This window comes from Pseudomonas indica NBRC 103045 (genome assembly GCF_002091635.1).
In the GTDB taxonomy this organism is placed as follows: Bacteria; Pseudomonadota; Gammaproteobacteria; order Pseudomonadales; family Pseudomonadaceae; genus Pseudomonas_M; species Pseudomonas_M indica.
The window spans coordinates 111,741-167,102 of record NZ_BDAC01000010.1 but is presented as its reverse complement, the minus strand read 5'-3'; the positions used below and the strand labels follow the sequence as shown (position 1 = coordinate 167,102).

Genomic DNA, 55,362 nt, shown 5'->3' with positions numbered 1-55,362 from the left:
GGAAGCGGCCGCCCATGTCCACCGAGTCGTAGGAGCCCCAGGGGCGGTAGACGGCGCAGTGGTTCTGGGTTTCCGGACGCTCTTTCTCGTCCAGGGTCTTGACCAGTTTCTTGACGTCCTGCACGTGGTCCTTGTGGGCGACCATCATGGCGTCCTTGGTCTCGACCACGACCACGTCTTCCAGGCCGAGTACGGTGACCAGCTTGCCGTTGCCGTGGACCAGGCTGTTACGGGTGTTGTGCAGCACCACGTCGCCCTTGACCACGTTGCCGTCGTCGTCCTTGTCGTGCACGTCCCAGATCGAGGACCAGCTACCGACGTCGTTCCAGCCGGCGGACAGCGGCACCACGCAGGCGTGCTCGGTCTTTTCCATCACGGCGTAGTCGATGGAGTTGTCCGGGCAGCAGGCGAAGGTGGCCGGGTCGATCTTCACTTCGTCGCCTTCCACCTTGCTGCGCTCCAGGGCGAGCATGCAGGTGTCGTAGATGTCGGCGTCGTACTTCTTCAGTTCTTCGAGGAAGCGGCTGGCGCGGAACAGGAACATGCCGCTGTTCCAGAAGTAGTCGCCGGATTCGACGAAGGCCTTGGCGCGCTGCTCGTCCGGCTTCTCGACGAATTGCATGACGCGGTTGACGCCTTCCGGCAGACCGTCGCGCTCGCTCAGGTCGCACTTGATGTAGCCGTAGCCGGTTTCCGGGCGCAGGGCGGGGATGCCGAACAGCACCATTTCGCCACGCTCGGCGGCGGTGGCGGCGATGGCCAGGGCGCGTTGGAAGGACTTCTGGTCTTCCAGTACGTGGTCGGCCGGGAGGACCAGCAGCAGTTCGTCGCGGCCTTCGGCGACCAGCTTCATGGCGGCGATGGCCACGGCCGGTGCGGTATTACGGCCGAAGGGCTCGAACAGCATGCCCTGGACGTTCAGGTTCAGCGCGGAAAGCTGTTCCTTGACGATGAAACGGTGCTCCTGGTTGCACACCACGAGAGGGGCCTGCATGCCCTCGAAGGAGAGGCGCTGCAGGGTCTGTTGGAACAGGGTCTCTTCGCCGGTCAACGCGAGGAACTGCTTGGGGAACAGCTTGCGCGACAGGGGCCAGAGACGGGAACCGCTACCACCTGACAAGATTACCGGAATCATAGTTTCTCTCCTGGAATACCTAAGGTTGTCTTTTCTTATGCTTGTCCATGCACGGAGCCTCCGTGCGGTGTGCCGCGCCCGGTACGGCGCGGCACGGTTGCTCAATCACTGACCGGGCGGGTGACCCAGACAGGGGAGTAGTTGCCGTTCGAGCCGGTGACGAAGAGGCATACGGTTTCGCCGCGGGTCAGGGTGACCGGCTTGAGGTCGCCGACCTTGCGGTCGCCATCGAACAGCGCGAGGCTGACCTTGACCGGGTTGATTTCACGGTCGCCGTGGGCCGACGGTGCGACGGTCTTGACCACTTCGGTCTTGCCGTCGGCGGTCTTCAGCGTCAGCGGGCTGTCGGTCAGGTTCTGCACGCGGACCAGGGCCTTCTGCTTGTTCTTGAACGGCGGTTCTTCCACCAGCTTGGGTGCGCCGTTGGGCAGATGGACCAGGGTGTAGTAGTGATCGCTTTCCAGGGTCACCGGCAGGCTCTGGGAGCCGACCTGGGCGGTGTAGTTGCCCTTGGGCATGAAGCCGAAGTCGCTGCTGCCGAGCGGAGCGATGTCGTTCATCTTGACCGTGCCGACAGTCGCGCTGACTTCCTGGTTGGTGGCGTTGTAGAGGCGGATGAAGGTCGAGCCCTTCGGTGCCACGGGGCCGTACAGGGCACCATCGCCGGCATGGGCCTGGACGGCCAGCAAGCCGAATACCAGGGCACAGGTGTGGGCGATCCAGCGCGGGGTTTTAGTCAGTCGAGTCATTCTGTAATACCTCCATGAGGGACTTTTGTGATGTAGAGCTTCAGCCCCATCAGGGCGTAGCGGTTTTTCCGGCCGTGCTGGCCAGGCTCTCTGCAGTGCCGGCTTTCTTCAGCTCGGCAATCCAGGACGGGTCGAAATCGCTCAGGTCGTTCTGCATCGGCAGGTAGCGCTCGGGGAATTCCCAGACCACCACTTGCGGCGGAGCGGACTTGAATTCCTCGCTCTGCAGGAACTTGAGCATCGGCAGCAGCGGCCCACGGCCATCCTCGGCGTGGTTGACCAGGTCGCTGGCCAGCGACTGGCGCAGGGCACCGGGGAAGTTCCAGCGCTCGTTGGCGCTGTAGCTGGTGCCCACCAGGGCGACCGGCACCTCGGTGTCGGCGAACAGGGCGTCGCCGCCGGCTTCGCCGTCGTTGGCCGGATGGGTGGTGCGCTGCTGGAGCTTGTCCGCGGGTGGCAGCAGGTCGCTGAACAGCGGATCGAGCGGCAGGAAGTTGAGCAGGTCGCCCTTGTGCGGCTTGATCTCCCCGGTTTCGGTGACGAACTGCTGCGGCTCGCTGCTCAGCAGGGCATCGCCGCGAATGGTGCGGCCGAGGGTCTGGGCAACCACTTCGGCGCCCATCGGGGTCCAGTGGGTGTCGGTGCGCAGGAACACTTCGCCGTTGCTCTTGGCCTGTTCCAGCGGCTTCAGCAGGTCGGGCGCGAGAATCCCGGCGCGCTCGGCGGCGGCATGGAAATCTTCGTAGAGCCGGGTGCGCATGGCCGCCGGCTGGGTTTCGTCGAGGTATTCCGGATACAGGCGGCTCTTGGCCGGCACGATGGCCAGTACCAGCTTGATGTTCTGCCGGGCGAGCTGGTCGCGCACGCCACGGACCAGGGCCAGGTTGTCCGCGATGTTCTGTTCGCCGTTGACCACCGGCTTGAATTCTTCATCGCTGAACAGCCAGTCGTTGCGGCCGACGATCACGCCGGGCCGGCCTTCGCCGAACAACAGGTAGTCCAGCGCGGCCCAGACGTTGGTGCCCAGGCGCTTGACCGGGAATTCCTTGTCGTAGTGGCTTTCCACCGCTTTCGCCCACTTGCCGTCGAGCACACTGGTGTCCGGCGGCAGGGTGACGCTCAGCAGGTTGCGCGCCGACCAGACGAAGAGCAGCGCGAGTACGGCCAGGAAGAGCGCGACGTAGAGTTTGCGTAACTGACGAGTCATGGTTGGCCTCGCTCAGAACTGGAAGTAGAGGAAAGGGGAGTAGCTCTGCGCCGACAGCTTCAACACCGAGGCACAGAACAGCAGGAGGATCGCGGCGCGCACGAAATAGCGCGGCAGGGCGGCGGTCCAGGACGGACGCTGCACCAGCATGCCGGACGGGGTCACCTCGAAGCTCGCGGCATCGCCGGGGACCGCCTTGATCATGCGCGGCTGGTCGCTGGCTGGGCCGTCGGCGTCGGTCTTCGGCGCTTTCGGCGACAGCGGGTTGCGGTAGAACTGGCGCAGGCCGCAGAAGGCGAGGGTGACGTAGGCGACCACCAGGGTGGCGACCTGCAGCTCGGTCAGGTTGGCGCGGCCCAGCTCGGAAAGCTGCCAGCCATCGAAGCTGAACATGGCTTCGTACATACGCCAGGCGACGTGCACGTTCTCGGCGCGGAAGATCACCCAGCCGAGCATCACCAGGAAGAAGGTGAAGGCCCACTTCAGCGGGTTGATCACCTTGGGCGCGGCGTTGACGCCGAGGGCGCGCTCGATGGCCAGCCAAGTGCCGTGCCAGGCGCCCCAGATGATGAAGGTCCAGTTGGCGCCGTGCCAGAAACCGCCCAACAGCATGGTCAGGAACAGGTTGCGGTAGGTCTTGAAGGTGCCGTGGCGGTTACCGCCCAGGGGCACGTACAGGTAGTCGCGCAGCCAGGTGGACAGGCTGATGTGCCAGCGCCGCCAGAACTCGGTGATGGACTGGCTGATGTACGGCTGGTTGAAGTTCTCCATGAAGCGGAAGCCCATCATCAGGCCAAGGCCGATGGCCATGTCGCTGTAGCCGGAGAAGTCGAAATAGAGCTGCGCGGTATAGGCCAGCATGCCCAGCCAGGCGTCGCCCGTGCTCGGGTTCTGCAGGGCGAAGCAGTGGTCCACCAGCGGCGCCAGGGTGTCGGCGATGAACACTTTCTTGACGAAGCCCTGCATGAAGCGGGTGGCCCCTTCGGAGAACTTGTCCACACTGTGGGTGCGGCTGATGAACTGGTCGGCGAGGTCCTTGTAGCGCAGCACCGGGCCGGCGATCAGCTGCGGAAACAGGGCGATGAACGCCGCGAAGTTGATGACGTTCTCGGTCGGCTCGGTGTCGCCACGGTACACGTCGATCAGGTAGCTGATCGACTGGAAGATGTAGAACGAGATGCCGATCGGCAGGATCACCTGGGTGAGCACGAACGGCTCCATCCCGGCTGCCTGGAGCACCGCGTTGATGTTGGCCACCCCGAAGTTGGCGTACTTGAAGTAGCCCAGGGTGGCGAGGTTGCCGGCGACGCCCCAGAGCACCCAGCGCTGGGCCTCCTTGCTGCGGGTGCCGGCGCGGTGGATGCGCAGGCCGAACACGTAGTTCCACAGGGTGACGGCGACGAACAGCAGCAGGAAGTCGACTCGCCACCAGGCGTAGAAGGCGTAGCTGCCGATCAGGATCAACAGGTTCCGGTAACGCGGTGCGCTCAGGTAATAGAGACTGAGAAACACCGGCAGAAACAGAAACAGGAAAACGTTCGAAGAGAAGACCATTAACCGTGTCTCGCTAAAAGCACTCGATTCAGGTCCTAAGGACCCGGCCATTTCCCTCCCCCGGTAACGCAAAAAACTCGTTTCGGCCCGACCGCGTCTGACGCGCGGTTCGGACATCCCTGCCTCTCGCGGGAGGCTCGGGCGGGGCGGCGGCTCTGTCGGCCTGCCTGCCCCGGTGCGCCTGTGGCGCGTTCGATCTGCGTATCCTTCGCCCTACCGGCGCTACGACTTCTCCTCTGTCCGGCGGTTGAACACCCGGGTCACGTCGCCTCCCAGGCGGAATGTCTTGAACGGCTCCATCGATTCCTTCCAGGCGAGGACGGACGGGGAGCAGCTGTAGAGCGCGCAGTAGGGTTCGAGCCAGGAGTACTTGGCGTCTTTCTTCAGGTCTTCCATGTCCTGCTTCTTGCGCGTCTTCTCGGCGAACTGGTCGGGATCGTCGACGCCGGCCAGCACCCGTTCGGCCAGGCGCCGCAGCGCTCCGTTGTTTTCGTTGCGCAGGTCGACGCCGTTCACCTGGGCGAAGGCGGCGATCATCGCCAGCGGCGGCAGGCTGTAGTTGTGGTAGGCCAGCGCACGCTGTTCGCGTTTCAGTTCGTTGGGCAGGTAGCCCTTGTCGTCGACCTGGTTGGCGGCGACGCGGAACTGCTGCACGGACCAGTCGAACAGGTCGCGGCGGTCGATCGCCACGGCGGTGGCCATCACCGACCAGGCGGCCCAGTACGAGTGGTTGTTGATCTTCTTCAGCGGCAGGCCGCTCCAGTCGCGCACCACCTGGTCGGCCAGCTTGCCGAACCAGGATTCGATGACCCGGGTCTGCTCGCCGTAGGGTTGCAGCGGGCGCGAATCGGAGAACTTCAACCGCAGGTAGGCGCCCGACAGGCTGCCCAGCGCCCATTTGCGCATGGACTTGCCGGTGTGGTTGAACTCGGTGGAGAGCAGCGCGTCGGCCTTGGCCCAGGTGGTGAGCCACTGCAGCGCGCAGTCGAGCTGCTGCGGGTGGCCGTCGCGCATGTAGTGCATGACCAGCTTGTTGAAGTCCTTCTCCAGCACGGTGATGTCTTCGGTCTGGCTGCGGAAGGTCTTTTCCGCCGCGACGTTCAGCGTGGCGCGCGCTTTGTCCGATCCCTGGTACTTGCTGGTGAATTCCAGTTTGCCTGTGTACGGCGTGGGGACCGCCGGGCAGGCGTCGGGTTCACCCTTGCGGGTTTCCACCGGCGCGTAGTAGCCCAGCGGCGGCCGCAGGGCGGCCTGCGCGGCGTTGGCCAGCAGCAGGGCGCCGAGCAGGCAGGACAGGGTGGTCAGCTTGAACGTCGGCATAGGCACCTCAGGAACCCGCCCCGTTCTGGGCGGTGAGCTTGTTCGGCCCGGGGCCGCGCTTGCAGACCCGGGCCTCGACTTCCACCGGCTCTGTCATGCCTTCCGGCGACTGGATTTCCAGGGCGAAGAAGTCCAGATCGCCCCAGTCCTCGTCGTCGCGCATCTCGAAGGCGAAGCGGCCGTCGGTATCGTAGGTGTTGGGTTTTTCGATCTTCAGCTTTTCGCGGCGCCCGCTGAGGTACCAGAGGGTGGCCTCGAGGGTTTTCACCGACGGATCGCTGAAGCGGATATCCATCAGGTGGTTCTTGTTCGGCAGTGTCACCAGCGAATTGTTCTTGCCGTTGACCAGCACCTCGTTGGCGCCGGGGCGCAGCTTGGTCTTGCTGGCCAGCAGCACGTCCTTCTGGTCGCAGCCGTCTTCCAGCACGGCCATCATCTGCCGGTGGATCTTCTTCGAGGCCAGGTCGTAGAGCGGAGAGAACTCCCAGATCAGGACCTTGGGCGGGTTGTCGTGGAATTCCTGGCTGCCCAGGTATTCGATCATCGAGCCTTCCAGGCCGCCGCCGGGGAAGGCGACGTTGAGGATTTCGGAGCCGATGTTCTCTTCGAGGAAGCCGGCGAAGTTGTAGTTCTTGCCGCTATGGCTGGTACCCACCAGCGCGATCTGAGGGTTCGAGGAATCGCCGAAGAGGTCGTCGCTGCTGCTCTCGTCCTTGGGCTCGGTGGCGAACTGGTCCATGTACTGGATGGCATAGCTGGTGCCGCACAATTGGCCGGCGACGTTCTGCATGGTGCCGCGCTTGCCCATGCGGCCGATCTTGCGGCTGACGAATTCCTTCTTCGGCAGGTCGTCGTAGCCGGGAATCTGCTTGACCGTCTCGGCCACGACGCGCGCGGTGCGCTCGGCGCCGTAGGGCGTCCAGTGCTGGTCGCGGGCGAAGTAGAAGGCGCGCTCGTTGTCCGCCTGTTCGTCGGTCAACGGCGAGAGGTCGGGCACCCAGAAACCGATCTCGCGGAAGCGGTCCAGGGCCGTGCGGTAGTTCTTCAGCGCGCGGTCGTAGTCGAAGCGGGCCTTGTCTTCCGGCCGCAGCTTGTCGCGGTTCACCAGGCCGCGGGTGGGCTGGTAGACCAGCACCACTTCGATGCCGCGGGCCTTGAAGGCGTCGCGCAGCTCCTTGAGCATGCGGTAGCCCTCCGGCGTGGTGCCGAACTCGGTACGCAGGTCTTCCTGGGTACGGAACAGCCACTCGTCCTGCGCATCGATCAGCGTCAGGAAGTTCTTCATGTAATTGGTGGTGTACAGGCTGGCGTTATGCGCCGCCGGGCACAGGGTGCAGCAGCCTTCGGCCTTGAACACCGGTCCCTGGCTCTGCTCTTCGGCGCGCAGCCCGGTGCTGGCCAGGCAGATTGCGGCGGCCAGGGAAGAGAGACCGATCCATTTCATGTCGCGTACTTTCATGGGTAACAACCTCGTTAATCGTGCAGGTCGGCCTGCGTCTCGACCGGGTCGATGAGCACGGCCTTGCCGCGACGGACCATCAGGTCGAGGATTTCGTCCTGCTTTTCGCCCAGGATGCCGGCGAAGCTGATGCCGGAAGACTTGGACGGGGCCAGCAGTTCCACCCGGTAGAGTTCCACGCTCAGCGGCGAGTCGATGGACAGCGGGGCGGAGCCGTTGCCGGCGAGCTTGCCGCCGACCACGATCATCGAGACCTGGGTGTCGAAGGGGTCGAGTTCGATGTCGCGGTCGGTGTTGGACAGGTCCTTGATGTGGCCGTACACGCCGGACAGCTTGTTGCCGGCCGAGAGGTTCTCGTACAGGCGGATATTGGTACTGTTGCGCAGGCGGATGCCGTGGCGCTGGTTGGCCAGGACCTTGTTGCCCCAGATGAGGTTGTCCGAGCTTTCGTACACCGTGATGCCATCGGAATGGTTCTGGTAGATCTCGTTGTAGGCCACCAGGTTGTTCACGCTGTTACGGTCGAGGACGAGGCCGGAGAGCTTGTTGTCGTACGACTTGTTGTTGATCAGCCAGCTGTTGTTCACCTCACGGGAAATAATGATCCCGTGCTTCTTCTTGGTCCCGAACACCGTGTTCTCGGCGATGATCAACCGCTCCGAACGGTCGTGCGGGTCGATGCCGTAGACGATGTTGTCGCGGTAGGTATTGCCCTTGACCACCACGTCTTCCGCTTCGTAGCAGTAGAAGCCGTACCAGTGGTCGACGAACTCCGAGTCGATCAGCCAGCCGGTCGGGTGCGGACGCTTCAGGCGCGCCTGGGTACCGGGCGTGTACTGGGTGATGGAGACGCCGTAGGACTTACTCTTGTTGTAACCGAGGCTGGTGATGGTGCTGCCGACGATGTATAGCTCGCTGCCACCCCAGGAGACCAGGAACGGCCGGAAGTCGTCGGGCTTGCGGAACGTGGCCGGGCCATTGGCCGCTTCGCGCCAGGCGGTCACCTTGGTATCGGTGATGAACATCATGCCGTCGTTGACCAGGAACGAGCCGCGCTCTTCGGAAAGGCGCAGTTCCTTGGTGTCCTTGTCGATGTGAAGGGTCGCGCCCTGCGCCACGACGATCGGCAGGCGAGCCAGGTAGACACCCGGCTCGACCTCCTCGAACTGGTTCTTCGGCAACTTCTCGGCCAACTGGCTCAGCTTGACGTAGCCACCTTCGATGAAGATGGCATGCGGCATGCCGCGCTGGCGGGTGATCCACTCGCGCAGACGGCCGCTACCGCCGGTGAAGTCCTTCAGGGTGTCCTGTTGCAACATGCGGCGTACCACCACCTGGCCCGCCTTGCTCCGGTCGATCTTGGCGTTGACCGCCTCAGCGGTGTAACCGCTGAGGTCGGGGAGCTTCGGCGGATCGAGGTGCAGCTGTTCGACCGGCGCGGTGGTGACGGTGTACGTCTTCGCCTGCTGCAACTCCTTGGTTTTGTCGGTCTCTTCGGCCTGGGCCTGGGCCTGGGCCTGGGGAGCTGCGGCCTCGTTGGCCTGCGCCCAGGCGCCGCCGAGCAGCAAGGCACCGGTGAGCAGGTGCCTGGCCAGGGGTTGCAGTGGGAATCGTGGGCTGTTCATCGCCATTTCCTCTTCACGCGCCGGTCGCATCAGAAACGCCAGATGAAATCGACGAAGGCACGGTGCATGACCGAGTCGGCCTGGCTGCCGTACGCATCGCCGGGGAAGAACAGGCCGCCGCGGAAGCGGACCAGCGCGGAACGCTCGTCGATGCTCTGACTCATCGACGCCGGCAGCAGGCCTTGTCTGAAGTAACGGGTCACCACCAGGTCGACTTCCTGGCCGATGTCCTTGTCGTCTTCCACCAGCGCGGCATTGACGCCGGCCTGGCCGATCGACTGATCCGAGTCAACGCGCCAGAAGCGGTGGTAGACCAGGCTGGCGTCGTAGTCTTCGCGCAGCGTCCAGGAGGTGAAGGCGGTGACCGATTGCAGGTTGCTCAGCTCGCCGCGGAAGGCTTCGCCGAAGCGGTGCAGACGCGACTGGGTGCCGGTGAAGTTGGAGCGGTTGCTCTCCATGCCGGTCTGTACGAACTGATCGGAGCCATCGTCGCCGCCACCGCTGCCACGGGCATAGGCGCCGCCGATCTTCCAGTTCTGGTCGATGGTCCAGCGCAGGCCGAGGTCGATGGCCCAGGCGCTGACGTCGGCGTCCTGCTCGCCGGTGACCACGCGCTGACCGTTCACCGCACCTTCGGTGATGGAATCGCGCTGGCCGGTGAGCCAGGTCAGTTGCGCCCAATAGTTGAGCGGCATGGTGGAGCGCGGGTTGAAGAATTCGCCGTCGGCATTGATGCCGAGCCAGGTGAGGTCGCCCTTGTAGGTCTTGGTCAGCTCGTCGACTTCTTCGCCGACGTCCGGCAGGTCGCCGTCGTCGCGGCTGTGGTGGGCCTTGAGGCCGACCCAGTGGCCGGGGGCGAGCTGGGTGGAAATGCTGCCGAACAGGTGCTGGCGGTCTTCGTCTTCCGGCGCCAGATCGTCGAGATCGGTGCGGTAGTCGGAGAAGCGCTCGGCCACGCCCAGGTTGGCGCGCAGCAGGGTGGTATCGAAGGTCCAGTTGAGGGCTTCGATGTTGGTGTCCCACCAGGTGCCTTCGTCGCTGCGCACGCGCTGGCGGCCGAAGCGCAGGTGTTCGCCGGGGTAGGCGGTGAGGCCGGCGTAGTCGACCCAGAACTCGCGCAGGGCCAGGTAGTTCTTGTCCGGCTCGCGGCGGTTGGAGGTGCTGGTGGTGTCTTCCTCGGTGTTTTCGGAGATCGGGTCGGTTTCGACGATATCGGTGGAGGCCACGGCCTGGGCCATCACGTAGGCGCTCCAGTTGCCGCTCTGGCCGTACAGCCAGGGGCGCAGGTCGAGGGCGAAGCCGTTCACGTCGCCACCGTCGCGGGTGCCGAGGTCACGGTCGTCTTCGGATTGGCCGGTAACCTTCACGTCCAGGCCGAAGTTCTTTTCGGCGTCGTAGGTTGCCGCCCAGGCGGGGGCGCTGGAAATCAGGGTAACGCTCAGGCCCAATCCAGCACCGATCCACGGGTTCTTCTTCTGATTCTTCTTCATCGCGTGTTCCTTATTGGGATTGCATGGCTTGCATCTGCACGGATTCGAGCCAGGCGGTTCCACGAAGCTGCTTTTCCTGTCGCAGCAGTTCGTCGCCTCGGGCTCTCTCGGCAGGGAGCAACTGGGGTTCGAGTTCCTGCATCAGCACCTCGGCCTGAGGTGCGCCCCTGAGTATGGCCAATTGCCCAAAAACGTAAGCGTTCACGCGGTCGATCTTGATGCCGCGGCCTTGGGAGAACATCTGCGCCAGGGCGAAGTCGGCGCTGTTCTGCCCACCCCGCGCGGCATACAGCAGGTGGTCCAGCGCTTTCTGCGGGTAGACCTTGCCGAGGAAGCCCCGGCGGTAGAGTTGGCCCAGGTAATAGTGGGCGCTGAGTTCGGTTTCGGCGGCCTTGGTCAGGTGCTCCTCGGCCTTGAACGGGTCCATGGGGACCAGCTTGCCCTCGTAATAGAGCTTGCCGAGCAGCAGTTCGGCGCGCGGCTGGGCGGCGGCGCGACCTTGGTCGAGGTACTCCATCATCTTGTCGGCATCGCCCAGCTCGGGGTACTCGTAGAGCAGCCGGGCCAGGCTGACCCAGGCGGCGGGGTACTTCGGGGCGATTTCCTCGAGCAGCTCCTGGGCGGTCTTCTCGTCGGTCTTGCCCAGCTCGGAGTCGGCCAGCACACCGGCGACACCATCGACGCGGTTGGCCGACACCGTACCGGCGCGGTAGCCGGACATCAGGCGTTCGATCAGGGCCTTCTGCTGGTCGGCCTGCTCGCGCTTCTGGTAGACGGTCGCCAGCTCGACGTAGCAGACGTCCATCTGGTTCAGCATGCGCTGGCAGATCTGCTCGATCTCGCCGAGGTGCTGGTCGTAGGTGCCCTGGCTGCGGTAGTAGATGACCTGGGCCATTTCCGCCTGTGGGTAGCCTTCGGCCCGCCACTGGGCGATGCGCTGCTGCAGGTTGACCCCAGGGAAGAGCTGCGGGTACTGCAGGTACAGCATCGTCAGTGGCAGCAGGGCGCTTTGTTCGCCGGCCTCGAACGATTCGCTCAACAGTTTTTCCGCTTCCCGGCGTTCGGCATCGCTGGCATCAACCTTGGCGGCCAGGAGTTTGCCCAGGCGTGCCTTGGCACGCGGCGAGCTGTCCAGGGCGCTGCGGTAGGTCTGCTCGGCCTTGCGCAGTTGCTCCGGATCGCGGCTCGCCACCTGCAGGTCGGCGAGACCGACCGCGGCATCGGCATAACCCAGCTCGGCGAGCTGGCGGTAATGCCGTTCGGCAGTGGCGGTATCCCCGCGCTTGAGGGCTTCATTAGCCAGCTGCTGGTCCGGCAGGCTGGTACAGCCAGCCAGACCGAGCGCTGAAAGAAGCAGGATTTTTGTTGTGCTGTTCACCTGCGTATACCTCTTAGAAACCAGCCGCCAGTGCCTTGTCGATCAGCCAGTCGAAGGAGGGGCCGCGGTCGATGGTCACTTCCACCGGCTGGCCGGCCAGGGCGCTGTCCAGCGGCTGGTCGGGCTGGATGGTCACGCGGATATCGGAGGACAGGCCGCCTTCGAGCAGGGTGCTGCTGACGATCTGGCCATGACGCGGCTCGTCTTCGCCGGCGACCATGAAGCTGACGCGGGCACCCGGCTTGGCCTGGGCGAAGTTGCGATAGGGGAAGCGCGCCTCGATGGTGGCGTTGCTGTCGCGCGGCACCAGTTCGAAGATCACCTGGCCCTTGCTGGCGTACTGGCCGTCGGCGACCAGTTGCTGGGCGACCTTGCAGTCGCACGGGCTGGTCAGGGTGCCTTTCATCTGCTGGCTGAACAGTTGCTCGACGTTCTTCGGGTTGAGCTGCTCTTCGTTCAGATGGCCCTTGAGCATTTCCAGCATGGTGGCGGAGAAGGAAGCGATCGGCGCGCCGTTCTTGACGATGCCGTCCGGGCCCACGAGGCTCTGCACCGTGCCTTCGCGCGGCATGGTCACCTGCATGCTGGGCACGCTGACCTGGCCGGATTCGGCATGGGTGACGAAGTACAGGCCATACAGCTGCTTGAGGATCAGGGCGAAGGCGCCGAGGCCGACGATGAAGATGCCCAGGCTGAAGGTGACCGCGCGCAGGCGGGCGATGACGCCCATGCCGGAGCCGCCGTCCTTGTTCTTGCGGGCCTTGGTGAAGTTATCGCGCTGCAGGGTGCTGAGCAGGTCGCCCAGGTTGACCAGCTCGCCGGACAGGTGGGCGGTGATCAGGTGGCGCAGCGTGGCGATCTCGCGCGGCTTGAGGTTCTGGAACTGGCAACCGATGCGGCCGCTGTCGAAGTCCACCGAGCGGACCTGGAACTCGACGTCGATGGCCAGGCCCAGGTTGTCGATCTGGAACAGCAGCTTGCCCTTGTGATAGTCGCCGCTGCGGGCCGCCTGGCCGTTGCCGGCGATGAAGCTGAAGCCCCCGGCCGACAGGTCGATCAGGCGTTGCTCGACCACTTCGCGGTTACCGCTGGCATAGCGGATCTTGGCGGGTAGCTTGACGCGCGCATGCTGTCGCTGGGCTTCAGATTCATGTACTACGTTCACGTTGACGGCTGTATTCATGGCTTCATACCTACTCGTTGTTCAAGGTGCCCGGAGAGGGCAGCAATCCGTTATGCCCGGTCACACCACCGTCAGCAGCACAGCGATGAACACGCTGGCGGCCGAGAAGGTCATGGCCCGTGACGACCAACTGTTGAACCAGCGCTGGAAGCTGGCGAGATCACGCGTGAGTTTGGTGTCCTGGCGGGTCCACGACTGCTGATCCAGGCGGAAGAACACGTAGACCTTCACCAGGGCGCCAACGATCTGGTTGTAATAAAGGATCGTGGGGTAGGCCGGACCGATGTGGTGCCCGGATGCAATGAGCAGGATGCTCAAGATCAGGCGGGTCAGACCGATCCACAGCAGATAGACCAGCAGGAAACCGATGCTGTACTTGAGGCTGGCGATGATCGCTACCGCCAGGCCCAGAAGGCACGTCCACATCGAGATGCGCTGGTCGAACAGCACCAGGCTGGTGAACCAGCCCAGACGTCGCGGCCCCAGGCGCAGAGCGCGCGAATTCTGACGAAGGTTGTTGCCGTACCAGCGGAACATCAGCTTGCGGCTGGCCTTGATGAAACTCTTTTCCGGCGGGTGCTCCACGGTGTTGATGGCGGCATCCGGCACGTAGAAGGTGTCGTAGCCGAGGCGCATCAGGCTGAACCAGCTGGATTTGTCGTCGCCGGTAAGGAAGCGGAAGCGGCCCAGGCGCCAGTGCTCCAGATGGTCGGATTCCACGTCGGCGATGAACTCCGGCTCGGTGACCACCTGCGCACGGAAGACCGACATCCGGCCGGTCATGGTCAACACGCGCTTGGACAGGGCCATCGAGCACATGTTGATGTGCCGCTGGGCGAAACGCAGCTTGTGCCACTCGCTCATGATGTAGCCGCCGCGCACTTCGCAGAACTCGTTGGTGGTCAGGCCACCGACGTTCGGGAACAGCTTGAACCAGGGCACGGTCTTGCGCACCACGCCGGGGGTCAGGACGGTATCGCCATCGATCACCGCCACCACCGCGTGTTCGTCCGGCAGGTGCCGGGAAATGGCGCGGAAGCCGTAGGCCAGTCCGTCGCGCTTGCCGGTGCCGGGAATCCGCACGAAGTCCAGCTTGACCCGCTCCGGCGGGTTCAGCTTGGCCCACAGGCTCTTGATCAGGAGTTCGTCGGACATCTCCACGATGGAGCAGACCACGGTGGTCGGGTAGCCGGAGTCGATGGCTTCCTGGATCACCGAGCCATAGACCTGGGCGGTGGTCAGGGCCTCGATGCGGAAGCTGGTGACCATCAGGAACACGTGCGACGGATCGGCGGCGCTGCCCAGCTTGCGTACCTGGCGGCGGTAGTAGGGGTACACCAGGTAGAGGAAGATCAGCCCGCGGATGTAGTGCATGGCGCCCATGGAATAGCGCCAGATGCCGACTGCGCCGATGATGAACAGGAAATGCTTCGAATCGGGATCGAAAACATCCCTGGGCAACGCCAAGGCGAGCAGCATCAATAAACTGACGTAAAGAAGCCAGCCGGTGGCCTCGGTAAGACCTTGCTTTAGCCTGTCCATATCTGCGTCCGTTGTTCTTTTCACGGGGGAGCACAGATATGGGCGGCGCTTTGTTGTTGTTTTGCGCTCGCCCTTCTGAGTCAGCCCGGTTGGGTTAAGGCAGGCTTGGGTTACCAGCAGATGCCTTCAGTCGCACCGCGGGTCGCGTGCGGCATGAAGCCGATCAGGTCGACGACCTGCTTGCCCTCGGGTACCTGCTGCGCCAGGGAGGCGAACTGCTCGTCGCCGTTACCCAGGACGATGACGTCGGCGTTCTTCACCACTTCGTCGAAGTCGGAATTCAGCAGCGAGGAAACGTGCGGAATCTTCGACTCGATGTAGTCCTTGTTGGCGCCATGGACGCGGGCGTATTCCACGTTGCGGTCGTAGATGCGCAGGTCGAAACCCTTGCCGATCAGCATTTCTGCCAGTTCCACCAGCGGGCTCTCGCGCAGGTCGTCGGTGCCGGCCTTGAAGCTCAGGCCGAGCAGAGCGACTTTGCGCTTGTCGTAGCTGGAGATGATGTCGAAGGCTTTCTGGACCTGGGCCGAGTTGCTGCGCATCAGCGAGCCGATCAGCGGCGCCTCCACGTCCAGCGAGCTGGCGCGGTAGGAGAGGGCGCGCACGTCTTTCGGCAGGCAGGAGCCGCCGAAGGCGAAGCCCGGACGCATGTAGTACTTGGACAGGTTCAGCTTGTTGTCCTGGCAGACCACGTCCATCACCTCACGGCCATCGACGCCCACCGCCTTGGCGATGTTGCCGATCTCGTTGGCGAAGGTGACCTTGGTGGCGTGCCAGACGTTGCAGGTGTACTTGATCATCTCGGCGACTTCGATGTCCTTGCGGATGATCGGCGCGTCGAGCTCCTGGTAGATTTCCTGCAGCATGTCGCCGGACGCATCGTCCAACTGACCGATGACGGTCATCGGCGGGAAGTTGTAGTCCTTGATCGCGGTGCTTTCGCGGAGGAATTCCGGGTTGACCGCTACGCCGAAGTCGACGCCGGCCTTCTTGCCGGAGCAGTCTTCGAGGATCGGGATGACGACGTTCTTGACGGTGCCCGGCAGCACGGTGCTGCGGACCACGACAGTGTGGCGCTGGCTCTTGTCACGCAGGGCCATGCCGATTTCGCGGCAGACCGACTCCATGTAGTTCAGCTCGAGGTCGCCGTTCTTCTTGCTGGGCGTACCGACGCAGAGCATGGACAGGTCGGTGTTGCGAATCGCGTCGGCGACATCGGTGGTGCCGCGCAGGTTGCCGGCCTTGATGCCTTTGCCGAGAAGCTCTTCGAGACCAGGCTCGACGATGGGGGATTTACCGTTGTTGATCAGGTCGATCTTGTGGGTGGAGATATCCACGCCGACAACTTCATGGCCGCGAGCCGACAGGCAACCGGCGCATACTGCACCGACGTAGCCCAAACCAAAGATGCTGATGCGCATCGCATTCACCTCATTCTTTTATCACGCCGTTACATATGGCGATTGTTTGAATCGCCGTCGTTTGGGCGCTCGGTTCAATATTCATTTGGCCGAACGCAGGCATAATAAGTCCAGAGCGCCGGGGAAATTGGCACTCAAACTGGGCATGTTTTAAAAACGTTGCCCTTATTTTTAAGAGGACGCTCCTTAAAGGGGCGTTCAGCCTTGCGAAGGCTCTATTTTGGGCTACTCTGTGGTTGTATCCCCCTTTTCCTTACAGCGTTTTTATTGCAGTTGGTTTAAAGGGCGCCTCGGGTACCGCCGATGGGCCTTATATAAACGACAGACTTCCCTCACTCGGTTGTAGGGAAATGTCGTCACGCGGTTATGATCATTTCCCTACCTCTAAGTTCCCACCATTCGTCCAGTTTGTGACACAGATTGAAATATGTTTGGAAACTTACGTAATTGCATATTGATGGCAATTCGAGGGAAAGCCTTTATATATAAGGGGTTTGGCGTTTTGCTTTCTCGCGATATCGAAGAAATATCAGTTGGCCATGAAAGAAAGGGCTGGACATTCCGAAATAATGGCATTTGGGCTATATGCCACTATTTGGTAATTATTGAGCCACTATTAATGTAGGATTTTTCCGACGCACGGAGCGGCGCCCTTGTCAGGAATAGGCGAGGAGGCGTTTGGGTGAGGTAAGAATGATCGGAAAATGCAGGGGGGAAGCGCGGTGGCATTGCACCACCGCAGGCTGAAAAAGCGGGCTCAGTCGTTCGGCGTGTCGCGCAGGAAAACCAGCTTGTCCGGTGCGGAATGTTCGGCTGAGTAGCGGTAGCCCTGGTAGTCGAAGCCCTTGAGGGCGTCCGGATCGCGCAGACGCTCCTTGATCACGAAGCGAGCCATCAGACCGCGCGCTTTCTTGGCGTAGAAGCTGATGATCTTGTACTGGCCGTTCTTCAGATCGCGAAATTCGGTGTCGATGATCCGAGCGTTCAGCGCCTTGCGTTTGACCGCACCGAAATACTCGTTGGAGGCCAGGTTCAGCAGGATGTCGTCGCCCTGTGCTGCGAGGGCCTCGTTCAGCCAGCCGCTGATGCGTTCGCCCCAAAAGGCGTAGAGGTCCTGGCCACGGCTGTTGGCCAGTTTGGTGCCCATTTCCAGTCGATAGGGCTGCATCAGGTCCAGCGGGCGCAGCACGCCATACAGGCCGGAAAGCATGCGCAGATGGTCCTGGGCGAAGTCGAAGTCGGCCTCGCGGAAATCCTCGGCGTTCAGTCCGGTATACACGTCGCCCTTGAAGGCGAGTAGCGCCTGCTTGGCGTTCTCCGGCGTGAAGTCGGGCGTCCAACTGCCGTAGCGGGCGGCGTTGAGCCCGGCGAGCTTGTCGGACAGGTGCATGAGTTCGCCGATCTCGGCCGGAGCCATCCGGCGCAACTGGACGATCAGCTCCTGGGCGTGGTCCAGGTGTTGGGGTTGGGTGAAGCGGGAAGTGACCGGCGGGGTCTCGTAATCGAGGGTCTTGGCCGGAGAAATCACCATCAGCATCTATGGTCTCCTGTCAGCGTGCGGCGATTCTAGGGCGCCAGCCGTCCAGGCTCCAGCTATCGAGGCAATCGATTTTTCCCTTTGGAGGTGACGAGTGATCGGATGAGTGCAGCCTTGCATCGAGATGCAGAGGCGAGGAAGCGGTTGACCCTGGGGCCGCCCCGGGGTTTTAGTCTGCTCAGGTCTGCACTTTTGAAGAAGGACGTAACATGAATTCCTGTGATCATTCGCGCTGGGAGCCCTCTCACGATTACCGGCCCCTGGAGCACGGTAGCGAGCGGCAGGCCTGGCGTGTCATGGCGTTGACCGGCATGACCATGCTGGTGGAAATCGCCGCCGGCCACTGGTTCAACTCCATGGCGCTGCTCGCCGACGGTTGGCACATGGCCTCGCACATGGTCGCCATCGGTCTCACCGCGCTCGCCTATCTGCTCGCCCGTCGCTACGCACGGGACCGCCGCTTCGCCTTCGGCACCTGGAAGATCGAGATTCTGGCCGGCTTCGCCAGTGCCTTACTGCTGGTGGTGGTCGCTGTGTTGATGCTGTTCGAATCGTTCTGGCGGTTGTGGGAGCCGGTGCGGATCAGTTTCGACCAGGCGCTGTGGGTGGCGTCCATCGGCCTGGTGGTGAACCTGTTGTCGGCCTGGTTGCTGCGTGACCAGCCGCATTCTCACAGCCACACTGGCGCCGATCACGATCACGATCACGATCACGATCACGATCACGGCCATGGGCATGCTCACGGCGGGCGCGATCTCAACCGGCATGCGGCCTTCCTCCATGTGCTGGCCGACGCGTTGACGTCGGTGGCCGCCATCCTCGCCCTGCTGGGTGGCAAGCTGTTCGGCTGGGATTGGCTGGACCCGGCCATGGGTGTGGTCGGTGCCGTGGTGATCGGCATCTGGGCCAAGGGGCTGCTGGTGGAGACCGGCAAGGTGCTGCTCGATCGCGAGATGGATCACCCGCTGGTGGATCGGGTTCGCATGGTTCTGGAAGAGGAACCGGACACCGAGATCGCCGACCTGCACCTGTGGCGTGTCGGGCGCGCGCAATATGCCTGCATCCTTTCCCTGGTGACCCACGACGACGTATCGGCGGATCGCTACAAATCGCGCCTGGCGGGCTTCAACGAGCTGGTGCATGTGACCGTGGAAGTCAATCGGTGCGGCATCGGCCATGGCACGGGCCAGGACGATCCGGTCTGTCGGGCGAAGGGATGAGAGGGTGGGAAACGGCAATAAAGCGCGGGGCCTAGCTTTATGACTGTAGCGGCGTGGGCGGGGGCCGCCAAGGGTTATTCGTCGAGCCGATAAAAAAACCGTAACGGACGTGAAAAAACAGTTTTTCTGTCATTCCTTTTGCGGTATTACCAGAACAAGACCGCCGAATCCTGCAGTCAGGTGGCGTCCCCCAGGCCCCGCACCTTGCCTGCAAAATCCCGAACACGTTCGGGAGGCCGGCGGCCCCCTGCGGCGGAGCGCCGACCCGGCATTCCGTCGCTTGGCCCCTCCAAGAAAGGTGACCGAGTATGGATGACCACGGACGTGCCCGCTCCACCCAGCCCACCCTGTATGTCCTCGACACCAATGTCCTGATCCACGATCCGAATGCCTTGCTGAATTTCCAGGAACACCACGTCGCGATTCCGATGACGGTGCTGGAAGAGCTGGACAAGTTGAAGACCGGCAAGCACACCGTCGCTGCCGAATGCCGTCAGGCGATCCGCCTGATCGATCAGGTGCTGGGCGAAGCCTCGCCGGAGGAAGTGGAGCAGGGCGTACCGATCCAGCGTGGCAAGAGCGGCCCTTGCGGCTGGCTGTCGATCCTCATGAGCAAGCGGGCCGAGACGGTACTGCCGGAGAACCACAACGATAACCGCATCATCAATCAGTTGGTGGAACTGAAGAGCCGCCGCACCGGCGTCCCCGTGGTGCTGGTGACCAAGGACATCAACATGCGCCTGAAGGCGCGCGCCTGCGGTATCGCCGCGGAGGACTACCATACCGACCAACTGATCGATGACGTCAACCTGCTGTCCCGCGGCTACCACAGCCTGGGCGGGACCTTCTGGGACCGCGTGAGCAAGGTGGAGACCCGCCAGGACCATGGGCGCACCTGGCACCGCGTGCAGCTCACCGACAACCTGCCGGCGGTGCACGTGAATGAGTTCATCGTCGACGAGCAGGGCTTCGTCGGCTGGATCAAGGGCATCAAGCAGGACGAACTGCTGATCCTCGACCTGCATCAAGAGCCGCTGCTGCATCAGGAGGCCTGGGGGCTGCGGCCGCGGGACATCTATCAGGCGCTGGCGCTGTACGCGCTGCTCGATCCGGACATCCATCTGGTCAACCTGTCCGGCGCCGCCGGCTCCGGCAAGACCATCCTGGCCCTGGCCGCGGCCATCGAGCAGACCATGGTCAGCAAGCGCTATCGGCGCATCATCGCCACCCGCAGCGTGCAGGGGCTGGACGAGGACATCGGCTTCCTGCCCGGTACCGAGGCCGAGAAGATGGAGCCCTGGCTGGGCGCCATCACCGATAACCTGGAAGCGTTGCACATGGACGACGAGAACACCCACGGCAGCGTCGACTACATCCTGCAAAAGGTGCCGTTGCAGTTCAAATCGCTGAACTACATCCGCGGGCGCAGCTTCCAGCAGAGCCTGATCCTGATCGACGAGTGCCAGAACCTCACGCCGCACCAGATGAAAACCATCATCACCCGTGCCGGCAGCGGTTCGAAGGTGGTTTGCCTGGGCAATCTGGCGCAGATCGACACGCCCTACCTGTCCGCCACCAGTTCGGGCCTGACCTATCTGACGGAGCGCTTCAAGGACTTCCCGCACGGGGTACACATCACCCTTCAAGGGGTACCTCGTTCGGTGCTGGCGGAGTACGCCGAGGCCCATATGTAACGGGCGGTGGCGGTCGTCGAAGGCGGCGGGCGTGCTGTGCCGTCCGCCCGCAGCCTGTGGCCTGTGAAGGGAGGGTCGTGTATACAATGCGCCATTCCCTTCACAGATCGACTCCCCAATGCTGACCCATCTCGATTCCCAAGGTCATGCCAACATGGTCGACGTCACCGACAAGGCGGTGACGTCCCGTGAGGCCGTGGCCGAAGCGCGGGTGCGCATGCGCCCGGAAACCCTGCGCCTGATCCAGGATGGCGGCCATCCCAAGGGCGACGTGTTCGCCGTGGCACGCATCGCCGGCATCCAGGCGGCGAAGAAGACCCATGAACTGATCCCGCTGTGCCATCCGCTCCTGCTCACCGGCGTGAAGGTCGAACTGGCCCCCGAGGGCAACGACACCGTACACATCGTTGCCCGTTGCAAGCTGGCCGGGCAGACCGGTGTGGAAATGGAAGCCCTGACCGCTGCCAGCGTCGCCGCGCTGACCCTCTACGACATGTGCAAGGCGGTGGATCGCGGCATGACCATCGAACAGGTGCGCCTGTTAGAGAAGCTCGGCGGCAAGAGCGGCCATTACCGGGCGGAGGACGACGCGCAATGATTCGTGTGCAGTACTTCGCCCGTTACCGCGAGACCCTGGGCCTCGATGACGAGGCGCTCGACATGGCCTCCGACTGGACCCGCATCGACGATCTGCGCCAGCACCTGCTGGGTCGCGGCGGCGCCTGGGAGGTGCTCGCCGAACGCAACCTGATGTGCGCCCGCAACCAGGAACTGTGCAGCCTCGACGAACCCCTGGAAGACGGCGACGAAGTGGCGTTCTTCCCCACGGTCACCGGAGGTTGAGCATGGCTATTCGGGTCCAGGCGGCGGCGTTCGACCCGGGGGGCGAACTCAATGCCTTGCACGCAGCCAATGTCGGCGTCGGTGCGGTGGTCGGCTTCGTCGGCTATGTGCGCGACTTCAACGATGGCCAGGAGGTCGGCGGCATGTTCCTCGAACACTATCCCGGCATGACCGAGAAGGCGCTGGAGAAGATCGCCCGCGAAGCGGAGCAACGCTGGCCGCTGCTCCGCCTCGAGATCCTGCACCGCATCGGTCGCCTGGAGCCGGGCGAGCCCATCGTCTTCGTCGGCACGGCCAGTGCTCATCGCCAGGCAGCCTTCGATGCCTGCAATTTCGTCATGGATTACCTGAAGACCCGCGCGCCGTTCTGGAAGAAGGAAGATACCCAGGAGGGTCCGCGCTGGGTCGAAGGCCGCGACAGCGACAAAGCCGCGGCCGACCGCTGGCGTAACGACTGATCCCTTCGGCGACTGCCGCCTCCGCTTGTTTTCTCTCCGGCTGCCGGGCCTTCGAGCCCGACGGCTGCGTTCGTCCGTTCACAGCGCTGGGCGTTGACCGATTGTACTTATAAGTCCATATTGGACGAAAAGTACAAGATGGTAGCTCGCCCATGGGCACCGAAACCTGTTCGCTTCGCTTATCGCCTCCGCCCGTTCTCGCCACGGCGTTCTGCTTCCGTTCCTGCCAACCCCAAAAACCGTCCGCCTCAGGTGGCACGCATTCGCATCCGGGAGTCGCACCATGAAGAAAATCGTCTTGTTGAGCAGCCTTGCCCTGGGCCTGCTGGCCTCCAGCCTGTTCGCCGCCGAAAAGCCCCTGCGCCTGGGCATCGAGGCGGCTTATCCACCGTTCGCCTACAAGACGCCCGAGGGGGCGATCGCCGGCTTCGACTACGACATCGGCAATGCCCTGTGCGAACAGATGCAGACCCGCTGCGAATGGGTCGAACAGGAGTTCGACGGGCTGATCCCCTCGCTGAAAGTACGCAAGGTGGATGCGATTCTCTCGTCCATGACCATTACCGACGAACGGCGCCGGTCGGTGGATTTCACCGGCAAGTACTACTACAGCCCCGCGCGTCTGGTGATGAAGGAAGGCACCACCGTGGACGCCGATTTCGCCGACCTGAAGGGCAAGCGCATCGCCGTCCAGCGCTCCACCACCACCGACCGTTTCGCCACCGAGGTGCTGCAGCCCAAAGGTGTCGAGGTGGTGCGTTACAGCACCCAGAACGAGATCTACCTGGACCTGCTCGCCGGCCGTCTGGACGGGGTACTGGCCGATGCCATTCCGCTGGATGAGGGTTTCCTCAAGACCGAGAGCGGCAAGGGCTTCGCCTTCGTCGGGCCGGACTTCAGCGATCCGCATTATTTCGGCGAAGGGGCCGGCATCGCCGTACGCAAGGGGGATGCGGAACTGCTGGACAAACTCAATGCAGCCATCGCGGCGATCCGCGCCAACGGCCGCTACCAGGCGATCCAGAGCAAGTACTTCAGCTTCGATATCTACGGCGAGTGAAGGCGGAGGGGGCAACCCCTCCGTCAGACATAGATCCGCTGGCCGCGATAGATACGCACCGAGCCGGAGGGCTTTCCGGCCAGGCTGGCGGGAGCCGGTACGTCGGCCAGTGGCTGGCCCTTCGGAGTGGATCGGGTGGGGATCAGGTCGCTGAACTCCGCCAGACGCTGGCCCAGGGTGCGGGTTTCCAGGTCGTTGGAGTTCAGGCAGGCCGCGAGCATCGCCGGGATGGCGTCCGGCTGGCTGAGGCGGATATCCACCGCCAACTCGTCGCGCAGGCGCCGACGCAGTGCCTGCATGCAATCCAGAACGGCTTTGTTCAGCTCCATGCATTTCCCCTTCAGTGAGAACGCTCCGGGGGACACTCTTCCTGAGTGACCCGGAGCCGCGGGCTGGTACAGACCCGACCCGTCGTCTTCCTGACCGGAGAATCGCCTTGATCCCCCCAATCAGTGCTCAGGCAAGCCTTGTGCCAGTTCACAGAACGAGGAACTGCGTGGCCTTCAGGCAGTCGATGGTTCATCGCCGCTCCCGTCCGGTGCGTCGTGCACCGGCATGGCGCCACGCTGAAGCGCCGGACAAGAACCGGTATACTCGCGGCTACCGAGTCTTCCCGCGCTCCTTGAAGGTTTATCCATGCGTAACGATGCCCACGACGAACTGGAACACGTGCCCAGCCTGAGGCCCGATATCCGCGATGATGACGATTTCGATCATGACGCGCCCGAGCCGCTGGAGCGCGGTTACGGTCGTGGAGCGGTACGTGCGGAGAGGCCGGCGAAAGCCTCGAAGGGAGCCAGCACCGGCCCGCTGTGGGCGCTGGTCGGCGCCCTGACCATCGCCTTGGGCGGTCTGGGATGGTGGAGCTTCCAGCAGATTTCGCTGATGGAGCAGCAACTGGTGGCGACCCAGGAGAGCTTCGCCCGCATCAGCGAGGAGGCCGCCGGGCGTATCCAGGACATCACCGGCAAGGTAGTGGCCACCGAGTCCAGCGTCACCACCGGCAGCGAAGCCCTGAAACTGCAGGTCAAGCAACTGGAAAACAAACTCGCCGAGCTGAGCCGCCAGCAGCAGGGCGTTGCCGGGCAGCAGGGCGAACAGGCCAAGCGCCTCGACCAACTGGCCGCCGATCTCAAGGCGCAGAAGAGCGACGCCGCCCAGGTCGACACCCGTCTGAAAGGCTTGGCCGGGGAACAGGAAAAGCTGCAGGCCGCACAGGCTGACCTGAAGGCCGCCCAGGGTGACGCCCAATCGGCCAAGCAGGAACTGGCTCGCCTGGATACTCGCCTCAAGGGGCTGGCGGCGGATCTCGAAACCCTGAAGAAACAGGGCAATCCCAACCAGGCCATCGGCCGCCTGGAGCAGGACCTGCTGGTCCTGCGCAGCGAAATGGAAACCCGCGCCGGCTCCGGCCAGGGCAACGCCGCCGAATTCGACGCCTTCCGCGCCCAGATGACCCGCAACATCACCAGCCTGCAAAGCCAACTGCAAAGCCTGCAACAGCAGATCAACGCACGTTGAGGTCAAGCGCCGTCCGGACCTACCCGGATGGCGCACAATCCCTGATCCGCTTTCGTAGGAGCCCACTCTGCTGGCGAAGCTCCCACAAGGCCCAATCGCGAGCAGAGTTCGCCCCTATGCAGAGCCGTAGCCCGGATAAGCGCCAGCGCAATCCGGGCTACGAACCAAAACTTACGCTGTATTAGGGACGAATTTATTCGCCCGCCGGGGGCCACGTTTCTGTGGGAGTGGGCAGGTCTTACAGCCGCGGATAGTCCAGGTAGCCCACCGGCCCCGAGCTATAGAAAGTCGCCGGGTCGGCTTCGTTGAGTGGGGCGTTCTGCTTGAATCGTTCCACCAGGTCCGGGTTGGCGATGTAGGGCACGCCGAAGGCCACCGCATCGGCTTTGCCGGCCGCCAGCCAGGCGTCGGCCTGTTCCTTGGTAAAACGCTCATTGGCGATGAACACGCCGCCGAAGGCTTCCTTCAGGCGCGGAGCGAGGCTGTCGTCGGCTTCCTTCTCGCGGGCGCAGATGAAGGCGATACCGCGCTTGCCCAGCTCGTGGGCGACGTAGGTGAAGGTCTCGGCCCGATTCGAATCGCCCATGTCATGCAAGTCGGCACGGGGCGCCAGGTGGACGCCGACACGACCGGCGCCCCAGACCTCGATGGCCGCATCGGTGACTTCCAGCAACAGGCGAGCGCGGTTCTCCAGCGATCCGCCGTAGCGGTCGGTGCGCGTATTGGTGCTGTCCTGCAGGAACTGGTCGAGCAGATAACCGTTGGCAGCATGGATTTCCACACCGTCGAAGCCGGCGGCCTTGGCGTTCTCGGCGCCGATGCGGTAAGCCTCGACGATATCGGCGATTTCCTCGGTTTCCAAGGCGCGCGGGGTGACGAAGTCACGCAGCGGCCGCAGCAGGCTGACATGGCCCTTGGCGGCAATGGCGCTGGGGGCGACCGGTAGCTCGCCGTTCAGGTAGCTGGGGTCGGAAATGCGCCCGACGTGCCAGAGTTGCAGCATGATCTTGCCGCCGTTGGCATGCACCGCCTTGGTGATGTTGCTCCAGCCGCGCACCTGGGCGTCGGACCAGATGCCAGGGGTGTCGGGGTAGCCGACGCCCATCGGCGACACCGACGTGGCCTCGCTGAGAATCAGGCCGGCGGAGGCGCGCTGGGCGTAGTACTCGGCCATCAGCGCGTTGGGCACGCGGCCTTCGTCCGCGCGGCAACGGGTCAGCGGGGCCATGACGATACGGTTGTTCAGTTCCAGGTCGCCGATCTTGATCGGGTCGAAGAGCGTGGTCATTGGAATATCTCCGTTAACGGTCGGTCGAGAGCCGGTTCGGGCTCGGTTTTTCGGGCAAAGCGAGGACGAGAAGCGAAGTCGGCATGGGCTTGCTCCTGTCGAAAAAGGAAGAACGGGAAAGCGCTACAACTCGTCGCCGATCTGGCGCAGGAACGCCTGGATGGTGTCCTCGTTGCGTTTGAAGAAATTCCACTGGCCGACCCGCTGGCTGGTCACCAGACCCGCCCGTTGCAAGGTCGCCAGATGTGCCGAGACGGTGGACTGGGACAGTCCGGTGCGCTGGTCGAACTTGCCGGCGCAGACGCCGATCTCGAACGGGTGTTCCTGCTCGACGAAGTATTTCTCCGGGTCCTTCAGCCAATGCAGCATGTCGCGGCGCACCGGGTGGGCGAGGGCCTTGATGATTTCATCGATGTCGATGGACATGACGTGGCGGTCCGTGAATCGCAATGGAGCGAACTGTATATCGGCCTATCGCGATATACCGATCAAAGAGAGCGATAGTCGTCATCGACGGTTTCGATAGGAGGAATGGGGTAAGCTCGCTCCATGAATTACCTGGCCCACCTTCACCTTGGCGGCGACGCTCCGGCCACGTTGCTCGGCAGTCTCTACGGCGACTTCGTCAAAGGTCCGCTGGACGGACGCTGGCCGGCGGACATCGAGGCGGGCATCCGCCTGCACCGGCGCATCGATGCCTTCACCGATGCGCATCCGCTGATCGAGCGGGCCAAGGCGCGCTTTCCACAGGAGCGGCGGCGCCTGGCCGGAATTCTGCTCGACGTGTTCTTCGATCATTGCCTGGCGCGCGATTGGAACCAGTTCTCCGATGAGCCGCTGGACCGTTTCACCGCGCGTGTCTACCGGCTGCTCGCCGGCGAGGCGCGCCTGCCGGAGCGCCTGGCGCTGATCGCGCCGCGCATGGCCGCCCAGGACTGGCTGGGCAGCTATCGCGAATTCGCCGTGCTGGAGCAGGTCATCGCCGGCATGGGGCGGCGTCTGTCGCGGCCACAACTGCTGGCGGGTGGGATGGCCATGCTGGAGCGGCTGTACGAGCCGCTGAGCGAGGACTTCCAGCGCTTCTATCCGGAGCTGCAGCGCTTCGTCGATGCGCAAGGGCAGGCGTTGCGCTGAGCGGTGTCCCGGATTGGCTCAGGCCAATCCGGGCTATGGGAAGGCGCATCAGGCGACGTCGCGCAGCCTGTCTTCCGGGATGCCGAACAAGGCGTCATGCACCGCCTGCTGGGCGCGCTGGGCGAGGGCGCCGCGCTCCAGGCCGTGACTTTCGATGGGCGCCAGCAGGTGGATATCCACCTCGATGAGATCGGCCTTCAGCAGGCGTAGCAGGTGGGACGGCAGGTCATCGTCGCCAATGAACGGAGCGACTTCGGTATCCCGTCCGGCTCCGTGCCGATAACCGATTGCCACCGGCTGCAGCGCTACGCCGGCCTCGATGGCGCTGGCCAGCAGGCGGCCATGGAAGGTACGCACGCGGCTGCCATCGGTGGTGGTGCCTTCCGGGAAGATCGCCAAATGCCGCTTCTGGTGCAGGTGGCGGGCGAGCTGGCGGTTGACCAGGTTACTGTCGCCCGAGCCGCGGCGGATGAACAGGGTGCCGGCCTTGTGCGCCAGCCAGCCGGCCAGCGGCCAGGCGCGGACTTCGGCTTTCGAGAGGAACGACAACGGCGCCAGGGCGCCGAGCAGCGGGATATCGGTCCAGGACACGTGATTGCCTACCCAGAGCATCGGCCGGTCCGGCAGTTGGCCGTGCACGCTCACGCGAAACGGCAGGGCGGCGGCGAGGCGGGCGAGGAACCAGCGGGTCAGGCGCTGGCGTAGCGGCATCAGGTCGTGGCGGCGCAGGCGTTCGAGCAGGCTCACCCAGCCCGCCAGGACCAGGCCGAGGCCGATCACGGCGAGCAGGCGGGCGATGCGGAGGTAGAGGCGGAGTCGCTTCATCGGGGCTCCCGGCGCGGGTCAGACCGCGGCCTTGAAGTGACGGGCGTAGCGCGGGCACAGCTCGTCGCGCTTGAGCAGGATGAACACGTCGGCGACCTGGAAGTCCGGGTCCCAGCAGGGTTCGCCGCACACCTTCGCACCCAGGCGCATGTAGGCCTTGAGCAGCGGCGGCATCTCGGCGATGACGTTGCCCGGCAGCTCCAGCGGCGGCAGCGGGTTCTTCGGCTCGGCGCGCAGGTGTTCGGTGCACAGGTAGCGTTCGCGCAGGCGCTGCATGATCGCCTGGGCCTGGATACCGCCGTCCTGCATGGGGATGCTGGCGCAGCCCATCAGATAGCGGTAGCCGCCTTCGTTGAGCACTTCCGCGAGTTCGCCCCAGAGCACGGCGATGGTGGCGCCGTTGCGGTAGGCCGGGTCGACGCAGGTGCGGCCGATTTCCAGCACCGGCCCTTGCAGCTGCAACAGGCCATGCAGGTTGAATTCCTCTTCGCTGTAGAAGCGGCCCAGGCCGGCTGCGGCGCGATGGTCGAGCAGGCGGGTGGTGGCGACCAGGCGCCCGTTGTTCAGGTCGCGTACGCCGATGTGGGCGCAGTGTTCGTCGAAATCGTCGAGGTCCAGACCCTGCTCGGCGCCCTTGAGCTTGGCGTCGAATTCCGCGCTGAACACTTGGTAGCGCAGGGCCTGGGCTTCTCGCAGTGCGGCGGTGCCGAGCAGGCGTTCGGCTTGCAGGCGGCGTTCCGGGGTGGGCTGGCGGGTGAGGGCGATCTGGGTCATATGAGCCTCCGTGAGCCGGCCTTTCTGGTGGTTGCAGCCGGTCGACTTTGTTGTGCAAGCTCAGGCTAGGCAGACCCGGTGTCACCTCCGTGACGGTTCGGTGATGCTTATGTGACGACCTTTTCAGGAGACCGCCATGCCCTGGCAATCCGTGCTCGGCCCCGCCGAACGCCTACCCGCGATGACCGCCCTGGACGACTGGTTCGCCGCCTTGCTGGAGCGCATCGGCAACGTCGGGCCGCTGGAGATGGCGCTGCTGGGCGGTCGTCTGGCGGCCACGCCGGGTCTGGCCTTTCTCGCCGGCTACCAGGGTGCGTTGCGCGCGCTCTGGCCTTCGGCCCCGGCGAGCCTGGGGGCGCTCTGCGTCACCGAGCAGCGCAGCACCCGGCCGGCGGACCTTGCGACTCGCCTGGAGGACCTGAAACTGACGGGGCGCAAGGACTTCGTCACCGCCGCCGAGGCGGCCGACTGGCTGCTGGTCGCGGCGCGGGAAGAGGCGCCCGGGGAGCCGCCGCGACTGGCGCTGTGCGTGCTCTACAGCGGGGCGCCGGGCGTACGCATCGAGCCCTTGCCGGCACTGCCGCTGATGCCGGACATCGGCCATGCCCGCCTGCATCTCGACAACGTCCTCTGCGAGCGGCTGGCGGGCGACGGCTGGGACGCCTACGTCAAGCCGTTCCGTACGCTGGAAGATACCCACGTGCTGGCCGCGTTCTGTGCCTGGCTGTACGGGGTAGGTTTGGAGAGCGCCTGGCCGCGCGACCTGCTGCTGCGCCTCGGCGCCCTGCTTGCCGGTTGTGCCGAGGTGGCCCGGCAGAGCGCCGGGGCGCCGACCAGCCATGTCCTGCTGGCCGGCCTGTTCGCCCAATTCGAATCGCTCAGGCCGGTGCTCGATGCGGCCTTTGCCAGCGGGGCGCAGAGTTGGGCAGCGCTCTGGACACGGGATCGCGACCTGCTGTCGATTGCCAGCGGCCCCCGTGCCCGGCGGTTGGAGAAGGCCCTGGCAAGCCTGGGCATGGCATGACCGATCGGTCATTGAAATGTTGTGGCGGTCACGAAAGCTGCCTGATGCTCCTCGCATATACCTCTAAAGACATATCTCGTTGATCCAGGTCAGTGAGGGTCTGGCGCGGAGCGCATATACCTAGCGTCGCTCTTTTCTGAGAGGTTTCCATGCGACGCGAACCCATCATGCTGTTCGATAACGGCAGCCATCAATGCCTGATGTTCGATGACCTGGTCAGTGGCGACGGCGTGCAGTCCAACCAGTTCCTGATCATCGACCATGACGAGTACCTGCTGCTCGATCCGGGCGGCGATCTCACCTACACACCCCTGTCGCTGGAGCTGTCCAAGCACATCCCGGTGCAGGACCTGACCTACATCTTCGCCTCGCACCAGGACCCGGACATCATCGCCTCTCTGGACAAGTGGCTGCTGCATACGCGCGCCCGGGTGATCTGTTCCAAGCTGTGGGCGCGCTTCCTGCCGCACCTGACCGCCAACTACCTGGCCATCAGCCATGGCATCTCCACCTACGACCGGATCATCGCCCTGCCGGACCGTGGGCAGAAGTTCTCCCTGGGCAAGTGCCAGTTGAAGGCGATACCGGCGCACTTCCTCCATTCGGTGGGCAACTTCCAGCTCTACGATCCGGTGAGCAAGATTCTCTTTTCCGGCGACATGGGCGCTTCCATGGTGGATGACGCCGACCCGGTACGCGATTTCGCCAGCCATGTGCCGAGCATGGAAGGCTTCCACCGTCGCTACATGGCCAGCAACAAGGTCGCCCGGCTGTGGGCGCAGATGGTGCGCGGCATGGATGTGGAGATGATCGTGCCGCAGCACGGCCGGCCCTTCGTCGGCAAGGAAATGATCAGCGCCTTCCTGTACTGGATCGAAGGTCTGGAGTGTGGCATCGACCTGATGAGTTCCGACGATTACCGGGCGCCCTGAAAAACGGGCGTCGCTTTCGCGTTTCCGTCATGAGGGCATGCTAGGGTCTCGCCTCCGACAGGAGTCCTTCGATGCCCCGACCGTTCTCTCTTCTCCTTGGTATTGCCGGTTGCTTCGTCATTGGTGCCGCGCAGGCTTTCGCCGAAGCCTGGCCCGATGACGACTGGCCCCGCGGCGCCACGCCGACGGGCGAGGCCCTTGCCGCCTTCGAGTCCTATGCCTTCCCCGAGCGTGACGAGGTGTCTCGCCTGGGTGTGCGCAGCGATGCGGTGGTGGTGATCCGCGACGGTGAGCTGATCTACGAGCGCTATGCCGGCGAGACCCGTGCCGACACGCCGCACCTGACCTGGTCGGTGAGCAAGAGCCTGCTCGCCAGCGTCCTCGGCGTGGCCTACGGCGAGGGACGTTTCCGCCTCGACGACCCGGCGGCCCGCTACTATCCGGCGTTCAGCGCTCACCCGCAGGTCAGCCTGCGGCACCTGCTCAACTGGTCCTCCGGGCTGGCCTGGCAGGAAGACTACGAGTACGCGCCGGTGAAATCGTCGGTGGTGGCGATGCTCTACACCCAAGGGCGCACGGACATGGCCGCGTTCACCGCCGCCCATGCCCAGGAAGTGCCGCCGGGCCAGCATTTCCGCTACTCCAGCGGCGACAGCAACGTCCTGGCCGCCGCTCTGAAAGGCGTGGTCGGCGCCGCAGCCTACCCGGACTACCCCTGGACCGCGCTGTTCGAGCCACTGGGCATCCGTTCCGCCGTATGGGAGACCGATGCCGCCGGCACCTTCGTCGGTTCGTCCTACACCTACCTTACGGCGCGTGATCTGGCGCGGGTCGGCCTGCTCATGCAGCGCGACGGACGCTGGCACGACCGGCAACTGTTGCCGCGCGACTGGGTTGCCTTCAACCGCACCCCCGCGCCGAGCTACCGACCGCTGGAGGATGAAGCGGTGCCCGGCGGCCACTGGTGGCTCAACGCGCGGCGGGACGGTGCCGGGAAACCCTGGCCGAACGCGCCGGAAGACACCTTCGCCGCCCTCGGCCACTGGGGCCAGGCGCTGTACGTGCTGCCCGCCGCACGACTGGTGATCGTGCGCTACGCCGACGACCGCGACGCCAGCTACCGCCATGACGAATTCCTCAAGCGGGCCGTCGCCGCCTTCGCCAGGGAGACCGGGCAATGATCCGTCGCCATCCGTTCCTCAGCCTGCTGGTTCTGCTGGTAGCGGTGCTCAGCCTGCTCGGCTGGCAGAACCGCACCCACCTAGCGGCCTTCCCGGACATCATCGGTGCCTACACGGCGAAGGAATATTGTTCCTGTCGCTACGTCAGCGGGAACTCGGCGGACTATTGCCGGGCCTATACCCAACAGTACGTGCCGATCAGCGCGTTTCACGACGACCAGGCCGGCAAGCGGGTGACCGCTCGTGGCCTCGGCCGTACGCATACCGCCGCCTGGCTCGGCCCGCGTCAGGGTTGCCGCCTGCTGCCGGAGGCGGACGATTTGCCCGAATCCTGACGGGCGCGGCGTCTTCGCAGGCGGCGCCGTGTTGCCCGCCTCGCGGAGTAGTCATGCGCGCATTGGTTTTTCTCCTGGCATTCCTGCCGGCTTCCTGGGTGCTGGCCGACTGGCAACTGGACCCCAAGCTGTCGCGGATCAGCTTCGTCTCGGTCAAGCGCGGCGATATGGCTGATGTGCAGCGCTTCACCGAACTCTCCGGGACGGTCGACGGCCAGGGGTTGGCGCGTGTCGTCATTCCCTTCAGCGGTCTCGACACCGGACTCGCCCTGCGCGACGAACGCACTCGCGAGGCGCTGTTCGAAACCGAGCGCTTTCCCCAGGCGGAGGTGTCCAGCCAGGTCGATCTGGCGGTCTGGGAGCAACTGGCCGTGGGCGCGTCGCAGATCGAGAACCTCGAGTTCCAGCTCGACCTGCACGGCCAGCAGCGGCGCCTGAAGGCCGAGGTGCTGGTCAGTCGCCTGGGCGAGGAGCGCCTCCAGGTGACCCTGCTCGAACCCCTGGTGATCAAGGCCGACGATTTCGCCCTGATCGATGGGTTGGAAAAGCTCAAGGCCATCGCCAGCGTGCCGTCGATCACGCCGGAGGTGCCGGTCTTCGCGGTGCTGAACTTCCAGCGGCAGCCCTGAACCGCTATGGTGCGCAGATTCCTTTCCACAGGGAGCGTTCATGCGAAAGCTGTTAGCTCTTGCGCTGGCTGCCTCGGTCAGCGCAACCGCCCATGCCAGCTGGTATCTGGATAACGAATCGTCGCGGCTGTCGTTCATCTCCACCAAGGCCGTGAATTTCTCCGAGGTGCACCGGTTTCTCACGCTGCACGGCAAGGTTGATGACCAGGGCCGTGCGCGTTTGCGCGTCGAGCTGGAGTCGGTGAGCACCGGCATTCCGTTGCGCGATGAGCGGATGCGCAGCCTGCTGTTCGATACCCGGCGCTTCGCCGAGGCGGAGGTGGAGGCCCAGCTCGCCTTGGGGCCGATCACCGACCTGGCGCCCGGCGCGCAACTGGAGCTGCGCCTGCCGCTGACCCTGCGTCTGCACGGGAAGGAAAAACGCCTGGACGCGGAGCTGTTGGCGACCCGCCTGGACGACCGCCGCTTCCAGGTCGTGACCCTGGCGCCACTGGTGCTGCATGCCGACGATTTCGGTCTGGCGCCGGGCGTCGAGGCATTGCGCGAGGCGGCCGCGCTTCCCGCCATCAGCCTGTCCGTGCCGGTGGGCGCGGTGCTGATCTTCACCGCCCGCTGACATGCGTCGAGGCGCGATCTTTCCCTGGCGGGGCGGCAATCGTTTCGAATTGCTGGTGGACGGGCCCGTGTTCTTCCCGCGCATGCTGGAGGCCATCGAGGCTGCCGAGCGCCAGGTCGAGCTGGAGCTGTACCTGGTCGAGGCGGGGGCCTGTCTCGACGCCTTGCTGGACGTGCTCTGCCGGGTTGGCCGGCGTGGCGTGCAGGTGCGCTGCCTGTTCGACGATTTCGGCAGCCTCGCCTTCACCCCGGCGGAGCGCCAGCGCCTGCTGGACGTCGGGGTGCAACTGCGCTTCTACAACCCGCTGCGCTGGCGGCGAGGCTTGCGCAACCTGTTCCGCGACCATCGCAAGCTGCTGGTGGTGGACGGCACCCGTGCTTTCATCGGCGGCACCGGCGTGACCGACGACTTCTGGACGCCGGGCGCGGAGCAAAGCACCTGGCACGAGGTGATGGTGGAAATCGCCGGCCCGCTGGTGGCCGACTGGCAGCAACTGTTCGAGCGCCAGTGGCTGGCCTGCCTGGCGCGTCTGGCGTGGAAACCGCAGTACCCGCTGGGTTTGCCGCGCTTGCCGCCGTATCCGCCGGCGGGTGTGGGACTGGGCCGGGTGGCCTATGCCGATGCCCGCCAGCACCGCGACATCCTGCAATCGCTGATCCGTTCCCTGCGCGGCAGCAAAGAGCGTATCTGGCTGGCCACGCCCTATTTCCTGCCGACCTGGAAGGTCCGTCGCGCCCTGCGCAAGGCCGCGTCGCAGGGCATCGACGTGCGTCTGCTGCTCACCGGCCAGCACACCGACCATCCGCCGATACGCTACGCCGGCCAGCGCTATTACCCACGGCTGCTCAAGGCCGGGGTGCGGATCTTCGAGTACCAGCCGCGCTTCATGCACCAGAAGATCGTGCTGGTGGACGACTGGGTCAGCATCGGCTCGTGCAACTTCGATCACTGGAACCTGCGCTTCAACCTCGAGGCCAACCTGGAGGCCATGGACCCGAACCTGACCCAGACGGTGGTGGCGAGCTTCATCGAGGATTTCGGCCAGAGCCGCGAAGTCAGCCTGGAGCTGTGGCGGGCGCGGCCGTGGTGGCGGCGTCTGCAACAGCGCCTGTGGGGCTGGCTGGACCGGCTGGTGGTAAACCTGCTCGACCGCCGCGGCTGACCCACACTTTTGTCGGGTGCCGTGGTGGGTGGCGATGGATATGCTCGGCGCATAACCCGAAGAGCTTGTTCAAAGTCTGCTGCGCGTCGGCCCTGCTGCGTTGAAAACAGGCTCGGACTGCTCATTTACAGTTCGTAAACTCCGCGTCCTCGCCTGTTTTCGCCTTGCATGGCTCTAGCTCGCGAGACTTTGAACACGCTCTTGAGAGGGAAGCGCGCATGCGCAGTCGCCTGCTGTTCGTCCTGCCGTTGCTGGTTGTCCTGGCTGGTTGTTCGACCCCCGGTGCCTTTTTCGGCGAAACCGACGGGCCGGCCTTCCAGGCCCACACGCCGAGCGACGGGCAGCATGCACTGGTCTACTTGTATCGGCCGCGCAGCGACTGGGCTGACCAGGAGCTGGAAGCCCCCGGGCTGTTCATCAACAACAACCTGATCGGCAGCCTGCCGAGCAATGGTTACCTGGTGCTGGAGTTCGAGGCCGCCGGCTATCAGCTGGAAATGCGCCGTCCCTTGTTCGGCAGCTTCTGGACCCTGTTTGCCGACGGCCCGCTGGATTTCACCCGTATCGCCAGTTTCAGCCTGGAGACCGAGGCGGGCAGCGCCTATTACCTGCGCTACGACGAACTCAACCCACCCCCGGCCAACGGCAAGCCGAACCAGGGCGATGGCCCGCTGCAACTGGTATCGGAAAGCCTCGCGCTGAGCGAACTCGCCGCGACCCGACAGGTGCAACCTTTCGAGCAGATCGCCGCCAACGGCGACAAGAAACCGCGACCGCAGCGTGGCTTCTGGCGCAGCGTGGGGCGGGCGTTGGACAAGATCGGTATCTGAGGGCTACGGGCGGAGAAGTGTGGGAACGAATTCATTCGCGAACCCGGATACACCGCTGCTTCGCCATTCGCGGATGAATCTGCCCACACAACAGCGGCCGCTTCTGTAGGGGCGAATTCATTCGTCCAACCCAACCCTCGCCGGGCGAATGAATTCGCCCCTACAACCGATTCGTAGCCCATGCTCCACCCGTCGCGGCCAATCGGCCATCCGCCGTTGTAGTACTACGCTATTACCCGCTGCCCGGGGCGGCGCGCGATGATCCGTGCGTTCCCCATCCATCAAGGAGACAGATCATGGCTGCGAAGAAGATTCTGATGCTGGTCGGCGACTACGCCGAAGACTACGAGACCATGGTGCCGTTCCAGGCACTGCAGATGGTGGGGCATACTGTGCATGTCGTGTGTCCGGACAAAAAGGCCGGGCAGAGCGTACGCACGGCGGTGCATGACTTCGAAGGCGACCAGACCTACAGCGAGAAGCCGGGACACAACTTCGCCCTGAACGCAGACTTCGCCGGTGTGCACGCCGAGGATTACGATGCGTTGCTGATCCCGGGGGGACGGGCGCCGGAATACCTGCGGCTGAACGCCACGGTGATCGAGCTGGTGAAGGCGTTCGATGCGGCGAAGAAACCCATCGCGGCGGTCTGCCACGGCGCCCAACTGCTCGCCGCCGCCGGTGTGCTCAAGGGCCGTGCCTGCAGCGCCTACCCGGCCTGTGCCCCGGAGGTGCGGCTGGCTGGTGGCGACTACGTGGATATTCCGGTGGACCAGGCCCACGTCGAGGGTAATCTGGTCACCGCGCCGGCCTGGCCGGCGCATCCGGCGTGGTTGGCGAAGTTCCTCGAACTGCTCGGCACCCGCATCGACCTGTAGTCGTCGCGGCACCCGGCGCGACCGATACGCGCCGGGCAGCCGGTTTCGGAGATCGAAATGTGTGAACTCTATGTAAAGGCCGACCCGATTCTCTACGAGTCCCGCTCGCGCTCGCTGCGCATCCGTGGGGTGGTCACCACCCTGCGCCTGGAGAATCAGTTCTGGGACATCCTGCGGGAAATCGCCGAAGTGGACGGCATGACCACCAACCAGTTGATCACCAAGCTGTACGACGAGGTGATGGACTACCGTGGCGAAGTGGTCAATTTCGCATCCTTCCTGCGGGTGAGCTGCACCCGCTATCTCGCCCAGCGACGCGCCAGCGTGCATGAGCTACCGAAACCACGGGCGTTGGCGTAGCGGTCGGTTCGTGCGGCGGCGAGGCTCTGTCGGGCGAATGAATTCGCCCCTACGGTTGCGTGTCTTGTGCTGCCCGTTTCGCGAGCAGAGCTCGCTCCTACAATTTTCCGGCCCTCCACGTGGGGCAGGCCATCGGTGTCGGGGCGAATTCAATCGCCCGGCGAGGCTCCGTTGGGGAGGGCCTCAATCGACCTGGGCGATCCAGTCCATCAGGTTGTAGTAGTTGGTCACGCGGGCGATCTTGCCGTTGCGGATCTCGAAGAAGGCGCCGGCCGGCAGTTCGTAGGTCTGGCCGGTGGCGGGCGGCAGGCCTTCGTCGTCCACCAGGTATTGACCATGCACCACGAACTCCGCCGCGGCGCGGCTGCCGTCGCCGTTGGTCATCACCACGATGTCGCTGAGGCGCTCCTTGTAGCAACGGCTCATCTTGTCCATGAAGGCGCTGAACGCCGGCTTCCCCGTCTCCCGCATGCCCTGGTTGATGTCATGGACGACGTCGTCGCAGAGCAGGGCGAGGAAGGCCGGCATGTCATGGGCATTGAAGGCGGCGTAGTAAGCGTGGATCAGCTCGGTGGTGGTCATGCGATGGTTCCTGTCGCAAAGGGTTAAACCGGACGATGGCGGCCATGATAGGTTTTCCGCTCAGATGGGACATTGCCATCCACGTCATTTACGCCAACAAAACGACGTTTTTTTCATGGATATCCACCTGCTTCACGGTTCGGCCATCGAACCGTTCATAACCGACCTGGCGCGGCTGCGCATCGAGGTGTTCCGCGAGTTTCCGTACCTCTATGACGGCACTGCGGAATACGAGGCGAACTACCTGAGCACCTACGCCCGCTCGGCGCGGAGCCTGTTTGTCCTGGCGTTGGACGGCGGGCAGGTGGTCGGTGCGTCCACCGGCTTGCCGATGGCCGATGAGACGGACGAATTCAAGCGACCGTTCCTCGAACGGGGCTGGGACCCGCAGCGAATCTTCTATTTCGGCGAGTCGGTGCTGTTGCCGGCATACCGTGGCTCGGGGCTGGGCGTGCTCTTCTTCGTCGAGCGCGAGGGCTATGCCCGTCGCCTCGGCGGTTTCGACTGGTGCGCGTTCTGCGCCGTCGAGCGGCCTGCCGATCATCCGCATCGACCCGCCGGCTACCAGCCGCTGAATACCTTCTGGGAAAAGCGCGGCTATCGCCATCACCCCGAGCTGCGCACCGAATACCATTGGCGGGACCTGGGCGATGCCGAGGAAAGCGCCAAGCCCATGTCCTTCTGGCTGAAAGAGTTGAACGCATGATCCGGGTCGCCGCCTGCCAGTACGCCATCGAGTTGTTCGAGACGGCCGATTCCTACGCCGAGCATTTGCGGGCTCTTTGTCGCCAGGCGGCCGGGCAGGGCGCCCGGCTGCTGCTCCTGCCGGAATACGCCGGGTTGGTGCTCAGCGGCCAATTGCCGACGGCGCAGCGTGGCGATCTGCTGGCGTCCATCGCCGGTATCCAGCCGCTGCTGGAGGGCTGGAAGGCGCTCTGTGCGGATATTGCCTGCGAACTGGGCATTTACCTGCAACCGGGCTCGGCGCCGGTCCGCGACCCGGATGGTCGCTACCGCAACCGCGCCTGGCTGTTCGGGCCGGACGGCTGCCTGGGGCATCAGGACAAGCTGATGATGACCCGCTTCGAGCGCGAGCAATGGAGCATCGAGGCGGGGGAGGGGCTCAGGGTGTTCGATACCGACCTCGGGCGGCTGGGCATCCTGATCTGCTACGACAACGAATTCCCGCTGCTCGCCCGGCGCCTGGCCGAGGGCGGCGCCGACCTGATCCTGGCGCCCAGTTGCACCGATACCGAGGCCGGCTTCCACCGGGTGCGTATCGGTTGCCAGGCGCGGGCGCTGGAAAACCAGATCGCCGTGCTGCAGTCGCCCACCGTGGGGCTGGCGCCCTGGTCGCCAGCGCTGGACGAGAACATCGGCCGCGCCGGGCTCTATGTCCCACCGGACTACGGCATGCCTGCGGATGGTGTGGCGGCATCGAGTGCCGAGCTTTGCCCGGCCGGCAGCCAGTGGCTGATCGCCGATCTCGATCTCGACGAAGTGCGCCGGGTGCGCGAGCACGGACAAGTGTTCACCCGCCGCGACTGGCCGGAGCAGTTCGCGGACGGGGTGTTGCGATTACGCTGAAGAGCCGGGCGGCGGGCGCCCGGCGGTTCTTGTGGATCAGCGCCCGGCGTCGGCCTGCAGCGTGGCGACGGCCTGTCCCAGATAGGCGAGCAACGCCGGCGTCGTCCAGGTGCCTTCGTTCAGGCTCGGTTCGCGCTCATGGGCGAGGCGGATTTTCCGGTGCGTCTCGGGGTCGTCGCCGGCGTAGCCGCGCAACAGTTCCAGCCAGCGTCCGGCCAGTTGGCGCGCCTGTGGGCTGTCCGCTGCCATGCCGTCATCCAGCGCCTGGCGCAAGTCCGCCAGCAGCGCCGGCCATGCCTGCATCCGTTGCGCATAGTGCCCCCGCATGAAGGTCATCTCGTCGGCCGACAGGTAGCGCTCGTACAGCGCCAGCCGGCTCTCGGCGAAGGCCGTCATGATGAACGCGCCGATCGCCGACGTGATGCCCAGTTGCGCCTGCAACGAGTCTTCGTGGGCATGCATGTCGTTGAGCTTCATCAGCCAGGCTGGGTTCGCCGCCGTGTCGCGTTCCAGGGCGCACATCCAGCGCCGGGCCAGGGCCTGGGCGGCTTCGCTGCGTGGCGATGCGGACTGGCGCATGAGGGCTTCCGCCTCGCGGGCCAGAGCGGTCCATTCCTCGCGCTTGGTGGCGCCGTCCTGATAGAAGGGCAGCGCGGCGAGTTCTTCCGGGGAAAAGTAGCGGTCGTACATGGTCATCATTTCCAAGGTGGTCAGCCAGTCGGCCAGCGCCGGCTCTTCCCCGTCGCGAAACTGCCCGTGCAACTGCGCCAGTCGTTCGCGCAGCAGGCGTTGTTGGGCGATCTGCCGATCCAGCAGACGGATCTGCTGCTCGACGAGATGGGGAAGGGACAGGTCCGGCCGGTCCAGGATCGCTCCGATGTCCGCCAGCGAGACGCCCAGACCGCGCAACGCCTGGATCTGGTGCAGGCGCGCGATGTCCGCGCGGCCGTAGAGCCGGTAGCCGGCCTCGGAGCGTGCCGAAGGGCGGAGCAGGCCGATACTGTCGTAATGGTGCAGGGTCCTGACGGTCAGGCCGCTGCGTCGGGCCAGTTCGCCCACGCGCAGGTTCATCGATGTGTCCTCCCTTCGAGCGTTGCCATCCTCGGGCCTCACGTTGCGTGAGGGTCAAGCGTTCTTTTCCGACCGCGGAAAAACGAACGCCCCGAACGGGTCGGGGCGTTTGTCGTGTCGCGAGGCGGTTTTTTTACTTCACTTCCACCGCCAGGTTCTCGGCGATCTTCTTCTGCCAGATCGCCGGGCCGGTGATGTGTACCGATTCGCCGTTAGTATCCACGGCCACGGTCACCGGCATGTCCTTCACTTCGAACTCGTAGATGGCTTCCATCCCGAGTTCCTCGAAGGCCAGCACCTTGGACTTCTTGATCGCCTGGGCCACGAGGTACGCGGCGCCGCCGACGGCCATCAGGTAAACGGCCTTGTTGTCCTTGATCGCCTCGATGGCGATGGGGCCGCGCTCGGACTTGCCGATCATGCCGAGCAGACCGGTCTGCTCGAGAATCTGGCGGGTGAACTTGTCCATGCGGGTGGCGGTGGTGGGACCGGCCGGGCCGACCACTTCGTCGCCGACCGGATCGACCGGGCCGACGTAATAGATGAAGCGGCCTTTCAGGTCCACCGGCAGCGGCTCGCCCTTGTTCAGCATGTCGACCATGCGCTTGTGCGCGGCGTCGCGGCCGGTGAGCATCTTGCCGTTGAGCAGCAGGGTCTCGCCCGGCTTCCAGCTCTGCACGTCTTCCGGGGTGACGGTGTCGAGGTCCACGCGGCGCGCGCTCGGGCCGGCTTCCCAGACGATTTCCGGGTAGGCGTCCAGCGGCGGCGCTTCCAGGCTGGCCGGACCGGAGCCGTCGAGCACGAAGTGGGCGTGACGGGTGGCGGCGCAGTTGGGGATCATGCACACCGGCAGCGAGGCGGCGTGGGTCGGGTAATCCATGATCTTGACGTCGAGTACGGTGGTCAGGCCGCCCAGGCCCTGGGCGCCGATGCCCAACTGGTTGACCTTCTCGAACAGCTCCAGGCGCAGTTCCTCGATGCGGTTCTGTGGGCCACGGGCCTTCAGTTCGTGGATGTCGATGGGCTCCATCAGGACTTCCTTGGCCATCACCGCGGCCTTCTCGGCGGTACCGCCGATGCCGATGCCGAGCATGCCCGGCGGGCACCAGCCGGCACCCATGGTCGGAACGGTCTTCAGCACCCAGTCGACGATGGAGTCGGAGGGGTTGAGCATGGCCATCTTCGACTTGTTCTCCGAGCCGCCGCCCTTGGCCGCGACGTCCACCTCGACCTTGTCGCCGGGGACGATGGAGTAGTGGATCACCGCCGGGGTGTTGTCCTTGGTGTTCTTGCGGGCACCGGCCGGATCGGCCAGGATCGAGGCGCGCAGGACGTTCTCCGGCAGGTTGTAGGCGCGGCGCACGCCTTCGTTGATCATGTCGTCGACGCTCATGGTGGCGCCGTCCCAGCGCACGTCCATGCCGACGCGGATGAACACGGTGACGATGCCGGTGTCCTGGCAGATCGGGCGGTGGCCGGTGGCGCACATGCGCGAGTTGATCAGGATCTGCGCCATGGAGTCGCGCGCGGCCGGCGATTCTTCCTTCAGGTAGGCCTCGTGCATGGCCTGGATGAAATCAACCGGGTGGTAATAGGAGATGAACTGCAGGGCGTCGGCGACGCTCTGAATCAGGTCGTCTTGCTTGATCACGGTCACGGGGGCGCGCTCCTCTGGAATACGGGAACATCTGGAAGCGCCGGACCACGACCCGGCGCGCTTGCAAGGTAAAAAAGGCGCGGCAGTATACCGCGCACGTCGTAACGGGGACACCCGCCAACGGTCGACCTTGGTAGGTGATCGCCAGATCCGGCCGGTGACTTTTCCTCTGGAATCTAGGCATTTTGTGATCACAGGGGTAGAGTGGCGGCCAGGTGCCAGCACGGGACGGAGCCCATGAGCACATCGAGTCACCGGGGCAAGCGCCGAGCCTTGCAGAGCCTGCTGATGAAGCGCTTCTACATGGCGGCGGCGACGTACGGCCTGGGATTGCTGCTGAATTGGGTCGCGGTGTTCAGCGACCTCTACCAGGCGTCGGTGGCCGGTGCGCTGCTGACCACCGGGCTGGTCGTGCTCAGCCAGTTGACCTTCTTCCTGATCTTCCGCAGCGGGCGCAACCTGCGCCTGCGCGATCCCAGCCTGACCGAGCCCCAGGTACTGGTAGCGCTGGCCTGGCACACTTGGTTTCTCTCGCAGATGAGCATCGGCCGCGGCACCCTGCTGGTGCTCTACGTGTTGATCCTGCTGTTCGGCGTTTTCCAGTTGCAGCCGAAAGTCTTCGTGCGCTGCGCCGCTGCGGCCTTCTTCGGATTCGCCGGGCTGAACCTGTGGGAAGCCTGGCGGATGACCCTGGACGACCCCGGCCTGGCGGTGCTGCAGCTCAGCGTGCTGTTCGTGGTGCTGGTCTGGCTCAGCCTGTTCGCCAGTTACGTGCACGCGCTGCGCCAGCGCATGCGGCAAAGGCGCTTTGCCTTGCAGGCGCATCAGGATACGCTGCGCGGCATGATGCGCCAGCTCGAAGACCTGGTGGCCACCGACGAGTTGACCGGGTTGTTCAATCGCCGCCATTTCCTCCGCCTCGCCGCCCGTGAACTGGGGCAGCTCGCCCCTGGCCGCCAGCTCGGCCTGGCGCTGATCGACCTGGATTACTTCAAGCGGATCAACGACGTCCACGGCCATGCCGCCGGCGACCGCGTGCTGCAGACCTTCGCCGCGGTGGCGCGGGCCTGCCTGCGCGACGGCGACGTGCTGGCGCGTTATGGCGGCGAAGAGTTCGTCCTGCTGCTGCCGAACACCGATGCCGATCAGTGCACCGCCTGCTGCGAGCGCCTGCGCGAAGCCTTCAGCCAGGCCGAGCCGGTGGGGGTGCAGGTGGACAACCTCAGCCTGTCGGTGGGCATGACCCTGCTGAACTGCGGCGATGATCTGGACGAGGCCTTGCAACGCGCCGACCAGGCGCTCTACCGGGCCAAGCGCGGCGGGCGCAACCGTTGCGACGCCACCTGGGAGGGCGTCGATGCCTGAGCTGTCCGCCGGCGGCCGCCACTGGACCGTCGCCCCTGGTTCCAACCTGCTGGACGCCCTGCGCGATGGCGGGGTGGCCGTTCCCTACAGCTGCCGGGCCGGCAGTTGCCATGCCTGCCTGGTGCGTTGCCTGCGCGGCGAACCGGATGACGCCCAGCCCGAAGCCCTCGACGCCGCACGCCGCGAGAACGGCTGGCGGCTGGCCTGCCAGTGCCGGGTGGTGGATGACCTCGAGGTGGAGGTCTTCGACCCGCTGCGCGACGGGCTTCCCGCCAACGTGGCGGAAGTCGGCTGGCTGAGCCCGACCGTTCTGCGTTTGCGCGTGCATCCGCAGAAGCCGCTGGCCTATCGCGCAGGGCAGCATCTGGTGCTGTGGACGGCTACGGGTGTGGCGCGCCCGTATTCCCTGGCCAGCCTGCCGGGCGAGGACCCCTGGCTCGAATTTCATCTGGACTGCCGCCAGCCCGGAGCCTTCAGCGATGCGGCCCGGGCTTTGCGTCCGGGCGATGCGCTGCGTCTCGGCGAACTGCGTGGCGGGGCCCTGCACTACGATCCCGACTGGCAGGAGCGGCCGCTCTGCCTGATGGCCGCCGGCACCGGCCTGGCGCCACTCTGGGGCGTGCTGCGCGAGGCGCTGCGGCAGGATCACCGAGGCCCCATCCGCCTCATTCACCTCGCCCATGATGCCGCCGAGCATTACCTCGCCGAGCCCCTGACGACGCTGGCCCGGCAGCATCCGACGGTGCAGGCTGAGTTGATCGTGCCGGCCGAGTTGCCGGCTGTTTTGGCCGGATTCCGCCTTGTTTCGCGGCAAACCGTCGCCTTACTCTGCGGCCATCCCGACCGCGTCGAGACCTTCGCCCGCCGCCTCTATCTCGCCGGCTTGCCGCGCAACCAGATGCTGGCCGACGTCTTTCTCCCGCGCGTCGGTTGACTTCGCCGCCAGGGAATCGCCATGACCGACCACATCCTCGTCGAACGCGAGCAGGGGCTGCTGACCCTGCGTCTCAATCGCCCGGACAAGCTCAACGCACTGACCCGCGCCATGTACAGCCGCCTGGCCGATGCGCTGACCGAGGCCGACCGGGACCCGACGGTACGCGCGGTGCTGATCGCCGGCAGCGACACCTGCTTCACCAGCGGCAACGATGTTGAAGATTTTCTCAAGGTACCGCCAAGCAGCCTGGACAGCCCAGTGTTCCATTTCATGCGCGCGCTGTTCGAGCTGAGCAAACCGGTGGTGGCGGCGGTGGCCGGGCCGGCGGTGGGCATCGGCACCACGCTGCTGCTGCATTGCGACCTGGTCTACGTGAGCCGGGATGCCCGTCTGAAAATGCCGTTCGTCAACCTCGGCCTGTGCCCCGAATTCGGTTCCAGCCTGATCCTGCCGCGTCTGCTCGGTCAGGCTCGGGCCGCCGAATTGCTGCTGCTGGGCGAAGGGTTCAGCGGCGAGCAGGCGGCGGCCTGGGGCATTGCCCTGGAAGCGCTGGACGATGGCCCGGCCACCCTGGCCAGAGCGCGGGAGCGGGCCTTGCGCTTCCTCGAGCTGCCGCCGGCCGCGGTGGCCGACAGCAAGCGTCTGATGCGCGCGCCGGGGCGCGAGGAGCTGCGTCGGGTGATCACCGAAGAAGGCGAGCTGTTCGGCCAGCGCCTGCGTTCGCCGGAGGCGGTCGAGGCGCTGAGCGCGTTTTTGCAAAGGCGGAAGCCGGATTTCTCTCGCTTCGCTTGAGAGCCCAACTACGATCTGCACCTCTTCTGCAGTTCGTCTGGCAATGACCAGACGCCGGGGTGCTTCGCCATGTCAGCCGCAGGTAACCCGCTGGATCACTTGGGCGGCGTCGGTTTCCAGGTTGAGGCGTTGGGCGTTGTATTCCATGGTCACCGCGTCGTTCGGTCCCAGCACGCGCGCGGTTTGGGCGCCGGCTTTGCGGCGGGCTTCTTCGAGGATTTCGAAACTGGCGGTCTTGCCGATCAGGCCCTGTACCGGTGCGGCGTCGCATCGGCCGCTGAAGTGATCGCCGGCCGGCTCTGCCGGCGCCTGGGCGGGTTTATCCGTCGTGCTGCTGCAGCCGGCCAGGGTGACGAAGGCCAGGGCGCAGCCGATGATGAGTCGCTTGGGATACATGCTTTCTCCTTGGGGGGCGTAAGGCACAACCATACCCGCCATGGGCGAGGTGTGCATCGGACTGTTCCGGCGAGGCGGTGTTCCCGGCGCCTGTGTATCGGCGCTTGTCAGGCGGTGGTGTCGATGAAGTTGCCGAGGTTGGGCGGATTGGCACCGGAGGGCAGGGGTGGCAGGGCCTCGATCAGGGCGAGGGCGCTCAGGGCTTGGACGTCCAGCGCCTTGTCCAGGACCTGCACGGACGTTTCCATCGCGAGCTGCGCGGCGGTGGCGGCGGTGAAGGCACTGGTGAGGCTGGAGATTTCCATGCGGGTCCCGGGGCCGGAAGGGCGAGCCCGCAGGTTAACCCGGGATGCGCCCACCGTGAAACCCGACAGCGGGCGCCAGGGGACGAAAGGTCGTGGCTGGCGCGGCCCGGCAGGAGCCGCGCCCGGCCAGGTCAGTCGCCGACCGTGATCACCACCTTGCCGAAATGCCGGCCGGCATCGAGGTAGGCGTAGGCATCCCGCGCCTGGGTGAAGTCGAACACGCGGTCCACCACCGGGCGAATGCCGGTCACGCCGACGAAACGGGCGAGGTCTTCGGTCATGGTGCGGTTGCCGACGAAAATGCCGCTCAGGCGTTTGGCCCCGCCGATCAACGCGAAGGGTTCGAATTCGCCGCCGAAGCCGCTGACGCCGCCGATGATGGCGACGGTGCCGCCCATGGCCGTGGAGGCCACCGAACGCTTCAGGGTGCCCTGGCCGCCGACTTCCAGCACCAGGTCGACACCGCGGTCGTCGGTGAGGCGCCGTACCTCGTCCTGCCATTCCGGTGTGGTGCGGTAGTTGAGGGTCGCAGCCGCACCGAGTTCGCGGGCCCTGACCAGCTTCTCGTCGCTGGACGAGGTGATGATCGCCTGCAGTCCAGCCGCCTTGGCCAGTTGCAGGCCCCAGATCGAAACCCCGCCGGTGCCGAGCAGCAGTACGCTGTCGCCTGGCTTCAGGCGGCCTTCGACGAACAGCGCGTTCCAGGCGGTGACCCCGGCGCAGGGCAGGGTGGCGGCTTCTACGTAGTCCAGGTGATCGGGAATCCGCACCAGTGCGCTTTCCGGCAGTGCCACCTGCTCGGCCAGCATGCCGTCGGCTTCCGCGCCGAGCGCGCCGGCTGCCTTTTGCGGAGTTGGTGCGCCGTCCACCCAATGGGGGAAGAACGTACCGATCACCCGGTCGCCCACCTTGAAGCCGCTGACCTCGGAACCGACGGCGATGACGTCGCCGGCACCGTCCGAGCAGGGCACCAGCGGTTCGTTGCGCGACACCATGTAGTTGCCGCGCGCCACCATCAGGTCGCGATAGTTCAGCGATACCGCCCTGACCCGCACCAGCACCTCGTGCGGGGCCGGCGTGGGGGCGGCGCGTTCGACGGGCTCGAGGCCGGCGATACTGGTACCGGAAACGATCTGATAAGCCTTCATGAGCAATCTCCATTGGTTGAGAGTGGCCCACGGATCTCGTGCCTCCGTGGCGACAGACAATACGATATAGGTGCCTTGGGGTTTTCAGTGGTGTAATTTCCTCCTTGCTGTGTAGCTTGATGGGAATCAATCATGAGCGAGCGTTTGCAGGGCATCGATGCCTTCGTCCAGGCCGTGGAAGCGGGAAGTTTTGCCCAGGCGGCCGAGCGCATGCGCCTCACCCGCTCGGCGGTGGGCAAGAGCATCGCCCGCCTCGAACGCCGCCTCGGCGTGCGCCTATTCCACCGGACCACGCGGCGGCAGAGCCTGACCGAGGATGGCCAGGCCTATTACGAGCGCTGCAAGCGCGCCCTGGCCGAACTGGAAGACGCCGAAGCGGCGCTGGATGACGGCCGTCGCGAGCCCAGCGGCCGTCTGCGGGTCAGCGTGCCGGTGCTGTTCGGCCGGCATTGCGTAGCGCCGGTGCTGACCCGTCTGGCGCGTCAGTATCCACGCCTGGAAGTGGAGATCGCCTTCAGCGACCGGGTGGCCGATCTGCTGGAGGAAGGGTTCGATCTGGCGGTGCGTGTCGGCGATCTGCGCGACAGCAGCACCCTGGCGGCGCGCCGGCTGGGCACCCAGCACCTGGCGATCTGCGCGGCGCCGTCCTACCTGGATGCCCACGGCTGGCCTCGCACCATCGAGGAGTTGTCCGGGCACGTCGGCATCCACTATTCCCAGACCGGCCAGGAATCGCCGTGGCAGGTGCTCGACGAGGAGGGCCGGCTGCATGAGCCGCACATCCGCAGCAAGCTGCGTTTCGACGACCTGCAGGCCATCGCCGACGCCGCCGTGGCCGGCGCCGGGCTCGCGCGCCTGCCGTGCTGGCTGCTCACCCCGCATGTGCGCTCCGGCGAGCTGGCGTTGGTGGTAACCAACGAGCGGGTGCTGCCCACCGAGATCCATGCGGTCTGGCCGCAGACCCGTTACCTGCCTTCGAAGATTCGCGTGGCGATCGATGCGCTGGTGGAAGAAATACCGGCCCGCATCGCACCGCAGGAATGTCGCCCGACATAAGGGCGGGCTTAACCGGGGTGCGGGTTGCATTGGGCGAATGAATTCGCCCTACACGAAACGCCAGCCTTCTGTGTAGGAGTAGGAGCCAGCTCTGCTGGCGATGTTTCTGCGTGGCCCGGTTCGCGAGCAGAGCTCGCTCCTACAAAAACAACCCGGACCCTCTTTGTAGAGGCGAAGGGGCGGCTTATGCGCTGACGGGTAGGAAATGGTGGTAGAGGCGGCAGCCAGTGAGCACAGGTCTATCGTCTACATATATAGTCGCCGCTATCCACCATCGAGGTACTGAGTCGCTTATGCAAAGGAATGCCGGTCAGGGGCTTTCGTTCGCCAGACGTCTTTACGCGCCGCGCCTGTTCGGTCTTGGGGTCGGTTTCTTCTGCGTCGCTGCTGGGCTCTGGTACCTCGACAAGCCGGCCTGGGTCTGGGCGCTGCTGGTTTTCAACGGCTATCTCTGGCCACACCTGGCTTTCCAATTGGCGAAGCATTCCCCGACCCCCTACCGCGCGGAGCATCGCAACCTGCTGATCGACTCGGTGTTCGGCGGCTTCTGGACCGGCGCGATGCAGTTCAATGCGCTGCCCAGCGTGACCATTCTCTCGATGATGGCGATGAACAATGTCGCCGCCGGTGGGGCGCGCTTCTTCCTCGCCGGCAGCCTGGCGCAACTGACAGGCGTAGTAATCGCACTGCTGGTATTCGGCCCGGCGTTTTCCCCCGAGACCCGACTCGAACAGCTCTACGCCTGCCTACCGATGCTGGTGCTCTATCCGCTGTCGCTGGGCCTGGTGTGCTACCGCCTGACCATTCAACTGGCCGACCACAAGCGCGCCCTGCGGGCGGTCAGCCGTACCGACAGCCTGACCAGCCTATACAACCATGGCTACTGGAAAGACTTGCTGCAGGTCGAATTCCTCAAGTGTCGCGGTCACCATCAGCGTGCCACGGTGGCGCTGATCGACATCGATCATTTCAAGGCGATCAACGACACCCACGGGCACATCGTCGGCGACAGCGTGCTGCGTCTGCTCAGCGAGCGTCTGGTGCAGAACCTGCGTAGCGAGGACCTGGCCGGGCGCTACGGTGGCGACGAGTTCTGCGTGATCCTGCCGAACACCCCGCCGGTGCTGGCCAAGGAGATCATGGAGCGGCTGCGGGAAAGCCTGGGCGACGTGCGCACCGAGCTGGCGCCCGAGCTGCGTATCACCCTGAGCATCGGCCTGGCCGGCTACAGCCCTTACCAGCGGGATGCTTCCGACTGGCTCAAGGACGCCGACCAGGCGCTCTACGTCGCCAAGTCGTCCGGTCGCAACCAGGTGAGCATGGCCAACGATGCGCTGCACCATCCGCCGCCGGTCGAGGGCTGACGCGCTCCGGCGTCAGGCGGAGCTGCGCAGCCGGGCGAGGTCGCGCAGCGGCGGCGCGCCGAATTGGCGGCTGTACTCGCGGCTGAACTGCGACGGGCTCTCGTAACCCACCCGGTAGCCGGCCGCCGAGGCTTCCAACCCTTCCGCCAGCATCAGCCGGCGGGCTTCCTGCAGGCGCAACTGCTTCTGGTATTGCAGCGGGCTCATGGCGGTGACTTCCTTGAAACGGTGATGTAGCGTCGACGGGCTGAGATTGACCGTCCGCGCCAATTCCTCGATGCGCAATGGCTTGTGGTAATAGCGGTTCAGCCACTCGATGGCGCGCGTCACCCGGTGCGTCTGGCTGTCGGCGATGGCGATCTCCACCAGGCGCTGGCCCTGGGGGCTGCGTAGCAGGCGGTAGAAGATTTCGCGCAGGGCCAGCGGCGCCAGCATGGGGATGTCCTTCGGCGTGTCGAGCAGGCGGATCAGGCGCAGCACGGCATCCAGCAGCGGCGCATCGACACGCCCGAGATACAGGCCGCGACGATCCTGGGTGGACAGGCCGAGCGGGCCGGCATCGGCGATCAGGCTGCCGATCTCCGCCGGGTCGATGGCCAGCTTGACGCAGAGATAGGGCTGTTCCGGCGAAGCCTCGATCACCGAGCCGGTCACCGGCAGGGTCACCGAGGCGACCAGGTAGTTCAGCGGGTCGTAGACATAGCGCTCGTCGTTGAGCATCACTTCCTTGCGGCCCTGGGCAATGATGCACAGGCTGGGCTGGTAGACCCCCGGAGTGAAGGAAGTAGTCTTGTCGCCGCGAATCAGGTCGAGCGGGGCAATGGCGGTCTGATGGATGCCTTCGGCGGTGGTGAAGCGCGAGATCAGCGCCGCCAGTTCGTTCTGGCGCTGTTCGATATCGAGGGGAAGCGCGGCGGTATCCGGCATGATGGGCCTCCTTGGACTTTTCACCAGCTTAGCGGGGCGCGATGAACAAATCTGCGGGCTCCCCCATCCCGTGCAGGATCGTGCAAGCAATCGGCAGGAACGTGCAACGCTTGGCAACCCGCGCATGACAGCCTTGTGACGGGCTCCCGCGGACTTCTCCCGCGTGCCGGCCGGCCCGGCAGTTTTGGGCAAGAACCCGGCAGGAATCGACTATCGGGTCCTATCGGCGAAGCCCTACTCTGGAACGGTCCGATATTGGAGGAGGGGCGGGAAGCCTCCAGGGTTGCCGGTTTCCATGGGCAATCCGGCCTCCGGCCTTCTCCAGCCGCCTTTCAAGGAGCACTGACATGAGCGAAACGATGCCTGTCACTAGCCTGGCTTTGGTTCGCGCCCGCACCGGCCGCGCGGACGCATTGGGCAACCGCCTTCGCGTGTTGCTGGAGCCGGCGCGTCGCACGCCGGGGTGCCTTCGCTACGAACTGGAACGGGTGCCGGACGATCCCGATCTCTGGCGGGTGCGTGGGTTGTGGGCGTCCGAGGAAGCCATGACCGCCCACCTCGCCATGCCGGTGGTCCAGGTGTTCGCGGATATCCTGATGGACCGCTCCGTCAGCCAGGTGGAGTTGTGCAGCTTCCCTTGCCGTGCCGATGACCTTGAATGGGAGGGGGCCGCTTGAGTGGCCCATGTCAAAGCCATGGCAGTCGGGTAGGCTAGAGGCTTTCTCACTGCCAGGGATATCGACATGACCACCGAGACGGATGCCCAATCCCAGCCGGTCGAACCGCTCAACGCCATCGAAGTCCGCATCGTCGGCAGCTTGATTGAGAAGCAGGCCACCACCCCGGAAGCCTATCCGCTGACACTCAACGCACTCCTGCTCGCCTGTAACCAGAAGACCAGCCGCGAGCCGGTGATGAACCTCACCGCCGGCCAGGTCGGCCAGAGCTTGCGCCGCCTGGAGGATCGCGGCCTGGTGCGGCTGGTGATGGGCAGCCGCGCCGACCGCTGGGAACACCGTGCGGAGAAGGGCCTGGAGCTGACCCCGGCACAGGTGGTGCTGATCGGCCTGTTGTTCCTGCGCGGCCCGCAGACCCTCAATGAACTGCTCACCCGCAGCAACCGGATGTTCGAGTTCGACGACCTGGACGACCTTCAGCATCCGTTGGAGCGTCTGATCGCCCGCGGCCTGGCCTGCAAGCTGCCGCGCCAGCCGGGGCAGCGCGAAGACCGCTACATGCACCTGCTGGGCGATCCGGCCGATCTCGAACAACTGCTCGCCGCCCGCCAGGCCCAGGACGCACGCCAGGGCAGCGGCGCAGGACAGGCGGACGAGCGGGTCGATGCACTGGAAGCCCGCCTGGCCGAACTGGAGGAACGTCTGGCGCGGCTGGAGCAGCGGGTCGCCGACTGACGCGCGCTGGCCGTTCCGGTTGTCCTGAGCGGCGCCCCCGTTCCGTCGCCCGGGCTGAACCTCGCCGGGTCTTTGCGACTCAACAGTGCAGGTGCAGCGGACGGGGTGTGGCATGGTGAACGAGGCTTTTCTTCAGACCGTTCGCAGGACGTGGCCATGGGGGCGGCACGGTTGAAACGGACGGCGCCGAAGGCGCGCGGCAGTGTCGTGCTCTATCCCAACCGGCGTTCGGAACCGCAGCACGAGCGGGTGGTGCACGCGGCGCTGGCGCAGCGGCTCGCGGCACTGTTGGGGATGGACTTCCGTGGCGATTTCGACCCCACGGCCCGCCCGCCGGAACCGGTCTACTTCGTCCCGAGCGACAGCATCGTCGGCCTCGACGAAGCCCGCCGACTGGGCATCGCCAGCGAGCAGGACCTGTTCGGCGGCGTGGTGCCGCATTCCTTCATGGCCACCAAGGCCATCACCCATCCGCTGGTGCGGGCGAAGGCGGCGGCGCCGGCCGGCTGGTCGGCGGCGTTCGGCCGGCGTGTCGAGCGCGCGGTGTTCCGGGGTTTCACCGTGTTCAGCCTCGACGATGCGCGAACGGCGGCGCGGCGCCTGTTCGCCGACGGGCCGATCCGCATCAAGCCGGTGCGGGCCACCGCCGGGCGCGGGCAAATGGTGGTCAACGACGTCGCGGAACTGGAAGCCGCGTTGGACGCCCAATGCGTCGACGAGCTGGCCAATTGCGGACTGGTGCTGGAAGAGCACCTGGAACGCATGACCACCTTCAGCGTCGGCCGGGTGCGGGTCGGCGAGTTGCTCTCCAGCTATTGCGGCACCCAGCGGCTGACCGTCGACAACCAGGGCGAGACCGTCTACGGTGGCTCCGACCTGCTGGTGGTGCGGGGCGACTTCGACGCACTGCTGCAGCTCGACCTGCCGGAGGCGGCGCGCCTCGCCGTCACCCAGGCCCAGCTCTACGACAGCGCCGCCAGCGAATGCTTCGCCGGCCTGCTGGCCTCGCGGCGCAACTACGACATCGGCCAGGGGGTGGACGCCCGGGGGCGGGTTCGCTCCGGCGTGCTCGAACAATCCTGGCGCATCGGTGGCGCCAGCGGCGCGGAAGTCGCTGCGCTCCAGGCGTTCCACGGCGGCGGGCAACGCGCGGTGCGGGCCTCGACAGTGGAACTCTATGGCGGTCGGGAGACTCCACCCCCACAGGCGGACATTCTGTTCGATGGCCTCGACGAAGAGGTCGGACGAATCACCAAGTACATCACGGTGGAGGCTTATGAACACCCGGAGTGAGGCGCTGGAGATCGCCGTCGACGACGAACAGATCGATGCGACCCTGCTGGCGCCAAGCGCAAAAATGCCTGGCGTGCTGTTCGTGCACGGCTGGGGCGGCAGCCAGAAGCGCGACATCGCGCGGGCCAAGGGCTTGGCCGGGCTCGGCTGCGTATGCCTGACCTTCGACATGCGCGGCCATGAACGAACGCTGGAGCGACAGCAGCGCGTCACCCGCGAAGACAACCTGCGCGACCTGCTGTCCGCCTACGATCGCCTGGCCCGCCACCCGTCCATCGATCCTTCGGCCATCGCCGTGGTCGGCAGCAGCTACGGCGGCTATCTGTCTACCATCCTCACCAGCCTGCGCCCGGTGCGCTGGCTCGCGCTGCGCGTGCCGGCGCTGTACCGCGACGAAGGCTGGCTGACGCCGAAGCGCGAACTCGACCGCAAGGACCTGGTGGAATACCGCAACACCCCGCTGCCACCCACGGCCAATCGGGCTTTGGCGGCCTGCGCGGCATTCGAGGGCGACGTGCTGATCGTCGAGTCCGAACAGGACCACCTGATCCCGCACACCACCATCACCAACTACCTGTCGGCGTTCGCCCGCGCCCATTCGCTGACCCACCGCATCATCGATGGTGCCGACCATGGCCTCACGAGCGAAGCCTGCCGACAGGCGTACACCTCCCTCCTGATCAACTGGGCAACGGAAATGGTGGTTGGCGCACGCATTGGCGATGGTGTGTTCGAGGAAGTGGCGGTCTGATCGGACTTGGGCAGGGGAGGCCGAATACCACCCGAGCCCGCCTTGCAAAGTCCGTGGTGCTCTTCTAGCGTGAACTGCACCGCAGGACTCACCCGTTGGCAGGAGCCTCCGTTGTTTTCCTCTTCGCCGCTTCCGGTCCGTTCCTAGCGTCCAGGCTCCGCCATCCGGGCGGATCAGGCTATCCCCGTAGCAACCGACTGGCGCGCAGGCGCAAGGAAGGCCGGGATGGAAAAGGATGTCCGCTGGCGGTCCGCCGTTTCACGCTTCCAGGCCTCTATGGCCCTTCCCCGTTTCTTTCCGCTCCGGCTTGCCGGGGTGGGTGCGTTCCCATTCATTCCCCGCATGGGAGGTCCGCCCGGCTTCGATGTCGCTGGCCCCGAACCGCTTTGCCGTATCAGCCATTGGATGATCCGCATTACAAGGAGATAACCATGCCTCGCGTGTTCGAATCCCTACCGGGTCGGTGTCTGTTCCTCCTGTTGCTGGCGTTGTCGCTGCTCGGTGGCAGGGCTGCCGTTGCCGATGATAGCTGTGCCGCCAGCCAGAGCTGGATCACCAGCCCCAACCCACCCGGTGAAATCCCCGAGGGCAGCAATGCCGATTTCTGCGATTTCTACCAATTCAGTTGGCAGTGGTTCCTGCAACTGACCAGCCCGTCGTCGAGCGATGCCAGCCTGCGCAACTTCCAGGTGCCCACCAGCTTCCCCGTGCTCCAGGCCACCGGGACGGATTCCTGTTCGCCCAATGCTCCGAAGGAAGTGATGTTCGTCCGCACCGTCAAGCCCGTCGCTGCCGACACGCCGTTCAACCTGCCCGACCGCACCGGCCAGGCGGCGAAGGGGGCGACCATCTACGACCAGGACGGCAATGTGGTGTTCTACGAGGTGCGCTTCAGCCGCAACCTGTGCAACGTCGGGCAGATCCAGTCGCAGCCGCAATTCCCGGCTGGCACCACCGAGATGAAGATCGCCTGGCGCATCATCACCGACGCGGAGAAGCCGCAGTACTTCTGGATCGAAGCGAACGTGGACGGCGTGCCCGGCGATGAGTTGCTGGGTATGGTGGGTTTCCACATTGTCATGGCCACGGCGCTGCACCCGGAGTTCATCTGGGCCACCTTCGAGCACCGCGCCAACGCGCCCGAATGCGCCAACCCGGGCACCGCGCCGGCTTCCGGCTGGTCGTTCACCAGCGCTAAATGCGCCGGCGAGCTGCCCAACCCGTCGTCGGACTGCGCCTTCAACCAGGCCGTGGAGAGCCAGAGCCTGACCGGGACGCCAACGGAAATCTGCCGGGTGTTCCATGACGGCACCGACCCGAGCGACCACGAAGGCACGGACAACATCGCCATCATCGACAGCATGAACACCCAGATCCAGGCCATGCTGGCCGCGCTGCCGAGCAGCAGCCCGATGTCCGTCTGGCAGAACTACATGATGGTCGGTGCGCTCTGGGAGAACGACGTCACCCAGCCGTCGTCCACCGTCTCCAACCAGCGCGGCTCGATGCGCCTGGCCAACACGGTGATGGAGACCACGGTACAGAACATCGATCTCAATGCGACGTTCGTCTCCAACTGCTTCGGTTGCCACCAATTCGCCGGTTCGGGCAACAGCAACACGCTGCCGTCCTCCAGCCTCAGCCACATCTTCGACGATGTGATGCAGGGCCAGTGCAAGGCCAACGACGTCCAGGCCGGGCCGATCTGGAGCAACCAGGACGCCCAGCAGAAGTGCGTGCAGACTTGCCAGAACAAGGGCGGCTGGAACGGCAACTGGAAAACCACCGAGCCGGGTGTGATGTCCGTCTGCGGTTGTTGCGGCGGTTGACAGGGTGTGGCTGCGGCCACGTCTGCCAGGCCCCGCGGGGTCGTTGTCGGCGGCGTGGCTGGAGCCCTTGGCGGCGAGTCGCCGTCTTTGCCTTTTGTAGGAGCGAGCTCTGCTCGCGAAGCGGAGTATCGCCGAACGCACGAATCGCCAGCAGAGCTGGCTCCTACGAAGAGCGGAATCGTGTCTTCCGGTGGGAGCGCATTCATTCGCCCACCGGCACTGCCGTCATTTCCCGCGAATCAACCGGCGCAGGGCGAAGCGGTTCGGGTGGCAGGCTTCGGCCACGCTGCGCGGCAGGGGCAGGGGGTCGTCGTCGAGCCAGGCGGCCAGCAGCTCGCCGGATAGCGGCGCGGTGACCAGACCGCGCGAGCCGTGGCCGCTGTTGACGTACAGCCCTACGTACCAGGGGCAGGGTGTGTCTGGCACCTGGCGGGCGTCCTTGGCCAGCACGGCGTAGGCCTCGGCCATGGCCTGGCTGTCCGCCAGCGGACCGACGACCGGCAGGTAGTCCGGGCTGGTGCAGCGG

The 55,362-nt window shown here is 65.0% G+C and carries 56 protein-coding genes (2 of these 56 running past the window's edge); 30 read left to right on the top strand and 26 right to left on the bottom strand.

What is annotated here, in order from left to right; all coding sequences use genetic code 11:
• The 13 genes from PIN01S_RS13965 to yaaA all read right to left on the bottom strand — a co-directional run.
• Positions 1–1,135, bottom strand: partial view of a mannose-1-phosphate guanylyltransferase/mannose-6-phosphate isomerase gene (locus PIN01S_RS13965; protein WP_084336286.1) — the 5' portion only. The gene continues 314 nt to the left of window position 1, outside the view; only the first 1,135 of its 1,449 coding nucleotides appear in the window; the start codon lies at positions 1,133–1,135; the stop codon falls past the left edge of the window.
• 101 nt (positions 1,136–1,236) lie between these two features.
• The gene (locus tag PIN01S_RS13960) at positions 1,237–1,884 is read right to left on the bottom strand and encodes an alginate O-acetyltransferase AlgF (protein ID WP_084336285.1); all 648 of its coding nucleotides are present in this window, start codon (positions 1,882–1,884) and stop codon (positions 1,237–1,239) included.
• A gap of 49 nt (positions 1,885–1,933) precedes the next feature.
• Positions 1,934–3,091, bottom strand: coding sequence for an alginate O-acetyltransferase (locus PIN01S_RS13955; protein WP_084336284.1), 1,158 nt, complete (start codon positions 3,089–3,091; stop codon positions 1,934–1,936).
• Positions 3,092–3,103: 12 nt separating this feature from the next.
• Positions 3,104–4,645, bottom strand: a complete 1,542-nt coding sequence (locus PIN01S_RS13950) for an MBOAT family O-acyltransferase (protein WP_084336283.1) — start codon at positions 4,643–4,645, stop codon at positions 3,104–3,106.
• Positions 4,646–4,867: 222 nt separating this feature from the next.
• Positions 4,868–5,965 (bottom strand): mannuronate-specific alginate lyase, encoded by a 1,098-nt coding sequence (locus PIN01S_RS13945; protein ID WP_084336282.1) that lies wholly within the window; start codon positions 5,963–5,965, stop codon positions 4,868–4,870.
• Positions 5,966–5,972: 7 nt separating this feature from the next.
• Positions 5,973–7,424, bottom strand: a complete 1,452-nt coding sequence (locus PIN01S_RS13940; protein ID WP_084336281.1) for an alginate O-acetyltransferase — start codon at positions 7,422–7,424, stop codon at positions 5,973–5,975.
• Between the two features lie 14 nt (positions 7,425–7,438).
• Positions 7,439–9,049 carry a mannuronan 5-epimerase AlgG gene (gene algG / locus PIN01S_RS13935; protein WP_084336280.1) on the bottom strand — a complete coding sequence of 537 codons (1,611 nt, stop codon included), beginning with the start codon at positions 9,047–9,049 and terminating at the stop codon, positions 7,439–7,441.
• A 29-nt stretch (positions 9,050–9,078) separates the two neighbouring features.
• A complete protein-coding gene (locus tag PIN01S_RS13930) occupies positions 9,079–10,539 on the bottom strand; it encodes an alginate export family protein (RefSeq protein ID WP_084336279.1) in 1,461 nt (486 codons plus the stop codon).
• 10 nt (positions 10,540–10,549) lie between these two features.
• Positions 10,550–11,917, bottom strand: a complete 1,368-nt coding sequence (gene algK / locus PIN01S_RS13925; RefSeq protein ID WP_277222237.1) for an alginate biosynthesis TPR repeat lipoprotein AlgK — start codon at positions 11,915–11,917, stop codon at positions 10,550–10,552.
• 13 nt (positions 11,918–11,930) lie between these two features.
• Complete coding sequence (locus PIN01S_RS13920; RefSeq protein ID WP_084336278.1) at positions 11,931–13,100, bottom strand: alginate biosynthesis protein Alg44; 1,170 nt, start codon at positions 13,098–13,100, stop codon at positions 11,931–11,933.
• A gap of 60 nt (positions 13,101–13,160) precedes the next feature.
• Positions 13,161–14,642, bottom strand: a complete 1,482-nt coding sequence (alg8, locus tag PIN01S_RS13915; RefSeq protein WP_084336277.1) for a mannuronan synthase — start codon at positions 14,640–14,642, stop codon at positions 13,161–13,163.
• A 110-nt stretch (positions 14,643–14,752) separates the two neighbouring features.
• A complete protein-coding gene (algD, locus tag PIN01S_RS13910) occupies positions 14,753–16,063 on the bottom strand; it encodes a GDP-mannose 6-dehydrogenase (RefSeq protein ID WP_084336276.1) in 1,311 nt (436 codons plus the stop codon).
• 757 nt (positions 16,064–16,820) lie between these two features.
• Positions 16,821–17,600 carry a peroxide stress protein YaaA gene (gene yaaA / locus PIN01S_RS13905; protein ID WP_084336275.1) on the bottom strand — a complete coding sequence of 260 codons (780 nt, stop codon included), beginning with the start codon at positions 17,598–17,600 and terminating at the stop codon, positions 16,821–16,823.
• Between the two features lie 209 nt (positions 17,601–17,809).
• Here yaaA and dmeF point away from each other — a divergent pair, with 209 nt between their 5' ends.
• From dmeF to PIN01S_RS13875, 6 genes are all read left to right on the top strand, one after another.
• Positions 17,810–18,820, top strand: a complete 1,011-nt coding sequence (gene dmeF / locus PIN01S_RS13900) for a CDF family Co(II)/Ni(II) efflux transporter DmeF (protein ID WP_084336274.1) — start codon at positions 17,810–17,812, stop codon at positions 18,818–18,820.
• 308 nt (positions 18,821–19,128) lie between these two features.
• The gene (locus tag PIN01S_RS13895; RefSeq protein ID WP_084336273.1) at positions 19,129–20,514 is read left to right on the top strand and encodes a PhoH family protein; all 1,386 of its coding nucleotides are present in this window, start codon (positions 19,129–19,131) and stop codon (positions 20,512–20,514) included.
• Between the two features lie 118 nt (positions 20,515–20,632).
• Positions 20,633–21,112, top strand: coding sequence for a cyclic pyranopterin monophosphate synthase MoaC (gene moaC / locus PIN01S_RS13890; RefSeq protein ID WP_084336272.1), 480 nt, complete (start codon positions 20,633–20,635; stop codon positions 21,110–21,112).
• Entirely contained in the window at positions 21,109–21,357 is a 249-nt protein-coding gene (gene moaD, locus PIN01S_RS13885) for a molybdopterin converting factor subunit 1 (RefSeq protein ID WP_084336271.1), read from the top strand. The genes moaC and moaD overlap by 4 nt, the downstream gene beginning before the upstream one ends.
• Positions 21,358–21,359: 2 nt before the next feature.
• Positions 21,360–21,815: a molybdopterin synthase catalytic subunit MoaE gene (gene moaE / locus PIN01S_RS13880; protein WP_084336270.1), complete on the top strand. Its 456-nt coding sequence runs from the start codon at positions 21,360–21,362 to the stop codon at positions 21,813–21,815.
• A 283-nt stretch (positions 21,816–22,098) separates the two neighbouring features.
• On the top strand, positions 22,099–22,875 hold the full coding sequence (locus tag PIN01S_RS13875) for an ABC transporter substrate-binding protein (protein ID WP_084336269.1): 777 nt from the start codon (positions 22,099–22,101) through the stop codon (positions 22,873–22,875).
• A gap of 23 nt (positions 22,876–22,898) precedes the next feature.
• Here the strand turns inward: PIN01S_RS13875 and PIN01S_RS13870 are convergent, their stop codons facing one another.
• Positions 22,899–23,204 (bottom strand): hypothetical protein, encoded by a 306-nt coding sequence (locus PIN01S_RS13870; RefSeq protein ID WP_084336268.1) that lies wholly within the window; start codon positions 23,202–23,204, stop codon positions 22,899–22,901.
• Between the two features lie 307 nt (positions 23,205–23,511).
• Between PIN01S_RS13870 and PIN01S_RS13865 the strand changes: the two genes are divergently transcribed.
• Positions 23,512–24,396, top strand: a complete 885-nt coding sequence (locus PIN01S_RS13865) for an ATPase (RefSeq protein ID WP_084336267.1) — start codon at positions 23,512–23,514, stop codon at positions 24,394–24,396.
• 238 nt (positions 24,397–24,634) lie between these two features.
• Here PIN01S_RS13865 and PIN01S_RS13860 read toward each other — a convergent pair whose 3' ends face one another.
• Positions 24,635–25,684 carry an alkene reductase gene (locus PIN01S_RS13860; protein ID WP_084336266.1) on the bottom strand — a complete coding sequence of 350 codons (1,050 nt, stop codon included), beginning with the start codon at positions 25,682–25,684 and terminating at the stop codon, positions 24,635–24,637.
• A gap of 123 nt (positions 25,685–25,807) precedes the next feature.
• On the bottom strand, positions 25,808–26,110 hold the full coding sequence (locus tag PIN01S_RS13855; protein ID WP_084336265.1) for an ArsR/SmtB family transcription factor: 303 nt from the start codon (positions 26,108–26,110) through the stop codon (positions 25,808–25,810).
• Positions 26,111–26,233: 123 nt separating this feature from the next.
• Here PIN01S_RS13855 and PIN01S_RS13850 point away from each other — a divergent pair, with 123 nt between their 5' ends.
• Positions 26,234–26,818, top strand: a complete 585-nt coding sequence (locus PIN01S_RS13850; RefSeq protein WP_084336264.1) for an acyl carrier protein phosphodiesterase — start codon at positions 26,234–26,236, stop codon at positions 26,816–26,818.
• A gap of 48 nt (positions 26,819–26,866) precedes the next feature.
• Here the strand turns inward: PIN01S_RS13850 and PIN01S_RS13845 are convergent, their stop codons facing one another.
• The gene (locus PIN01S_RS13845; protein ID WP_084336263.1) at positions 26,867–27,643 is read right to left on the bottom strand and encodes a lysophospholipid acyltransferase family protein; all 777 of its coding nucleotides are present in this window, start codon (positions 27,641–27,643) and stop codon (positions 26,867–26,869) included.
• Positions 27,644–27,661: 18 nt separating this feature from the next.
• Positions 27,662–28,417 (bottom strand): L-ornithine N(alpha)-acyltransferase, encoded by a 756-nt coding sequence (gene olsB / locus PIN01S_RS13840; RefSeq protein ID WP_084336262.1) that lies wholly within the window; start codon positions 28,415–28,417, stop codon positions 27,662–27,664.
• Positions 28,418–28,553: 136 nt separating this feature from the next.
• Between olsB and PIN01S_RS13835 the strand changes: the two genes are divergently transcribed.
• The 10 genes from PIN01S_RS13835 to PIN01S_RS13790 all read left to right on the top strand — a co-directional run bounded on the left by PIN01S_RS13835 (position 28,554) and on the right by PIN01S_RS13790 (position 36,364).
• Entirely contained in the window at positions 28,554–29,441 is an 888-nt protein-coding gene (locus PIN01S_RS13835) for an acyl-CoA dehydrogenase middle domain-containing protein (RefSeq protein WP_084336261.1), read from the top strand.
• Positions 29,442–29,590: 149 nt separating this feature from the next.
• Positions 29,591–30,373: an oxygen-binding di-iron domain-containing protein gene (locus PIN01S_RS13830; RefSeq protein WP_084336260.1), complete on the top strand. Its 783-nt coding sequence runs from the start codon at positions 29,591–29,593 to the stop codon at positions 30,371–30,373.
• Positions 30,374–30,444: 71 nt separating this feature from the next.
• Positions 30,445–31,554 (top strand): serine hydrolase domain-containing protein, encoded by a 1,110-nt coding sequence (locus PIN01S_RS13825; RefSeq protein WP_084336259.1) that lies wholly within the window; start codon positions 30,445–30,447, stop codon positions 31,552–31,554.
• Complete coding sequence (locus tag PIN01S_RS13820) at positions 31,551–31,889, top strand: amidase (RefSeq protein WP_084336258.1); 339 nt, start codon at positions 31,551–31,553, stop codon at positions 31,887–31,889. Before PIN01S_RS13825 ends, PIN01S_RS13820 begins: the two co-directional genes overlap by 4 nt.
• A gap of 53 nt (positions 31,890–31,942) precedes the next feature.
• Positions 31,943–32,518, top strand: coding sequence for a YceI family protein (locus PIN01S_RS13815; RefSeq protein WP_084336257.1), 576 nt, complete (start codon positions 31,943–31,945; stop codon positions 32,516–32,518).
• A 40-nt stretch (positions 32,519–32,558) separates the two neighbouring features.
• A complete protein-coding gene (locus PIN01S_RS13810; RefSeq protein ID WP_084336256.1) occupies positions 32,559–33,134 on the top strand; it encodes a YceI family protein in 576 nt (191 codons plus the stop codon).
• A gap of 1 nt (position 33,135) precedes the next feature.
• Positions 33,136–34,296 (top strand): phospholipase D-like domain-containing protein, encoded by a 1,161-nt coding sequence (locus PIN01S_RS13805; RefSeq protein ID WP_084336255.1) that lies wholly within the window; start codon positions 33,136–33,138, stop codon positions 34,294–34,296.
• A 218-nt stretch (positions 34,297–34,514) separates the two neighbouring features.
• Positions 34,515–35,126: a DUF2846 domain-containing protein gene (locus PIN01S_RS13800; RefSeq protein WP_084336254.1), complete on the top strand. Its 612-nt coding sequence runs from the start codon at positions 34,515–34,517 to the stop codon at positions 35,124–35,126.
• Positions 35,127–35,419: 293 nt separating this feature from the next.
• Positions 35,420–36,004 (top strand): DJ-1/PfpI family protein, encoded by a 585-nt coding sequence (locus PIN01S_RS13795; protein ID WP_170837202.1) that lies wholly within the window; start codon positions 35,420–35,422, stop codon positions 36,002–36,004.
• Positions 36,005–36,061: 57 nt separating this feature from the next.
• Entirely contained in the window at positions 36,062–36,364 is a 303-nt protein-coding gene (locus PIN01S_RS13790; RefSeq protein WP_084336252.1) for a ribbon-helix-helix domain-containing protein, read from the top strand.
• Between the two features lie 183 nt (positions 36,365–36,547).
• Here PIN01S_RS13790 and PIN01S_RS13785 read toward each other — a convergent pair whose 3' ends face one another.
• Positions 36,548–36,946, bottom strand: coding sequence for a ketosteroid isomerase-related protein (locus PIN01S_RS13785; RefSeq protein ID WP_084336251.1), 399 nt, complete (start codon positions 36,944–36,946; stop codon positions 36,548–36,550).
• 115 nt (positions 36,947–37,061) lie between these two features.
• Between PIN01S_RS13785 and PIN01S_RS13780 the strand changes: the two genes are divergently transcribed.
• A complete protein-coding gene (locus tag PIN01S_RS13780; protein WP_084336250.1) occupies positions 37,062–37,652 on the top strand; it encodes a GNAT family N-acetyltransferase in 591 nt (196 codons plus the stop codon).
• Positions 37,649–38,533, top strand: a complete 885-nt coding sequence (locus PIN01S_RS13775; protein WP_084336249.1) for a carbon-nitrogen hydrolase family protein — start codon at positions 37,649–37,651, stop codon at positions 38,531–38,533. The genes PIN01S_RS13780 and PIN01S_RS13775 overlap by 4 nt, the downstream gene beginning before the upstream one ends.
• Before the next feature lie 36 nt (positions 38,534–38,569).
• Here the strand turns inward: PIN01S_RS13775 and PIN01S_RS13770 are convergent, their stop codons facing one another.
• Complete coding sequence (locus tag PIN01S_RS13770; RefSeq protein WP_084336248.1) at positions 38,570–39,604, bottom strand: MerR family transcriptional regulator; 1,035 nt, start codon at positions 39,602–39,604, stop codon at positions 38,570–38,572.
• 133 nt (positions 39,605–39,737) lie between these two features.
• Entirely contained in the window at positions 39,738–41,261 is a 1,524-nt protein-coding gene (locus PIN01S_RS13765) for a fumarate hydratase (RefSeq protein WP_084336247.1), read from the bottom strand.
• A 237-nt stretch (positions 41,262–41,498) separates the two neighbouring features.
• On the opposite strand from PIN01S_RS13765, the gene PIN01S_RS13760 reads away from it, so the two are divergent.
• The 3 genes from PIN01S_RS13760 to PIN01S_RS13750 are packed head-to-tail and all read left to right on the top strand — an operon-like array spanning position 41,499 to position 44,355.
• On the top strand, positions 41,499–42,626 hold the full coding sequence (locus PIN01S_RS13760) for a GGDEF domain-containing protein (RefSeq protein WP_084336246.1): 1,128 nt from the start codon (positions 41,499–41,501) through the stop codon (positions 42,624–42,626).
• On the top strand, positions 42,619–43,560 hold the full coding sequence (locus PIN01S_RS13755) for an iron-sulfur-binding ferredoxin reductase (RefSeq protein ID WP_084336245.1): 942 nt from the start codon (positions 42,619–42,621) through the stop codon (positions 43,558–43,560). The genes PIN01S_RS13760 and PIN01S_RS13755 overlap by 8 nt, the downstream gene beginning before the upstream one ends.
• 21 nt (positions 43,561–43,581) lie before the next feature.
• Positions 43,582–44,355: an enoyl-CoA hydratase gene (locus PIN01S_RS13750; RefSeq protein WP_084336244.1), complete on the top strand. Its 774-nt coding sequence runs from the start codon at positions 43,582–43,584 to the stop codon at positions 44,353–44,355.
• Positions 44,356–44,427: 72 nt separating this feature from the next.
• Here PIN01S_RS13750 and PIN01S_RS13745 read toward each other — a convergent pair whose 3' ends face one another.
• The 3 genes from PIN01S_RS13745 to PIN01S_RS13735 all read right to left on the bottom strand — a co-directional run bounded on the left by PIN01S_RS13745 (position 44,428) and on the right by PIN01S_RS13735 (position 46,204).
• The gene (locus tag PIN01S_RS13745; protein ID WP_084336243.1) at positions 44,428–44,751 is read right to left on the bottom strand and encodes an I78 family peptidase inhibitor; all 324 of its coding nucleotides are present in this window, start codon (positions 44,749–44,751) and stop codon (positions 44,428–44,430) included.
• Between the two features lie 107 nt (positions 44,752–44,858).
• Positions 44,859–45,056: a YjfB family protein gene (locus tag PIN01S_RS13740; RefSeq protein ID WP_084336242.1), complete on the bottom strand. Its 198-nt coding sequence runs from the start codon at positions 45,054–45,056 to the stop codon at positions 44,859–44,861.
• Positions 45,057–45,187: 131 nt separating this feature from the next.
• The gene (locus tag PIN01S_RS13735) at positions 45,188–46,204 is read right to left on the bottom strand and encodes a zinc-dependent alcohol dehydrogenase family protein (RefSeq protein ID WP_084336241.1); all 1,017 of its coding nucleotides are present in this window, start codon (positions 46,202–46,204) and stop codon (positions 45,188–45,190) included.
• Between the two features lie 129 nt (positions 46,205–46,333).
• Between PIN01S_RS13735 and PIN01S_RS13730 the strand changes: the two genes are divergently transcribed.
• Both PIN01S_RS13730 and PIN01S_RS13725 read left to right on the top strand, forming a co-directional pair.
• A complete protein-coding gene (locus tag PIN01S_RS13730; protein ID WP_425287681.1) occupies positions 46,334–47,260 on the top strand; it encodes a LysR family transcriptional regulator in 927 nt (308 codons plus the stop codon).
• A gap of 293 nt (positions 47,261–47,553) precedes the next feature.
• Positions 47,554–48,624, top strand: a complete 1,071-nt coding sequence (locus tag PIN01S_RS13725; protein WP_084336239.1) for a diguanylate cyclase — start codon at positions 47,554–47,556, stop codon at positions 48,622–48,624.
• Positions 48,625–48,636: 12 nt separating this feature from the next.
• On the opposite strand, the gene PIN01S_RS13720 is transcribed toward PIN01S_RS13725, so the two are convergent.
• Entirely contained in the window at positions 48,637–49,551 is a 915-nt protein-coding gene (locus tag PIN01S_RS13720) for an AraC family transcriptional regulator (RefSeq protein WP_084336238.1), read from the bottom strand.
• A 347-nt stretch (positions 49,552–49,898) separates the two neighbouring features.
• On the opposite strand from PIN01S_RS13720, the gene PIN01S_RS13715 reads away from it, so the two are divergent.
• From PIN01S_RS13715 to PIN01S_RS26925, 5 genes are all read left to right on the top strand, one after another.
• Positions 49,899–50,228 carry a putative quinol monooxygenase gene (locus PIN01S_RS13715; RefSeq protein WP_084336237.1) on the top strand — a complete coding sequence of 110 codons (330 nt, stop codon included), beginning with the start codon at positions 49,899–49,901 and terminating at the stop codon, positions 50,226–50,228.
• 66 nt (positions 50,229–50,294) lie between these two features.
• The gene (locus tag PIN01S_RS13710; RefSeq protein ID WP_084336236.1) at positions 50,295–50,963 is read left to right on the top strand and encodes a YceH family protein; all 669 of its coding nucleotides are present in this window, start codon (positions 50,295–50,297) and stop codon (positions 50,961–50,963) included.
• 156 nt (positions 50,964–51,119) lie between these two features.
• Positions 51,120–52,256: a DUF3182 family protein gene (locus PIN01S_RS13705; RefSeq protein ID WP_084336235.1), complete on the top strand. Its 1,137-nt coding sequence runs from the start codon at positions 51,120–51,122 to the stop codon at positions 52,254–52,256.
• Positions 52,240–53,007, top strand: coding sequence for an alpha/beta hydrolase family protein (locus PIN01S_RS13700; RefSeq protein WP_084336234.1), 768 nt, complete (start codon positions 52,240–52,242; stop codon positions 53,005–53,007). Before PIN01S_RS13705 ends, PIN01S_RS13700 begins: the two co-directional genes overlap by 17 nt.
• A gap of 431 nt (positions 53,008–53,438) precedes the next feature.
• On the top strand, positions 53,439–54,836 hold the full coding sequence (locus PIN01S_RS26925) for a mannan-binding lectin (protein WP_084336232.1): 1,398 nt from the start codon (positions 53,439–53,441) through the stop codon (positions 54,834–54,836).
• 225 nt (positions 54,837–55,061) lie between these two features.
• Here PIN01S_RS26925 and mnmC read toward each other — a convergent pair whose 3' ends face one another.
• Positions 55,062–55,362 carry the 3' end of a bifunctional tRNA (5-methylaminomethyl-2-thiouridine)(34)-methyltransferase MnmC2/FAD-dependent 5-carboxymethylaminomethyl-2-thiouridine(34) oxidoreductase MnmC1 gene (mnmC, locus tag PIN01S_RS13685; RefSeq protein WP_084336231.1) on the bottom strand. It continues 1,661 nt past the right edge of the window, so only the last 301 of its 1,962 coding nucleotides appear in the window; its start codon lies off the right edge, out of view; it ends in the stop codon at positions 55,062–55,064.

Coding starts and splice junctions, on each gene's coding strand:
- PIN01S_RS13775 (WP_084336249.1), top strand. CDS start 37,649: ATGATCCGGGTCGCCGCCTGCCAGTACGCCATCGAGTTGTTCGAGACG.
- PIN01S_RS13780 (WP_084336250.1), top strand. CDS start 37,062: ATGGATATCCACCTGCTTCACGGTTCGGCCATCGAACCGTTCATAACC.
- PIN01S_RS13835 (WP_084336261.1), top strand. CDS start 28,554: ATGCCCTGGCAATCCGTGCTCGGCCCCGCCGAACGCCTACCCGCGATG.
- PIN01S_RS13875 (WP_084336269.1), top strand. CDS start 22,099: ATGAAGAAAATCGTCTTGTTGAGCAGCCTTGCCCTGGGCCTGCTGGCC.
- PIN01S_RS13710 (WP_084336236.1), top strand. CDS start 50,295: ATGACCACCGAGACGGATGCCCAATCCCAGCCGGTCGAACCGCTCAAC.
- PIN01S_RS13920 (WP_084336278.1), bottom strand. CDS start 13,100: ATGAATACAGCCGTCAACGTGAACGTAGTACATGAATCTGAAGCCCAG.
- PIN01S_RS13820 (WP_084336258.1), top strand. CDS start 31,551: ATGATCCGTCGCCATCCGTTCCTCAGCCTGCTGGTTCTGCTGGTAGCG.
- PIN01S_RS13785 (WP_084336251.1), bottom strand. CDS start 36,946: ATGACCACCACCGAGCTGATCCACGCTTACTACGCCGCCTTCAATGCC.
- PIN01S_RS13715 (WP_084336237.1), top strand. CDS start 49,899: ATGAGCGAAACGATGCCTGTCACTAGCCTGGCTTTGGTTCGCGCCCGC.
- moaC (WP_084336272.1), top strand. CDS start 20,633: ATGCTGACCCATCTCGATTCCCAAGGTCATGCCAACATGGTCGACGTC.
- algG (WP_084336280.1), bottom strand. CDS start 9,049: ATGAACAGCCCACGATTCCCACTGCAACCCCTGGCCAGGCACCTGCTC.
- PIN01S_RS13860 (WP_084336266.1), bottom strand. CDS start 25,684: ATGACCACGCTCTTCGACCCGATCAAGATCGGCGACCTGGAACTGAAC.
- PIN01S_RS13800 (WP_084336254.1), top strand. CDS start 34,515: ATGCGCAGTCGCCTGCTGTTCGTCCTGCCGTTGCTGGTTGTCCTGGCT.
- moaE (WP_084336270.1), top strand. CDS start 21,360: ATGGCTATTCGGGTCCAGGCGGCGGCGTTCGACCCGGGGGGCGAACTC.
- olsB (WP_084336262.1), bottom strand. CDS start 28,417: ATGACCCAGATCGCCCTCACCCGCCAGCCCACCCCGGAACGCCGCCTG.
- PIN01S_RS13895 (WP_084336273.1), top strand. CDS start 19,129: ATGGATGACCACGGACGTGCCCGCTCCACCCAGCCCACCCTGTATGTC.
- algD (WP_084336276.1), bottom strand. CDS start 16,063: ATGCGCATCAGCATCTTTGGTTTGGGCTACGTCGGTGCAGTATGCGCC.
- PIN01S_RS13760 (WP_084336246.1), top strand. CDS start 41,499: ATGAGCACATCGAGTCACCGGGGCAAGCGCCGAGCCTTGCAGAGCCTG.
- PIN01S_RS13745 (WP_084336243.1), bottom strand. CDS start 44,751: ATGTATCCCAAGCGACTCATCATCGGCTGCGCCCTGGCCTTCGTCACC.
- PIN01S_RS13845 (WP_084336263.1), bottom strand. CDS start 27,643: ATGAAGCGACTCCGCCTCTACCTCCGCATCGCCCGCCTGCTCGCCGTG.
- PIN01S_RS13805 (WP_084336255.1), top strand. CDS start 33,136: ATGCGTCGAGGCGCGATCTTTCCCTGGCGGGGCGGCAATCGTTTCGAA.
- alg8 (WP_084336277.1), bottom strand. CDS start 14,642: ATGGACAGGCTAAAGCAAGGTCTTACCGAGGCCACCGGCTGGCTTCTT.
- PIN01S_RS13770 (WP_084336248.1), bottom strand. CDS start 39,604: ATGAACCTGCGCGTGGGCGAACTGGCCCGACGCAGCGGCCTGACCGTC.
- PIN01S_RS13930 (WP_084336279.1), bottom strand. CDS start 10,539: ATGAAGAAGAATCAGAAGAAGAACCCGTGGATCGGTGCTGGATTGGGC.
- PIN01S_RS13750 (WP_084336244.1), top strand. CDS start 43,582: ATGACCGACCACATCCTCGTCGAACGCGAGCAGGGGCTGCTGACCCTG.
- PIN01S_RS13720 (WP_084336238.1), bottom strand. CDS start 49,551: ATGCCGGATACCGCCGCGCTTCCCCTCGATATCGAACAGCGCCAGAAC.
- PIN01S_RS13955 (WP_084336284.1), bottom strand. CDS start 3,091: ATGACTCGTCAGTTACGCAAACTCTACGTCGCGCTCTTCCTGGCCGTA.
- PIN01S_RS13855 (WP_084336265.1), bottom strand. CDS start 26,110: ATGTCCATCGACATCGATGAAATCATCAAGGCCCTCGCCCACCCGGTG.
- PIN01S_RS13810 (WP_084336256.1), top strand. CDS start 32,559: ATGCGAAAGCTGTTAGCTCTTGCGCTGGCTGCCTCGGTCAGCGCAACC.
- PIN01S_RS13865 (WP_084336267.1), top strand. CDS start 23,512: ATGCGTAACGATGCCCACGACGAACTGGAACACGTGCCCAGCCTGAGG.
- PIN01S_RS13960 (WP_084336285.1), bottom strand. CDS start 1,884: ATGACTCGACTGACTAAAACCCCGCGCTGGATCGCCCACACCTGTGCC.
- yaaA (WP_084336275.1), bottom strand. CDS start 17,600: ATGCTGATGGTGATTTCTCCGGCCAAGACCCTCGATTACGAGACCCCG.
- PIN01S_RS13945 (WP_084336282.1), bottom strand. CDS start 5,965: ATGCCGACGTTCAAGCTGACCACCCTGTCCTGCCTGCTCGGCGCCCTG.
- PIN01S_RS13825 (WP_084336259.1), top strand. CDS start 30,445: ATGCCCCGACCGTTCTCTCTTCTCCTTGGTATTGCCGGTTGCTTCGTC.
- PIN01S_RS13735 (WP_084336241.1), bottom strand. CDS start 46,204: ATGAAGGCTTATCAGATCGTTTCCGGTACCAGTATCGCCGGCCTCGAG.
- PIN01S_RS26925 (WP_084336232.1), top strand. CDS start 53,439: ATGCCTCGCGTGTTCGAATCCCTACCGGGTCGGTGTCTGTTCCTCCTG.
- PIN01S_RS13700 (WP_084336234.1), top strand. CDS start 52,240: ATGAACACCCGGAGTGAGGCGCTGGAGATCGCCGTCGACGACGAACAG.
- PIN01S_RS13790 (WP_084336252.1), top strand. CDS start 36,062: ATGTGTGAACTCTATGTAAAGGCCGACCCGATTCTCTACGAGTCCCGC.
- PIN01S_RS13870 (WP_084336268.1), bottom strand. CDS start 23,204: ATGGAGCTGAACAAAGCCGTTCTGGATTGCATGCAGGCACTGCGTCGG.
- PIN01S_RS13725 (WP_084336239.1), top strand. CDS start 47,554: ATGCAAAGGAATGCCGGTCAGGGGCTTTCGTTCGCCAGACGTCTTTAC.
- PIN01S_RS13755 (WP_084336245.1), top strand. CDS start 42,619: ATGCCTGAGCTGTCCGCCGGCGGCCGCCACTGGACCGTCGCCCCTGGT.
- PIN01S_RS13705 (WP_084336235.1), top strand. CDS start 51,120: ATGGGGGCGGCACGGTTGAAACGGACGGCGCCGAAGGCGCGCGGCAGT.
- PIN01S_RS13830 (WP_084336260.1), top strand. CDS start 29,591: ATGCGACGCGAACCCATCATGCTGTTCGATAACGGCAGCCATCAATGC.
- PIN01S_RS13940 (WP_084336281.1), bottom strand. CDS start 7,424: ATGAAAGTACGCGACATGAAATGGATCGGTCTCTCTTCCCTGGCCGCC.
- PIN01S_RS13950 (WP_084336283.1), bottom strand. CDS start 4,645: ATGGTCTTCTCTTCGAACGTTTTCCTGTTTCTGTTTCTGCCGGTGTTT.
- moaD (WP_084336271.1), top strand. CDS start 21,109: ATGATTCGTGTGCAGTACTTCGCCCGTTACCGCGAGACCCTGGGCCTC.
- PIN01S_RS13815 (WP_084336257.1), top strand. CDS start 31,943: ATGCGCGCATTGGTTTTTCTCCTGGCATTCCTGCCGGCTTCCTGGGTG.
- PIN01S_RS13850 (WP_084336264.1), top strand. CDS start 26,234: ATGAATTACCTGGCCCACCTTCACCTTGGCGGCGACGCTCCGGCCACG.
- dmeF (WP_084336274.1), top strand. CDS start 17,810: ATGAATTCCTGTGATCATTCGCGCTGGGAGCCCTCTCACGATTACCGG.
- PIN01S_RS13740 (WP_084336242.1), bottom strand. CDS start 45,056: ATGGAAATCTCCAGCCTCACCAGTGCCTTCACCGCCGCCACCGCCGCG.